The sequence below is a fragment of the Streptomyces tropicalis genome, assembly GCF_029269835.1.
Classification (GTDB): domain Bacteria; phylum Actinomycetota; class Actinomycetes; order Streptomycetales; family Streptomycetaceae; genus Streptomyces; species Streptomyces tropicalis.
In genome coordinates, this window is sequence record NZ_JARJBB010000019.1 from 1 (window position 1) to 56,588 (window position 56,588).

49 protein-coding genes and 2 pseudogenes (1 of these 51 running past the window's edge) are annotated in these 56,588 nt (G+C 73.8%); 28 read left to right on the plus strand and 23 right to left on the minus strand.

The window, feature by feature from the left end:
• Positions 1-428: 428 nt before the first annotated feature.
• The 11 genes from P3H78_RS26620 to P3H78_RS26670 all read left to right on the plus strand — a co-directional run bounded on the left by P3H78_RS26620 (position 429) and on the right by P3H78_RS26670 (position 10,335).
• Positions 429-1,181, plus strand: coding sequence for a helix-turn-helix transcriptional regulator (locus P3H78_RS26620; protein WP_276111711.1), 753 nt, complete (start codon positions 429-431; stop codon positions 1,179-1,181).
• Positions 1,178-2,599: a Fe-S cluster assembly protein SufB gene (sufB, locus tag P3H78_RS26625; RefSeq protein WP_276111712.1), complete on the plus strand. Its 1,422-nt coding sequence runs from the start codon at positions 1,178-1,180 to the stop codon at positions 2,597-2,599. The genes P3H78_RS26620 and sufB overlap by 4 nt, the downstream gene beginning before the upstream one ends.
• Before the next feature lie 56 nt (positions 2,600-2,655).
• On the plus strand, positions 2,656-3,876 hold the full coding sequence (gene sufD, locus P3H78_RS26630) for a Fe-S cluster assembly protein SufD (RefSeq protein ID WP_276111713.1): 1,221 nt from the start codon (positions 2,656-2,658) through the stop codon (positions 3,874-3,876).
• On the plus strand, positions 3,873-4,202 hold the full coding sequence (locus tag P3H78_RS26635; protein WP_276111714.1) for a non-heme iron oxygenase ferredoxin subunit: 330 nt from the start codon (positions 3,873-3,875) through the stop codon (positions 4,200-4,202). Before sufD ends, P3H78_RS26635 begins: the two co-directional genes overlap by 4 nt.
• Before the next feature lie 7 nt (positions 4,203-4,209).
• On the plus strand, positions 4,210-4,974 hold the full coding sequence (sufC, locus tag P3H78_RS26640) for a Fe-S cluster assembly ATPase SufC (protein WP_276111715.1): 765 nt from the start codon (positions 4,210-4,212) through the stop codon (positions 4,972-4,974).
• Positions 4,971-6,227 (plus strand): cysteine desulfurase, encoded by a 1,257-nt coding sequence (locus P3H78_RS26645; protein ID WP_276111716.1) that lies wholly within the window; start codon positions 4,971-4,973, stop codon positions 6,225-6,227. Before sufC ends, P3H78_RS26645 begins: the two co-directional genes overlap by 4 nt.
• A gap of 16 nt (positions 6,228-6,243) precedes the next feature.
• Positions 6,244-6,711: a Fe-S cluster assembly sulfur transfer protein SufU gene (sufU, locus tag P3H78_RS26650; RefSeq protein ID WP_276111717.1), complete on the plus strand. Its 468-nt coding sequence runs from the start codon at positions 6,244-6,246 to the stop codon at positions 6,709-6,711.
• Positions 6,708-7,040, plus strand: coding sequence for a metal-sulfur cluster assembly factor (locus P3H78_RS26655; protein WP_030745090.1), 333 nt, complete (start codon positions 6,708-6,710; stop codon positions 7,038-7,040). The genes sufU and P3H78_RS26655 overlap by 4 nt, the downstream gene beginning before the upstream one ends.
• 165 nt (positions 7,041-7,205) lie before the next feature.
• The gene (locus P3H78_RS26660) at positions 7,206-7,526 is read left to right on the plus strand and encodes a DMT family transporter (protein ID WP_276111718.1); all 321 of its coding nucleotides are present in this window, start codon (positions 7,206-7,208) and stop codon (positions 7,524-7,526) included.
• 80 nt (positions 7,527-7,606) lie between these two features.
• The gene (dapD, locus tag P3H78_RS26665; protein WP_276111719.1) at positions 7,607-8,596 is read left to right on the plus strand and encodes a 2,3,4,5-tetrahydropyridine-2,6-dicarboxylate N-succinyltransferase; all 990 of its coding nucleotides are present in this window, start codon (positions 7,607-7,609) and stop codon (positions 8,594-8,596) included.
• 356 nt (positions 8,597-8,952) lie between these two features.
• Entirely contained in the window at positions 8,953-10,335 is a 1,383-nt protein-coding gene (locus tag P3H78_RS26670) for a S53 family peptidase (RefSeq protein WP_276111720.1), read from the plus strand.
• A gap of 167 nt (positions 10,336-10,502) precedes the next feature.
• On the opposite strand, the gene dapA is transcribed toward P3H78_RS26670, so the two are convergent.
• A complete protein-coding gene (dapA, locus tag P3H78_RS26675; protein WP_276111721.1) occupies positions 10,503-11,408 on the minus strand; it encodes a 4-hydroxy-tetrahydrodipicolinate synthase in 906 nt (301 codons plus the stop codon).
• A 191-nt stretch (positions 11,409-11,599) separates the two neighbouring features.
• On the opposite strand from dapA, the gene P3H78_RS26680 reads away from it, so the two are divergent.
• The gene (locus P3H78_RS26680; protein WP_276111722.1) at positions 11,600-12,148 is read left to right on the plus strand and encodes a circumsporozoite protein; all 549 of its coding nucleotides are present in this window, start codon (positions 11,600-11,602) and stop codon (positions 12,146-12,148) included.
• 127 nt (positions 12,149-12,275) lie between these two features.
• Here the strand turns inward: P3H78_RS26680 and P3H78_RS26685 are convergent, their stop codons facing one another.
• Positions 12,276-14,111 carry a DUF8508 domain-containing protein gene (locus P3H78_RS26685; RefSeq protein WP_276111723.1) on the minus strand — a complete coding sequence of 612 codons (1,836 nt, stop codon included), beginning with the start codon at positions 14,109-14,111 and terminating at the stop codon, positions 12,276-12,278.
• A gap of 322 nt (positions 14,112-14,433) precedes the next feature.
• Here P3H78_RS26685 and P3H78_RS26690 point away from each other — a divergent pair, with 322 nt between their 5' ends.
• Complete coding sequence (locus tag P3H78_RS26690; protein WP_276111724.1) at positions 14,434-15,864, plus strand: hypothetical protein; 1,431 nt, start codon at positions 14,434-14,436, stop codon at positions 15,862-15,864.
• A gap of 994 nt (positions 15,865-16,858) precedes the next feature.
• Here P3H78_RS26690 and P3H78_RS26695 read toward each other — a convergent pair.
• Positions 16,859-18,103: a TerD family protein gene (locus P3H78_RS26695; RefSeq protein ID WP_276111803.1), complete on the minus strand. Its 1,245-nt coding sequence runs from the start codon at positions 18,101-18,103 to the stop codon at positions 16,859-16,861.
• Between the two features lie 268 nt (positions 18,104-18,371).
• Complete coding sequence (locus P3H78_RS26700; protein ID WP_276111725.1) at positions 18,372-19,178, minus strand: NAD-dependent epimerase/dehydratase family protein; 807 nt, start codon at positions 19,176-19,178, stop codon at positions 18,372-18,374.
• Positions 19,179-19,515: 337 nt separating this feature from the next.
• Between P3H78_RS26700 and P3H78_RS26705 the strand changes: the two genes are divergently transcribed.
• From P3H78_RS26705 to P3H78_RS26720, 4 genes are all read left to right on the plus strand, one after another.
• A complete protein-coding gene (locus P3H78_RS26705; protein ID WP_276111726.1) occupies positions 19,516-20,103 on the plus strand; it encodes a TIGR03086 family metal-binding protein in 588 nt (195 codons plus the stop codon).
• 246 nt (positions 20,104-20,349) lie between these two features.
• Positions 20,350-21,099, plus strand: coding sequence for an MBL fold metallo-hydrolase (locus P3H78_RS26710; protein WP_276111727.1), 750 nt, complete (start codon positions 20,350-20,352; stop codon positions 21,097-21,099).
• 184 nt (positions 21,100-21,283) lie between these two features.
• Positions 21,284-22,078, plus strand: coding sequence for an HAD family acid phosphatase (locus P3H78_RS26715; protein WP_276111728.1), 795 nt, complete (start codon positions 21,284-21,286; stop codon positions 22,076-22,078).
• Between the two features lie 180 nt (positions 22,079-22,258).
• The gene (locus tag P3H78_RS26720; protein ID WP_276111729.1) at positions 22,259-23,710 is read left to right on the plus strand and encodes an NCS2 family permease; all 1,452 of its coding nucleotides are present in this window, start codon (positions 22,259-22,261) and stop codon (positions 23,708-23,710) included.
• Positions 23,711-23,917: 207 nt separating this feature from the next.
• Here P3H78_RS26720 and P3H78_RS26725 read toward each other — a convergent pair whose 3' ends face one another.
• Both P3H78_RS26725 and P3H78_RS26730 read right to left on the minus strand, forming a co-directional pair.
• Positions 23,918-24,388 carry a GNAT family N-acetyltransferase gene (locus tag P3H78_RS26725; protein ID WP_276111730.1) on the minus strand — a complete coding sequence of 157 codons (471 nt, stop codon included), beginning with the start codon at positions 24,386-24,388 and terminating at the stop codon, positions 23,918-23,920.
• Between the two features lie 3 nt (positions 24,389-24,391).
• Entirely contained in the window at positions 24,392-25,165 is a 774-nt protein-coding gene (locus tag P3H78_RS26730; protein WP_276111731.1) for an IclR family transcriptional regulator, read from the minus strand.
• A 163-nt stretch (positions 25,166-25,328) separates the two neighbouring features.
• On the opposite strand from P3H78_RS26730, the gene P3H78_RS26735 reads away from it, so the two are divergent.
• From P3H78_RS26735 to P3H78_RS26755, 5 genes and pseudogenes are all read left to right on the plus strand, one after another.
• Positions 25,329-26,858, plus strand: coding sequence for an aldehyde dehydrogenase (NADP(+)) (locus P3H78_RS26735; protein WP_276111732.1), 1,530 nt, complete (start codon positions 25,329-25,331; stop codon positions 26,856-26,858).
• A gap of 62 nt (positions 26,859-26,920) precedes the next feature.
• The gene (locus P3H78_RS26740; protein ID WP_276111733.1) at positions 26,921-27,529 is read left to right on the plus strand and encodes a DUF1349 domain-containing protein; all 609 of its coding nucleotides are present in this window, start codon (positions 26,921-26,923) and stop codon (positions 27,527-27,529) included.
• 130 nt (positions 27,530-27,659) lie between these two features.
• Positions 27,660-28,127: pseudogene (locus tag P3H78_RS26745) on the plus strand (GNAT family N-acetyltransferase); the annotation flags it as partial.
• A gap of 76 nt (positions 28,128-28,203) precedes the next feature.
• A complete protein-coding gene (locus P3H78_RS26750; RefSeq protein ID WP_276111734.1) occupies positions 28,204-28,917 on the plus strand; it encodes a DsbA family oxidoreductase in 714 nt (237 codons plus the stop codon).
• A gap of 176 nt (positions 28,918-29,093) precedes the next feature.
• On the plus strand, positions 29,094-30,143 hold the full coding sequence (locus tag P3H78_RS26755) for an aminotransferase class V-fold PLP-dependent enzyme (protein ID WP_276111735.1): 1,050 nt from the start codon (positions 29,094-29,096) through the stop codon (positions 30,141-30,143).
• A 70-nt stretch (positions 30,144-30,213) separates the two neighbouring features.
• Here P3H78_RS26755 and thpD read toward each other — a convergent pair whose 3' ends face one another.
• The 5 genes from thpD to P3H78_RS26780 all read right to left on the minus strand — a co-directional run bounded on the left by thpD (position 30,214) and on the right by P3H78_RS26780 (position 35,003).
• Entirely contained in the window at positions 30,214-31,122 is a 909-nt protein-coding gene (gene thpD, locus P3H78_RS26760; protein ID WP_276111736.1) for an ectoine hydroxylase, read from the minus strand.
• Between the two features lie 7 nt (positions 31,123-31,129).
• Positions 31,130-31,528: an ectoine synthase gene (locus P3H78_RS26765; protein ID WP_276111737.1), complete on the minus strand. Its 399-nt coding sequence runs from the start codon at positions 31,526-31,528 to the stop codon at positions 31,130-31,132.
• 100 nt (positions 31,529-31,628) lie between these two features.
• Complete coding sequence (ectB, locus tag P3H78_RS26770) at positions 31,629-32,900, minus strand: diaminobutyrate--2-oxoglutarate transaminase (protein ID WP_276111738.1); 1,272 nt, start codon at positions 32,898-32,900, stop codon at positions 31,629-31,631.
• A 58-nt stretch (positions 32,901-32,958) separates the two neighbouring features.
• Positions 32,959-33,498: a diaminobutyrate acetyltransferase gene (gene ectA, locus P3H78_RS26775; protein WP_276111739.1), complete on the minus strand. Its 540-nt coding sequence runs from the start codon at positions 33,496-33,498 to the stop codon at positions 32,959-32,961.
• Positions 33,499-33,884: 386 nt separating this feature from the next.
• Positions 33,885-35,003, minus strand: coding sequence for a pyridoxal-phosphate-dependent aminotransferase family protein (locus tag P3H78_RS26780; RefSeq protein WP_276111740.1), 1,119 nt, complete (start codon positions 35,001-35,003; stop codon positions 33,885-33,887).
• A 219-nt stretch (positions 35,004-35,222) separates the two neighbouring features.
• Between P3H78_RS26780 and P3H78_RS26785 the strand changes: the two genes are divergently transcribed.
• From P3H78_RS26785 to P3H78_RS26805, 5 genes are all read left to right on the plus strand, one after another.
• Positions 35,223-36,068 carry a transporter substrate-binding domain-containing protein gene (locus P3H78_RS26785; RefSeq protein WP_276111741.1) on the plus strand — a complete coding sequence of 282 codons (846 nt, stop codon included), beginning with the start codon at positions 35,223-35,225 and terminating at the stop codon, positions 36,066-36,068.
• Positions 36,065-36,910, plus strand: coding sequence for an amino acid ABC transporter permease (locus tag P3H78_RS26790; RefSeq protein ID WP_276111742.1), 846 nt, complete (start codon positions 36,065-36,067; stop codon positions 36,908-36,910). Before P3H78_RS26785 ends, P3H78_RS26790 begins: the two co-directional genes overlap by 4 nt.
• Positions 36,907-37,692, plus strand: a complete 786-nt coding sequence (locus P3H78_RS26795) for an amino acid ABC transporter ATP-binding protein (RefSeq protein ID WP_276111743.1) — start codon at positions 36,907-36,909, stop codon at positions 37,690-37,692. Before P3H78_RS26790 ends, P3H78_RS26795 begins: the two co-directional genes overlap by 4 nt.
• Before the next feature lie 27 nt (positions 37,693-37,719).
• Positions 37,720-38,820, plus strand: a complete 1,101-nt coding sequence (locus tag P3H78_RS26800; protein ID WP_276111744.1) for an amidohydrolase family protein — start codon at positions 37,720-37,722, stop codon at positions 38,818-38,820.
• A 325-nt stretch (positions 38,821-39,145) separates the two neighbouring features.
• Positions 39,146-40,123, plus strand: a complete 978-nt coding sequence (locus P3H78_RS26805; protein ID WP_276111745.1) for an SCO1860 family LAETG-anchored protein — start codon at positions 39,146-39,148, stop codon at positions 40,121-40,123.
• Between the two features lie 833 nt (positions 40,124-40,956).
• On the opposite strand, the pseudogene cobC reads toward P3H78_RS26805, so the two are convergent.
• The 6 genes and pseudogenes from cobC to cobM form a co-directional block, all read right to left on the minus strand.
• A pseudogene (gene cobC / locus P3H78_RS26810) lies at positions 40,957-42,015 on the minus strand (Rv2231c family histidinol phosphate aminotransferase CobC); the annotation flags it as partial.
• Positions 42,005-42,934 (minus strand): sirohydrochlorin chelatase, encoded by a 930-nt coding sequence (locus P3H78_RS26815; RefSeq protein WP_276111746.1) that lies wholly within the window; start codon positions 42,932-42,934, stop codon positions 42,005-42,007. The gene P3H78_RS26815 and the pseudogene cobC, both read right to left, overlap by 11 nt.
• The gene (locus P3H78_RS26820; protein WP_276111747.1) at positions 42,931-43,515 is read right to left on the minus strand and encodes a precorrin-8X methylmutase; all 585 of its coding nucleotides are present in this window, start codon (positions 43,513-43,515) and stop codon (positions 42,931-42,933) included. The genes P3H78_RS26815 and P3H78_RS26820 overlap by 4 nt, the downstream gene beginning before the upstream one ends.
• Complete coding sequence (gene cobJ, locus P3H78_RS26825; RefSeq protein ID WP_276111748.1) at positions 43,512-45,224, minus strand: precorrin-3B C(17)-methyltransferase; 1,713 nt, start codon at positions 45,222-45,224, stop codon at positions 43,512-43,514. The genes P3H78_RS26820 and cobJ overlap by 4 nt, the downstream gene beginning before the upstream one ends.
• The gene (cbiE, locus tag P3H78_RS26830; RefSeq protein WP_276111749.1) at positions 45,221-46,471 is read right to left on the minus strand and encodes a precorrin-6y C5,15-methyltransferase (decarboxylating) subunit CbiE; all 1,251 of its coding nucleotides are present in this window, start codon (positions 46,469-46,471) and stop codon (positions 45,221-45,223) included. The genes cobJ and cbiE overlap by 4 nt, the downstream gene beginning before the upstream one ends.
• Positions 46,468-47,286 (minus strand): precorrin-4 C(11)-methyltransferase, encoded by an 819-nt coding sequence (cobM, locus tag P3H78_RS26835; protein WP_276111750.1) that lies wholly within the window; start codon positions 47,284-47,286, stop codon positions 46,468-46,470. Before cobM ends, cbiE begins: the two co-directional genes overlap by 4 nt.
• Positions 47,287-47,381: 95 nt before the next feature.
• On the opposite strand from cobM, the gene P3H78_RS26840 reads away from it, so the two are divergent.
• Positions 47,382-48,110 carry a ZIP family metal transporter gene (locus tag P3H78_RS26840; protein WP_276111751.1) on the plus strand — a complete coding sequence of 243 codons (729 nt, stop codon included), beginning with the start codon at positions 47,382-47,384 and terminating at the stop codon, positions 48,108-48,110.
• Positions 48,111-48,127: 17 nt separating this feature from the next.
• Here P3H78_RS26840 and cobI read toward each other — a convergent pair whose 3' ends face one another.
• The 6 genes in view from cobI to P3H78_RS26870 are tightly spaced (each overlapping or abutting the next) and all read right to left on the minus strand, a layout consistent with a single transcriptional unit that may run on beyond the window.
• Positions 48,128-48,859: a precorrin-2 C(20)-methyltransferase gene (cobI, locus tag P3H78_RS26845; RefSeq protein ID WP_276111752.1), complete on the minus strand. Its 732-nt coding sequence runs from the start codon at positions 48,857-48,859 to the stop codon at positions 48,128-48,130.
• Positions 48,856-50,205 (minus strand): cobyrinic acid a,c-diamide synthase CobB, encoded by a 1,350-nt coding sequence (locus tag P3H78_RS26850; protein WP_276111753.1) that lies wholly within the window; start codon positions 50,203-50,205, stop codon positions 48,856-48,858. Before P3H78_RS26850 ends, cobI begins: the two co-directional genes overlap by 4 nt.
• Complete coding sequence (gene cobO, locus P3H78_RS26855) at positions 50,199-50,807, minus strand: cob(I)yrinic acid a,c-diamide adenosyltransferase (protein WP_276111804.1); 609 nt, start codon at positions 50,805-50,807, stop codon at positions 50,199-50,201. Before cobO ends, P3H78_RS26850 begins: the two co-directional genes overlap by 7 nt.
• Positions 50,807-52,891, minus strand: a complete 2,085-nt coding sequence (locus P3H78_RS26860; RefSeq protein ID WP_276111754.1) for a putative cobaltochelatase — start codon at positions 52,889-52,891, stop codon at positions 50,807-50,809. The genes cobO and P3H78_RS26860 overlap by 1 nt, the downstream gene beginning before the upstream one ends.
• Positions 52,888-56,541 (minus strand): cobaltochelatase subunit CobN, encoded by a 3,654-nt coding sequence (gene cobN, locus P3H78_RS26865; RefSeq protein WP_276111755.1) that lies wholly within the window; start codon positions 56,539-56,541, stop codon positions 52,888-52,890. The genes P3H78_RS26860 and cobN overlap by 4 nt, the downstream gene beginning before the upstream one ends.
• Positions 56,538-56,588, minus strand: the end of a protein-coding gene (locus tag P3H78_RS26870) for a cobyric acid synthase (protein WP_276111756.1). Its footprint extends 1,458 nt past the window's final position; the window shows 51 of its 1,509 coding nt (coding positions 1,459-1,509); its start codon lies off the right edge, out of view — the gene reads right to left on this strand; its stop codon occupies positions 56,538-56,540. Before P3H78_RS26870 ends, cobN begins: the two co-directional genes overlap by 4 nt.

Here is a 56,588-nt window from a genome sequence, read left to right on the forward strand (position 1 = left end):
GGACCCTGCATCCGCTCAGCCGTCCATCAGGAGCCAGGATGGGACCTTCCAGGGCTCCGGCGAGGACACTATTTTGACGAGTTTTCCAGCGGCGCTACAGGGCGAACGTTGTCTGATGCGGCACTAGGTACGTGCCGCGGGCGTCCGGCGGGCGGGTGCGGGAACTCCCCGGCGGGCGGGTTCCGCGGGGGCGCGCCGGGAGGGTCCTGGCGCCCCGCGGGTCCGCCGGGGCGCGCCCGGCCCACTCGCACGGGTGAACCGGGACCGGGGCGTCCGCCCTGGCGGGAGGGGTGCGGTGCGCCCCCGGCGATGATCGATCAGAGATCGTTTCCGCAGGTCGGATTAGGCAGACCTAAGTGACGCAGGGCACCGCCCGCCCGCCGGGACCGCGCTTGTCAGGCTCTGAGGAATTACGCAACAATGGCGTTGTGAAAAACGTCGGCGAGGCTCGGGAGGCCCCTCGAGGGGCCCCGCAGGAGGAGCTCGCGGCCGGGATGCGCTCGGATCGATCGACGCGCAACCGGGTCGCGCGGTCCATCCTGGACCACGGCCCGTCGACCGTCGCCGAACTGGCCGTGCGCCTGGAGCTCACCCAGGCCGCCGTCCGGCGCCACCTCGACGCCCTGGCCGCCGACGACGTGGTCGAGCCGCGCGAGCAGCGCGTCTACGGCGCCCGGACCCGCGGCCGCCCCGCCAAGGTGTTCGCCCTCACCGACTGCGGCCGCGACGCCTTCGACCAGTCCTACGACGCGCTGGCTGCGGACGCCCTGCGGTGGATCGCCGAGCGGGAGGGCGGCCAGGAGGCCGTCGCCGCCTTCGCGCGGGCCCGTATCGCCGCCCAGTCGGGCGCCTACCGCCGGGCCGTGGCCGACGCCGAGCCCGACAAGCGCGCCGAGGCCCTCGCCAGGGCCCTCACGGCGGACGGCTACGCTGCTACGGCGCGCAGCGCGCCGCACCCCCAGCGGGGTGAGCAGCTCTGCCAGCACCACTGCCCGGTGGCCCACGTCGCGGAGCAGTTCCCCCAGCTGTGCGAGGCGGAGACGGAGATCTTCGCCGAGCTGCTCGGAACCCACGTCCAGCGACTGGCGACCATCGCCCACGGCGACGGCGTCTGCACGACGTTCATCCCCAAGATTTCCAACGACGCATCTGCCAGCACCACCGGGAGGAACCCCGCATGACTCTCCCCACGGAGACTGCTCACCCCGAACTCGAGGGCCTGGGCAAGTACGAGTACGGCTGGGCCGACTCCGACACGGCCGGTGCCTCCGCGCGGCGCGGCCTGAACGAGGAGGTCGTCCGCGACATCTCGGACAAGAAGTCCGAGCCGGAGTGGATGACCAAGCTGCGCCTGAAGGGCCTGCGGCTCTTCGGGAAGAAGCCCATGCCGAACTGGGGCTCGGACCTGTCGGGGATCGACTTCGACAACATCAAGTACTTCGTGCGCTCCACGGAGAAGCAGGCGGAGTCCTGGGAGGACCTGCCCGAGGACATCAAGAACACGTACGACAAGCTCGGCATCCCCGAGGCGGAGAAGCAGCGCCTCGTCGCCGGTGTCGCGGCGCAGTACGAGTCGGAGGTCGTCTACCACCAGATCCGCGAGGACCTGGAGGAGCAGGGCGTCATCTTCCTGGACACCGACACCGCGCTCAAGGAGCACCCGGAGCTCTTCAAGGAGTACTTCGGCACCGTCATCCCGGCGGGCGACAACAAGTTCGCCTCGCTGAACACGGCCGTGTGGTCCGGCGGCTCCTTCATCTACGTGCCGAAGGGCGTGCACGTGGAGATCCCGCTCCAGGCCTACTTCCGGATCAACACCGAGAACATGGGCCAGTTCGAGCGGACCCTGATCATCGTCGACGAGGGCGCCTACGTGCACTACGTCGAGGGCTGCACCGCGCCGATCTACAAGTCGGACTCGCTGCACTCCGCGGTCGTCGAGATCATCGTCAAGAAGAACGCCCGCTGCCGCTACACGACCATCCAGAACTGGTCCAACAACGTCTACAACCTGGTCACCAAGCGCGCCGTGGCCTACGAGGGCGCGACCATGGAGTGGATCGACGGCAACATCGGCTCCAAGGTGACGATGAAGTACCCGGCCGTCTACCTGATGGGCGAGCACGCCAAGGGCGAGACCCTCTCCATCGCCTTCGCCGGCGAGGGCCAGCACCAGGACGCCGGCTCCAAGATGGTCCACATGGCGCCGAACACCTCGTCCAACATCGTGTCGAAGTCCGTGGCGCGCGGCGGCGGCCGCACGTCCTACCGCGGTCTGGTCGAGATCGGTGAGGGTGCCCACGGCTCCAAGTCGAACGTGCTCTGCGACGCGCTGCTCGTCGACACCATCTCCCGCTCCGACACGTACCCGTACGTCGACGTCCGTGAGGACGACGTGTCCATGGGCCACGAGGCGACCGTCTCCAAGGTCTCCGAGGACCAGCTCTTCTACCTGATGAGCCGCGGCCTCTCGGAGTTCGAGGCGATGGCGATGATCGTGCGCGGCTTCGTCGAGCCGATCGCCAAGGAACTGCCCATGGAGTACGCGCTCGAACTCAACCGGCTGATCGAGCTCCAGATGGAAGGCGCGGTCGGCTAAGCACCGCCCTCCTCCCATCACGTCCCTCACGCAAGAAAGCGAGCAGACCGACAGCCATGGCTGAGGCTCAGAACTCCCCCGCCCTCAACTCCGTCCGGGCGGGGGGACCCCCACCGGTCGGGTCCACGACCACCGGCCAGATCGCGGTGGCCGCCGAGTCGACCGTCGCCACGCGCATGAGCGCGCCCCCGTCCTTCGACGTGGCGGACTTCCCGGTCCCCCACGGTCGCGAGGAGGAGTGGCGGTTCACCCCGCTGGAGCGGCTGCGCGGGCTGCACGACGGCACCGCGGTCGCCACCGGCGACGGCCTGAAGGTGGACGTCCAGGCCCCCGAGGGCGTGATCGTCGAGACCGTCGGCCGCGACGACGCCCGCATCGGCCGCGCCGGTACCCCGGTGGACCGCGTCGCCGCCCAGGCGTACTCGGCGTTCGAGAAGGCCGGCGTGGTCACCGTCCCCAAGGAGACGGTGCTCACCGAGCCGATCCGCATCGTCGTGCACGGCGAGGGCGGGGTCGCCTACGGCCACCAGGTGATCGAGCTGGGCGCCTTCGCCGAAGCCGTCGTGGTCATCGACCACACCGGCGACGCGGTGCTCGCCGCCAACGTCGACTACCTCCTCGGCGACGGCGCGAAGCTCACCGTCGTCTCCGTCCAGGACTGGGACGACAAGGCCGTCCACGTCGGCCAGCACAACGCCCTGATCGGCCGGGACGCCACCTTCAAGTCCTTCGTGGTCACCTTCGGCGGCGACCTCGTGCGCCTGCACCCGCGCGTCGCCTACGCCGGCACCGGTGGCGAGGCCGAGCTGTTCGGCCTGTACTTCACCGATTCCGGCCAGCACCAGGAGCACCGCCTGCTGGTCGACCACAACACCCCGCACTGCAAGTCCAACGTCGCCTACAAGGGCGCGCTGCAGGGCGAGAGCGCGCACGCCGTGTGGATCGGCGACGTCCTCATCGAGGCCAGGGCCGAGGGCACCGACACCTACGAGATGAACCGCAACCTCGTCCTCACGGACGGCGCGCGCGTCGACTCGGTGCCGAACCTGGAGATCGAGACCGGCGAGATCGTCGGCGCCGGCCACGCCTCCGCCACCGGCCGCTTCGACGACGAGCAGCTCTTCTACCTGATGGCCCGCGGCATCCCGGAGCACGAGGCGCGCCGCCTGGTGGTCCGCGGGTTCTTCGCCGAGCTGGTCCAGCAGATCGGCGTCGAGGACATCGAGGAGCGCCTGATCGCCAAGATCGAAGAGGAGCTGGAGGCATCGGTCGCATGACAGCCCCCTCGGCGTTCGTCCGTGTCTGCGGCCTGAGCGAGCTGGAGGAGGACACCCCGAAGCGGGTGGAACTCGACGGCACACCGGTCTCGGTCGTCAGGACCGAGGGCGACGTGTTCGCCATCTACGACATCTGCTCGCACGCGAACGTCTCGCTCGCCGAGGGCGAGGTCGACGACTGCCACATCGAGTGCTGGCTGCACGGCTCGCGCTTCGACCTCCGCTCCGGCAAGCCCGACAGTCTTCCCGCGACGCGCCCCGTCCCCGTATACCCCGTAAAGATCGAAGGGGACGACGTGTTCGTCTCCCTCACCCAGGAGTCCTGAGGCACCCATGGCAACGCTTGAAATCCGAGACCTGCACGTCACCGTCGAGGCCGACAACGCCACGAAGGAGATCCTCAAGGGTGTCGACCTGACCGTGAAGCAGGGCGAGACGCACGCCATCATGGGCCCCAACGGCTCGGGCAAGTCGACCCTCGCCTACTCGCTCGCGGGTCACCCCAAGTACACGATCACCGGCGGCACCGTCACCCTCGACGGTGAGGACGTCCTGGAGATGTCCGTCGACGAGCGCGCCCGCGCCGGCCTGTTCCTGGCGATGCAGTACCCGGTCGAGGTCCCCGGCGTCTCCGTCTCCAACTTCCTGCGCACCTCCGCCACCGCCGTCCGCGGCGAGGCCCCCAAGCTGCGCACCTGGGTGAAGGAGGTCAAGGAGACCATGGAGCGCCTCTCCATGGACCCCTCCTTCGCCGAGCGCAACGTCAACGAGGGCTTCTCCGGCGGTGAGAAGAAGCGCCACGAGATCCTCCAGCTGGAGCTGCTCAAGCCCAAGGTCGCGATCCTCGACGAGACCGACTCCGGCCTGGACGTCGACGCGCTCCGCATCGTCTCCGAGGGCGTCAACCGCGTTCGCGAATCCGGCGAGGTCGGCACCCTGCTGATCACGCACTACACGCGCATCCTGCGCTACATCAAGCCCGACTTCGTCCACGTCTTCTCCGGCGGCCGGATCGTCGAGTCCGGCGGTGCCGAGCTCGCCGACAAGCTGGAGAACGAGGGCTACGAGGCATACGTGAAGGGTGGCGCATCCGCGTGACACAGCTGCCGGGCCTCCTCGACACCGAGGCGATCCGCAAGGACTTCCCCATCCTGGACCGCCAGGTCCACGACGGCCGGAAGCTCGTGTACCTGGACAACGCGGCGACCTCGCAGAAGCCGCGCCAGGTGCTGGACGCCCTGAGTGAGTACTACGAGCGGTACAACGCCAACGTCCACCGCGGTGTGCATGTGCTCGCCGAGGAGGCCACGGCGCTGTACGAGGGCGCGCGCGACAAGGTCGCCGCGTTCGTCAACGCGCCCAGCCGCGACGAGGTGATCTTCACCAAGAACGCCTCCGAGTCGCTGAACCTGGTCGCGAACATGCTCGGCTGGGCCGACGAGCCCTACCGGGTGGACCACGAGACCGAGATCGTCATCACGGAGATGGAGCACCACTCCAACATCGTGCCGTGGCAGCTGCTGGCGCAGCGCACGGGCGCGAAGCTGAAGTGGTTCGGCCTCACCGACGACGGCCGCCTCGACCTGTCGAACATCGACGAGGTCATCACCGAGAAGACCAAGATCGTCTCCTTCGTGCTGGTGTCCAACATCCTGGGCACCGTCAACCCGGTCGAGGCGATAGTCCGCCGGGCGCAGGAGGTCGGTGCGCTGGTCTGCATCGACGCCTCGCAGGCCGCGCCGCACATGCCGCTGGACGTGCAGGCCCTCCAGGCCGACTTCGTGGCCTTCACCGGCCACAAGATGTGCGGCCCGACCGGCATCGGCGTGCTCTGGGGCCGCCAGGAGCTCCTGGAGGACCTGCCTCCGTTCCTCGGCGGCGGCGAGATGATCGAGACGGTGTCGATGCACTCCTCGACGTACGCGCCGGCGCCGCACAAGTTCGAGGCGGGCACCCCGCCGATCGCCCAGGCGGTCGGTCTCGGCGCCGCGATCGACTACCTGAACGCGATCGGCATGGAGAAGATCCTCGCCCACGAGCACGCGCTCACCGAGTACGCGGTGCGGCGCCTGGCGGAGGTCCCCGACCTGCGGATCATCGGCCCGTCCACGGCCGAGGACCGGGGCGCGGCGATCTCCTTCACCCTGGGTGACATCCACCCGCACGACGTGGGCCAGGTCCTCGACGAGCAGGGCATCGCGGTCCGCGTCGGCCACCACTGCGCGCGCCCCGTCTGCCTGCGCTACGGAATTCCTGCGACCACGCGAGCGTCGTTCTACCTGTACTCCACGCCGGCCGAGATCGACGCTCTGGTCGACGGCCTGGAGCACGTACGGAACTTCTTCGGCTGAAGGGCGTGCTGAAAACGTGAAGCTGGATTCGATGTACCAGGAAGTCATCCTGGACCACTACAAGAACCCTCACGGGCGTGGTCTCCGGGACGGCGACGCCGAGGTGCACCACGTCAACCCGACGTGCGGTGACGAGATCACGCTCCGCGTGAAGTACGACGGCACGACCGTCCAGGACGTCTCGTACGAGGGCCAGGGCTGCTCCATCAGCCAGGCCTCGGCGTCCGTGCTGAACGAACTCCTCGTCGGCAAGGAGCTGGCCGACGCGCAGCGGATCCAGGAGACCTTCCTGGAGCTGATGCAGTCCAAGGGCCGAATCGAGCCCGACGACGCGATGTTGGACGTCCTGGAGGACGCGGTCGCGTTCGCCGGGGTGTCCAAGTACCCGGCCCGGGTCAAGTGCGCCCTCCTCAGCTGGATGGCGTGGAAGGACGCGACGGCCCAGGCACTGGACGGGGCCGACGCCGAAAGGAAGACGGCATGAGCGACACCGTGGAGATGAAGCCGGCCTCGGAGGAGGAACTCCGTGAGGCCCTGATGGACGTCGTCGACCCCGAACTGGGCATCGACGTCGTCAACCTCGGCCTGATCTACGGCATCCACGTCGACGACGCGAACATCGCCACCGTCGACATGACCCTGACGTCGGCGGCCTGCCCGCTGACGGACGTCATCGAGGACCAGGCCAAGTCCGCCACGGACGGCCTCGTCAACGAGCTGCGCATCAACTGGGTCTGGATGCCGCCGTGGGGCCCGGACAAGATCACGGACGACGGGCGCGAGCAGCTGCGGGCGCTCGGCTTCAACGTCTGAGGTCGACGGCGGCCGAGCTTCCTCGGCCTCCGGGGGTCCACCGGCTTCTCCCGGCGTGACGGACGGCGGCGGCGCCCGGCAAGGGTGCCGCCGCCTTCGCGTGCCCGGCGCCCGCAGACGTCGCGGGGCTGCCGGGAGCCCGGCGGCAGCGCCTACGCTCCCCGCATGGGATACCTGACGCTCGCCGGGGCGATCGCCGCCGAGGTCGCCGCCACGACGGCCATGAAGTACAGCGACGGCTTCAGCCGGCTCGTGCCCTCCCTGGTGACCGTCCTCGGGTACGTGGTGTCCTTCGCCCTGCTCGCCCGGACCCTGCGGACCGTCTCCATCGGTACCGCCTACGCGATCTGGTCGGGGGTCGGCACGGCGACCGTCGCGGCGATCGGGCTGGTGCTGTTCGGGGAGGGGCTGACCGTGGCCAGGGTCGCCGGGATCGTCCTGATCGTCGGCGGTGTGGTCGTGCTCAGCCTCGGCGGGGCCCACTGAGCCCGAGGGGCGCGGACCACGAGGTGGGACGGGCCGGGGCGGGTTCGCCTCGGTGGGCCCCGGACGGTTAGGTTGCCCCCATGACCGACACGACTGCTCCCCGCGCCACCGGCGCCGTGGCCGCCGGCCTGGCCACCATCGCCTCCGACGGCACCGTCCTCGACACCTGGTTCCCCGCTCCCGAGCTGGCCGGGGAGCCGGGCCCGACCGGCACCGAGCGGCTGTCCGCCGAGCGTGCCGTGGAGCTGCTCGGGGAGGGCGCCGCCCGCGCGATCGGCCCGGACGCCCGCCGGGGCGTCGAGGTGGTCGCGGTCCGCACGGTCATCGCCTCCCTCGACGAGAAGCCGGTCGACGCCCACGACGTCTACCTGCGCCTGCACCTGCTCTCCCACCGCCTGGTCAAGCCGCACGGGCAGAGCCTGGACGGCATGTTCGGCTTCCTCGCCAACGTGGCCTGGACCTCGCTCGGCCCGGTCGCCGTCGACGAGATCGAGAAGGTCCGCCTGAACGCCCGCGCCGAGGGCCTGCACCTCCAGGTGACCTCCGTCGACAAGTTCCCCCGCATGACGGACTACGTCGCCCCGAAGGGCGTGCGGATCGCCGACGCCGACCGGGTCCGCCTCGGCGCCCATCTCTCCGCGGGCACGACCGTGATGCACGAGGGCTTCGTCAACTTCAACGCGGGCACCCTCGGCACCTCCATGGTCGAGGGCCGCATCTCGGCCGGCGTCGTCGTCGGCGACGGCTCCGACATCGGCGGCGGCGCCTCCACCATGGGCACCCTGTCCGGCGGCGGCAACGTGATCATCTCCATCGGCGAGCGCTGCCTGGTCGGCGCCGAGGCGGGCGTGGGCATCGCGCTGGGCGACGAGTGCGTCGTGGAGGCCGGCCTCTACGTCACCGCCGGCACCCGGATCACCATGCCCGACGGCCAGATCGTCAAGGCCCGCGAGCTGTCCGGCGCCTCGAACATCCTCTTCCGCCGCAACTCGGTCACCGGCACGGTCGAGGCCCGCCCGAACAACGCCGTCTGGGGCGGCCTGAACGAGATCCTGCACAGCCACAACTGACCGTCGGCGGCCTTGATCTGCGGCCGCCCTGCCGATCAACGTCCTGACCCGCCGCCGAGTTGCCGGCAGTCGTCGACGGTGGTCATCGTGAGCGCCCTTCCCCGGCCGAGGACGGCCGGGGAAGGGCGCTCGTCCGTGTGGCGCCGGGCTCGGCGGAGGTGGCGTGCGGGCCTCGCACGCCACCCGGGCCGCACGGTGCATGCTCGATATGGTCATACGGTCTTGAATCGGGCATTTGTCACAAGCGATACATAAGTGAGAAGTGGCACAGGGGTGAGCCCTTGTTCTGCGCAGGGCTTCGGGGTGGGATGGCAGTAGCCCGTCGAGGGGGGTCTCACCTCGCAAGGGAAGTGATCATGCGCGGAGTTCGTGCGTGGCGTCGTATCACGGCCGCAGCGGCCGGGGTCGCCACCCTCGCCTATGGCGCGCTCATATCCTCCGTCGCGTCCGGGCCTGTGGCCGCCGCACCCGGGCCTTCGGCGCACGGGGCCACCGCCGTGCCGGCAGTGGCCGGGCAGCAGTCGGAGACCACGGTCCGCAGCCTGCTGACCACCGGGCAGTGCCGGGCGAAGTGGCAGATCTCCTGTTACACCCCGACCCAGTACCGGCAGGCGTACGGCCTGAACCCGCTGCACCGGGCGGGAGTCACCGGCAAGGGGCGCACGATCGTGATCGTGGATTCCATCGGCTCGCCGACCATCCAGCACGACCTGGACGTCTACAGCGCGCGGTTCGGTATGAGGAGCACCCACGTCGACGTGGTCAGGTGGGGCACCGTCCCGCGCTTCGACCCCGCCAGGCCCGACCACCTCAGCTGGGCCGGGGAGAGCACCCTCGACGTGGAGATGGCGCACGCCGTCGCCCCGGACGCGCACATCGTCCTGGTGGAGACCGGGGACGGCGGGAGCGGGGACGGCATCACCGGCCTGCGCGAGATGATGGACGCCGAGAAGTCGCTCGTCGACCGCGGTGTGGGCGATGTGATCAGCCAGAGTTTCGGTGCGACGGAGAACAACTTCCCCGGCTTCCGCCGCGGTGACTTCTCCAGCATCCAGAACCTGCGGTACGCCTTCAAGGCCGCGGCCCGGCGCGGTGTGACCGTCCTCGCCTCCTCCGGAGACGGCGGAGCCACCAACGCCACCACGAACGTCAAGGCCGACTACCCGTACAGGGTCAACGCCTGGCCGTCCTCCGACCCGCTGGCCGTCTCGGTCGGCGGCACCCAGATGCACCTGGACGCCAAGGGCGACCGCGTCGCGCCGGACAGTGTCTACAACGACGACGGCGCCAGCGGCGGCGGCGTCTCCCACGTCTTCGCCCGTCCCCCGTACCAGAACGGGGTCGAGCAGGTGGTCGGCGACCGCCGCGGCACCTCCGACGTCTCGATGTCCGCGGCGAAGAACGGCGGCGCGTGGGTGTACTCCAGCTACGACCCGAAGCGGGTCGGCTGGGACGTCTGCGTCGGCACCAGCGCGGCCACCCCGCTCTTCGCGGGCATCGTGGCCCTGGCCGACCAGGTCGCCGGACACCGGCTGGGCGACATCCACCAGGCGCTGTACACGCTGTTCGCGCAGTCCTCCCGGAACCCGTCCACCGGCATCGTGGATGTGAAGGACGGCACGAACAACAGCTTCGCGGGAGTCCCCGGCTACACCGCGGTGAAGGGCTACGACATGGCGACCGGCATCGGCACGGTCGACGCGGCCCGCTTCGTCCCGGCCCTGGCCAGGCAGGGCTGAGGGCACACCGTCCCCGAAGCGGACCACCGCGCGGTTCGTGGGAAGAGGACGACTCGGGATCCGTTCGCGGGTCCCCGCTCTTCCACGGCTCGGTGATCGGCCCGGCGCGCCCTTCCGTCTCGGGAGGGCGCTCCGGTGTTTCTCCGGACCGGGTCCGGGCGGTGTGTCTACGCCGCCTGCTCCAGCGACCGGTACGTGGACAGCAGGTCGCGGACCGTGTCCTCGTCGGCCCCGCGCAGCGGCGGCCGGACCGGGCCCGCCGGCCGGCCGAGGGCGGCGAGGAGGGCCTTGGCGGTGACCGTGCCGGGCAGGCCGGCGGCCGTCATCGCCGTGATCAGGCCGGCGGCCTCGCGCTGCAGCCGGGCGGCGCGGGCCGTGTCCCCGGCGTCGAAGGCGTCCAGGACGGCGCGGACCCGGCCCGGGACGGCGTTCGCGACGGTGCTGACGCAGCCGGCGCCGCCCATCGCGTACAGCGCCAGGGTGTGCTCGTCGCAGCCCGCGTAGAGGGCGAGGTCGGTGGCGGCCATCACGCGCAGGGCGCCGAGGGTGTCGTAGGAGCAGTCCTTGACCGCCACGATGCGGGGGTGCCCGGCCAGGCGGACGAGGGTGTCGGGCTCGATGCGCGTGCCGGTGCGGCCCGGGATGTCGTAGAGCATGACGGGCAGCCCGGAGGCGTCGGCGACCTCGCGGAAGTGCGCCTCCAGCGCGTCCTGCGGCGGTCTGCTGTAGTACGGCGTGACCACGAGCACGCCGTCCGCGCCGGCCTTCTCGGCCTGGAGCGCCAGCTCGACCGTGTGCCGGGTGTCGGCGGTCCCGACACCGGTGACGATCGCCGCCCGGTCGCCGACCGCCCGCCGCACGGCCCGCACCAGCGCCGACTTCTCGGCGTCCGACGTGGTGGGGGACTCGCCCGTGGTGCCGTTGAGGACCAGGCCGTCGCAGCCCTCGGAGACCAGGTGCCCGGCGAGGCGTCCGGCGCCGTCGAGGTCGAGGTCGCCCGAGGCGGTGAACGGCGTGATCATCGCGCAGAGGGCCCGGCCGAAGGGAGGGGGCACGGTCGCTGTGGTCGTCATGCCAGCAGTCTCGACAGCACGACGGTGAAGCTCCACTTAATTCTTCTACGGATTAAGGGTAAGCGTCACTTCGAGGTCGGGTCGCGGGGCCGAGGGGTAGCGGGGAAGACCCGGGGTACCCGGTGGGTGCGGTCCCCCGGGAGGCCGGACGCCCACGGGGCCGGACCAGACCACGGAAGGGCACACCACCGATGACGGACAGCACACAGGGAGCGGACGGCCGGTCCACCCCGGCCTCCGGCGCGAAGGGGCCCGACGAGATGCGGCGGCAGCTCGACGAGGGCCGCGGCCGACCGGGCGACGCCGCCGCGGAATTGGCAGGGAAGGCGGACGTGCGGGGCCGGGCGAAGGCCCGTGCCGCCGATCTGAAGGACAAGGCCGGTGCCATGACGGTCCAGCTGCGCGGCAGTGCCTCGCACGCCGGGCACCGGATGCAGGAGACGGCCGCCAGGGCGGGGCACCGGGCGCAGGAACGCGCCTCGCACGCCGGGCACCAGGCCCAGGAGCGGGCGGTCCACGCCGGGCACCGCGCCCACGAGCGGGCGGTCCACGCCGGGCACACGGTCCACGACCGGGCCGCGGACGCGGGCCACACGGTCGAGGAGTCGCTCCCCGGCCCGGTGCGTTCCGCCGTGCGGTCCTGCCGCAACGATCCGCGGCCGCTGCTGATCGCGGCCGGGGCCGTGGCGGCGCTGGCCGCCGCCGGGGTGCTGGCTCGCCGACGGGCCGGACGCCACTGACCCGCACCGTACGCACGAGGGCCGTCCCCCGCCCGGAAGGCGGAGGACGGCCCTCGTCCGCGTGCGCCCGCGGGCGCCGCGTCCGCCGTGGGCACGGGCACGGCCCCGGCGGGCGGCGGCCGGTCCGCTACGGGCGGAAGCGCAGGACCTGCGGGTCGTGGTCGCTGATCTGGTCGTGGAACTCCGAGTTGATGTGCACGCTGTCGTAGGCGAAGGTGTGCGCACGGCGGATCGACGGGCTGATCAGGATCTGGTCCAGGACCTGCTCGTTGCCCTGGTAGTCGTAGGTGTACCGCTCACTGCGGGGCAGCGACTTGATCGCCGACCACAGCGCGCCGTCGCCCTCGAGGATCGTGGCGGTGCCGGAGAACTCGAAGTCGTTCATGTCGCCGAGGGCGATGACGTCCGCGTTCTTCTGGACCTTCAGGATGTCCTTGACGAAGGAGTTCACCTCCGTCGCCTGCAGGTGGCGCTGGGTCTCCGAGCTGCGCACCGGCGGCTGGTACTGCGAGGTCAGCCCCTGGTCGCCGCCCTTGGAGGCGAAGTGGTTGGCGATCACGAAGACCGTGCGGCCCCGGAAGACGAACTCGCCGGCCAGCGGCTTGCGGCTGCTCTTCCAGGCGTCGCTCGCCGGGTCGATCCGGCCGGGGGAGGCGGTCAGGGCCGCCTTGCCGTGCACCTTGGTGACGCCGACCGCGGTGGTCGAGTCGCCGCCGGCGCGGTCGGTGAAGGAGACCCGCTGCGGGTTGAAGAGGAACACCTGGCGGATGTTGCCGCCGGGCTCGCCGCCGTCCTGGTCGTTGACCGGGTCGATCGAGCGCCAGTCGTACTTCGGGCCGCCCGCCGCGACGATCGCGTCGATCAGCTTCGTCACCGTCTGCGTCGCGTCGACCGTGCCGTCGTCGGTGGCCCCGTTGTCGTCCTGGATCTCCTCCAGGGACACGATGTCGGGCGACTGGAGGTTGTTCACGATCGCGGCGGCGTGCGCGGCGAAGGTGGTGTCCGAGGGGTCCAGGTTCTCCACGTTGTACGTGGCCACGGCCAGCTGGCCCCGGGACTGCTTGCGGGTGGTCTCCCGCTGCAGGCCGCCCTGCTTCAGCGTGCCCATCTGCCCGGCGACCAGCGTGTAGCCGCCGTACTGGTTGTAGTCCAGCGGGCCGGTGGTGGTGCCGGCGAGGGTGTCGCCGACGTTCGCGACGGGGAAGGCGGCGGTCGCGCCCAGCGACTGGATCTGCAGCCGGCCGGTGTTCTGGGAGTCGTAGGAGCCGTACACCGTGCCGCCGCGGCGGTTGCGGTGCTCGTGCGGCTTCACCGTGACCCACAGTTCGCTGTACGGGTCGGTGCCGGTCACCACGCGGGCGTCGGCGACCTGGACGTTCATGCCCTCCAGGGACTCGTAGTAGTCCAGGGCGTACGTCGACGGCTGCAGCGGCAGGGCGTTGACGGAGCCGCTCGCGGCGGTGTCGCCCGCCGGGGCGTACTGCGCGGGCACGGAGTTCGCGTCGACGACGACCGGGGCCGGGACCGCGTTGCCGCTGGACACCACGGTCACCGCGGGCTTGCCGATCTCGGTCACCGACTGGTTGCCCGAGGAGGCGCCGCCCGGGACGTACTCCGAGACCGTGCCGGTGACCGTCACGGAGTCGCCGACGGCGACCTTCGGGGCGGAGCTGGTGAAGACGAAGACGCCCTCGCTGGTGGCCGGGTTGTCGTCGGCGTTCGGGTCCTGCATCCAGAAGCCCTTGGACGAGCCGTAGGTGCGGACGCCCGTGACGATGCCCGGCACGTCGGTGACCTTCTGGCCGGCGTACGGGGATATGCGGGTGGTGCCCTGGATGTCGTGGATGCGCACGGAGTCCGCGTGGGCGGGTGCGGGAGCGACGATCAGCTGGAAGGTCGCCGCCGCGGAACAGACGGCGGCGACGGTCAGCGCGGCGAGACGCGCGGAAGACTTGCTCGGCAACGGAATCCCTCCGGGGGGCGTACGTGAGCGCCGGGTCAGGGTGGAGCGTGGAACCGTGGCCGCGACCGGTGGGGCGGAGGCGACGCGCGCAGAGTCGGTGAACATCTGTCCCCCGAATTTCTACGCGCGTCAATCTCCTGTGTAGGTGGGGTAGTTGTCAAGGTTTCGGCCATGTACGCCCGTTGGCCGTGAGATGAACCGGGTGGCATGGGGCCAAATCCGTCTAGGCTGAGGGGTTGAGCCGTGCACCGCTCCTCAGGGGCGGCCGTGCGGCGTCCGGACGGTCGTGAGGCCTCAAAAGGCGCCCTAGGAGAACCACCCGATGTCAGACAGGTCCCCGTTGCCGCCGGTGCGGCTGACTTCCGAACCGGAGCTGGCCCGGGAGGCGCTCGCCGCCCCGCTGCTGTCGCGCGCCGCGCGCCTGGCCCGCTGGGCCGGCCCCGGCACCCGCGTCGACGCCGGCGGCGGGCTGGTGGACGAGCAGCTGCCCGCCGCCGCCGAGGAGCTCGGGCTGAGCGGCGACGACGCGGCCGCCTCGGCGAGCGAGGCCTGGCGGGTCGCCGTCGACACCGGCCTCGTCGAGATCACCGACGAGGAGGAGGGCACCGTCACGGCCGGCGCCGACCTCGGCCTGCTCACCGGCGGCACCCCCCACGACGTGCTCACCGTGTGGCGGGGCGCCCTGGAGACCGCGCTGGCCGACGCGAGCGTGCCCGACCTGGAGGGCCTGGTCGACGCGCTGGACGAGACCGGCACGGTCGACCTGTCGTCCCTCGACTGGGACCCGGAGGGCGAGGCCGAGTTCCTCGACGGCGTGCTGGCCAACCTCTACCTGCTCACGGTCGGCGAGGAGGGCCCCGGCGACGGCCCCGTGCCGCTCCCCGCGCTGGCCGCCTCCATGATCGTGCCCAGCGACATGGGCGAGCCGACGAACGACGTGCTGGAGCAGGTCTCCGACGCCATGATGCGGCTGGACGACCAGTTCCGGCTGCTGGAGCCGGTCGGGCTGGTGGAGTACCGGCCGGTCGACGAGGCGCTCATGGCCGACGCCGACGACGAGCCCGGGGCGCCGGTGGAGGACGACGTGGACGTCGCCCGCTACGGCATGGTGCGGCTGACCCCGCTCGGGCGGTACGGGCTGCGCGCCCGGCTGCTGGAGGCGGGATTCGAGGCGCCGGCGGTCGGCGACCTCGTGGGCAAGGGCGCGGACGCGCTCCTCGACGGCACCGCCCACTTCCCGCCCGAGGCCGCGCAGGCGGAGATCGAGCAGTGGCTGGCGCGCCGCGAACCGCTCCTCGCGGCACGGGAGTTGCTCGCGGCGGCCCGCGGCGCCGACAGCGGGGCGCCGCTGCGGCGGCTGCGCTGCCAGCAGGCGCTGTCCCTGGTCGGCGGGCAGGCGGAGCCGGCGCTGCGGGAGGTGCTCGGCGATGCGGAGCTGGGCGGCCTGGCCCGGGTGTGGCTGACCGAGCGCGGCGCGTCGGACGTGCCGGCGCCGTCCGAGGCGATGGTGTTCTGGCTGACCGTCGACACCCTGGCCGCGCAACTGGCGGCCGAGGGCAACTCCGCCGAACTGCAGGGTCTCGTGGAGGGCCTGGCGCAGCAGCACAGCGGCTTCTTCGCGGCCGCCTGGCGGGTGGACCACCCGGCGACGGCCGACGTGCTGGAGGCCATGGGGCGCCTGCACCCGGACAAGAAGGTGGCGAAGGAGGCCCGCAAGGCGGCGTTCAAGGCGCGGTCCGCCCAGGGCTGCTGACGGACCCCGGGTTCCGGCCGGACGGTCGTCCACCGCGCCGGACGCCCTGCCCCGCCGGGCCCCGTGTGCTCGGCGGTCCGCCTGCGGTGACGGCGCATCTTCCCGCTGCCCGCCCCCGTCCAGGTGGTTCGGTCGCCTGCCCGCTGCCCGTCCGGGCGGCCGTCGGGGTCCGCCCTGTCGTGGTCGGGACGTGCGGATGCGGCCGGCCGGTGCGGGGCGGGGGCTCGAACGGGGCGCGGAGCAGCGGCCGTTGACGGGTGCGGGGCCCGGTCGGCAGGTCGGGCGCGGGGCCGTCCGGGCGCTTCGCCGGTGCCGTCGGCGGGCCGGATTTTTGCCGGCCGTGGGGTCGCGTACACGGATTCATGGAACGGAGCCCGGTGCAGTCGCCCGGCGTTCAGGCCCCGTTCAGGCGCGGGCGGGACGGTTGCGCCGCACCGCGGTCCGCCGTCCTCCACGGCCCCGACCCCGTCACCGGCCCCTGGAAGCGCCGGAAGCGCGGCTGAGGGCGCACCGGCTCCCGCACCGGGGACTGCCTGGAGTGGACGGCGTCCCCGGTGTGCGAGGAGCGGGTGGCTGAGGCAGGTCAGGGCCATGCGCGCGGATGCCCGGCGCAACCGTGAGCGGTTGCCGGGGGCGGCGGCCGCCGCCTTCGCCCTGCGGCTCGCGCGCGGCCGCCGCCACGGCCTCGGAGCCGGCTGACCCGCAGGGGACGCACCTGACGCGCCACCTGTCCCTCCCGACGGAGGGACCGCGGCCGGCCGTGGACCGCCGAGCGGCCCCCGGACCGGCCCGCCGCACCGCGCGGGCCCGCCCTAGTGCTGTGGCCGGAAGGGTGTGCCGGGATGCTCGCGGCGTCGGGTGCCGGGGGCACCTCCCACGCCGTTCAGGCTGTGGGGGAGCGTCGCCCGCGTACGGGAGGTACCCGGGTGGGGCGACACCGCGGCGAGGTGCCGTGCCGGGCGCCGCGAGCCGGTGAACCTTTCCGGTCACAGCACTAGAGGGCCTGCGCCGCGGGCTGCACCATGGTGCGCACGGTGCGGGCCTTGACGAAGTCGCCCAGCGCCGTCATGTCCCACTCCCCGGAGAACTGCCGGACCAGCTTCGCCATCATCACCCCGGTCTGCGGCTCGGCGTGGGTGAGGTCGAAGCGGACGAGCTCCTCGCCGGTGGCCGCGTCGACCAGCCGGCAGTAGGCCTTGGCGACCTCGGTGAACTTCTGCCCGGTGAAGGAGTTGACCGTGAAGACGAGGCCGGTCACCTCCTGCGGCACGCGCCCGAGGTCGACGACGATCACCTCGTCGTCCCCGGCGCCCTCGCCCGTGAGGTTGTCGCCGGAGTGCTTGACGGCGCCCTGCAGGATGCTGAGCTTGCCGAAGTAGCAGCTGTCGAGGTGGTTGCGCTGCGGGCCGTAGGCGATGACCGACGCGTCCAGGTCGATGTCCGCGCCGCGGAAGGCGGGCTCCCAGCCGAGGCCCATCCTGACCTGCGACAGCAGCGGGCGGCCGCCCTTGACCAGGGACACCGTCTCGTTCTTCCGGAGGCTGACGCGGCCCTTGTCCAGGTTGACCTTCCCGGCGCCGGGTGCGGCGGCCGGGGGTGCGGCGGGCACCGGGGGAACGGCGGGTGCGGCGGCCGCCTGCGGTGCCGTGGGCGCCGGGGCGGGTGCCGCCGGCGGCTGCGCGGGAGGTGCAGGCGGCGCCGCCGGAGGCTGGGCGGCGGGGGCGGCCGGGGCCGCCTGCGCGGGCGGCTCCTCGACCGTCACGCCGAAGTCCGTCGCGATGCCGGCGAGTCCGTCGGCGTACCCCTGGCCGACGGCGCGGGCCTTCCACCGGCCGTCCCGCAGGTAGATCTCCATGACCACCAGCGCCGTCTCCGCGCCGAGCTGCGGCGGCGTGAAGGTGGCCAGGACCGACCCGTCGTCCGCGTCGCGCACGGTGGCCGTGGGCTCGATGCCCTGGAAGGTCCGGCCCGCGGCGTCCGGGCTGGCGGTGACGACGATCTTCTCGATGCCCGGCGGCACGGCGCTGGTGTCGACGGTGATCGCGTCGGGCGCCGTGCCGCCGCCGGAGCGGTGGGTCACGCCCGGCCCGGAGGGCTGGTTGTAGAAGACGAAGTCCTCGTCGGAGCGCACCTTGCCGTCGGCGGTGAGCAGCAGGCCCGACACGTCGAGCCGCACCGGGGCGGCGACGTCCACCGTCACGCGGGCGGCGGAGAGCGGGATGTTCGAGCCGGGGGTCATAGCGGTCATGCCGGGTGAACGAACGACATCACTTTGCCGTTCCCTTACCCGCGGCCCGCCTCCCGGGGCCCGTCCCGGCGCCCGCCGCGGCCCGCCGCCCCCCGTCCGGCGGCCTGCGGCACGACCACGGTCCTCCGCCCCTTTCCGGCCGTCAACTGCTCCCGCACCTGCGGGTGGTGCTCCAGCGGGATCCGGTCGCTGATGAAGCCGACGGTGGGCCTACGGGCCAGGTGTCCCCGGGGAGGACGACCCCCGTGGGCCGGTGCGTTCAGTGGGGCCAGATCGGCGGGTCGGTGACGAAGGGGCCGCCCAGGAGGGCCTGCGCGGGATCGTCCGGGTCCGGCTCGCCCTGCGCGGCGACGATCGGCGCCGCGTACGCCTCGGCGTCGTCCTGCGGCTCGTAGCCCAGCGCCCGGGCGCTCGTCAGGTCCCACCGCAGACGGGTGTTGGCGGAGGAGCCGTACACGACGGTGTGGCCGACGTGCCCGGCGGTCAGGGCCGCGTGGACGAGGCGGGCGCAGTCGGCCGGGCTCAGCCACAGCGAGAGCCCCCGCACACTCTCCGGCCGGGGGAAGCAGGAGCCGATGCGCACCGAGACGGTCTCCAGGCCGTGCCGGTCCCAGTAGAGCTGGGCGAGGTCCTCCCCGAAGGACTTCGACAGGCCGTAGAAGGTGTCCGGCCGGTGCGGGGTGCCGACGGGGATCAGCGGGTCCCCGTCCCGGGGGAGCGGGGTGTGGCCGACCGCGTGGTTGGAGGAGGCGAAGACGATCCGCCGGACGCCCTCCTCGCGGGCGGCCTCGTACAGGTGGTAGGTGCCCTCGATGTTGGCGCGGAGGATCTTCTCGAACGGCGCCTCCAGCGAGATCCCCGCCAGGTGGACGATCGCGTCCACGCCCCGGACCGCCTCGCGCAGCGCGTCCCGGTCGGCGAGGTCCGCGGTGATCGCGTCCGGTGCGCCCTCGACGGGCCGGACGTCCAGGAGGCGGAGCGTGTGGCCGTACCCGGGGAGCAGGTCCCGCAGCAGGGTGCCGATCCGCCCGGCGGCGCCGGTGAGCAGGACGGTGGGAGCGGGCATCCTCGGTCTCCTCGCGGTCGCACGGCCGATGGCACGTCCATATACGTGTCCGTGGATGACATTCACATCCGTGGACACGCTAAGAGGGGGGTCGCGGCCCGTCAAGGGCGTTGCCGTGCCGCCGTGTTGAGCGCGCCGGGGCCCGGTGGTCCGCGCGCCGACGGGAGGCGCGGGCCCAGGACGCCGTGCCGCGCCGGACCCACGGGCCCGCCCCGGTGCCGCGTATGGCGTAAGCGGACGGGTGCCGCCGGTCCCACCGATGAGTTGCGCCGCTCCCGGCGGTCCACCCTGGGAGGGAGATCCGCAGTGGACGAGGAGTGGACGGATGGAGCAGTCGATGAGCGATCCGATCGTCGACCTGGGCCCGCAGGCCCGGATCGTGGCCCGGCTGGCGGAGGAGGTGCGTGACCACCAGCTCGGCGCGCGGACGCCGTGCCCGGACTGCGCGGTGCGCAACCTGCTCGGGCACCTGCTGGGACTGTCCGTGGCCTTCCGGGACGCCGGCCGCAAGCACCTGGGCGCGACCACGGACACCCGCCCGAACGTCGAGCTGCCGGACATCGGACCCGGCTGGCGGGAGGAGCTGCCCGAGGCGCTCGACGCGCTCGCCGAGGCCTGGCGCGACCCGGCCGCCTGGACCGGCGCGACCCGGGCGGGCGGGGTGGACCTGCCGGGCGCGGTGGCCGGCGCGGTGGCCGCCGACGAGCTGGTGATCCACGGCTGGGACCTGGCCCGCGCCGTCGGCCGGCCGTACGAGCCGGACCCGGCCGCCCTGCGGGCGGCGTACGGCTTCCTGGTGACGGCCGTCGACGCCCCGAACCGGGGGAGCGGCCTCTTCGGGCCGGTCGTGCCGGTGCCGGAGGACGCCCCGCTGCTGGACCGTGCGATCGGCCTCAGCGGGCGCGACCCGCAGTGGAAGGCGTGAGCGGGGACGGGCGGACGCCGCGGTGGCCGCGCCGCGCCCCGCGGTGATCGTGCGCCCCGCAGCGGTCGTGCGCGCCCGGGCGGGCGGGCGCGTCACGGTGAACGTGCGCGTGACGGCGGGCGCGCGACCCGCGGCATGTGCGCCGCGCCCTGGGGCGGGTGAGCGGGAAGGGGCCGAAGAGGCAGAACCGGCCGAACGGGCCGAAACGGTGAGCGGCCGGGGGCGTGCGGCCGTACGCTCCCCGGCATGCCCCTGAGCCTCACCGTCCTCGGCGCCGCCTCCCCGCATCCGGGCCCCGGCCGCCCGTGCTCGGGGTACCTGGTGCGCGGCGGCGGCGCCGAGGTCTGGGTGGACGCCGGGCCGGGCACCTTCGCCGAGCTCCAGCGGCACACCGACCCGGCCCGGCTCACCGCGATATGGATCTCCCACCTCCACGCGGACCACAGTGCCGACCTGCTCGCGGCGGTGTACGCCTACGCGTTCGGCGGGCTCACCCCGCCGGTCCCGGTCCCGGTGTACGCGCCCGCCGACCTGCCCCGGAGGCTGGCCGGCTTCCTCGGCCGGCCCGATGCGGCCTTCCTCGGCGGCGTCCTCGACTTCCGGCCGCTGTACGACGGCCACGAGGTCCGGCACTGGAACCTGCGCCTGACCGCCCGCGCCGTCGCCCACGGCACGGAGGCCTACGGACTGCGCGCCGAGTCCCAGGGCAGCGTCCTCGCCTACTCGGGCGACAGCGGTCCCTGCGACGCGCTCACCGAACTCGCCCACCACGCCGACGTCTTCCTGTGCGAGGCCGATCTCGACCGGCACCGCGACGGCGCCCGCCCGGTGCATCTGACGCCCGAGGACGCGGGCGCCCACGCCAAGGGCGCCCGCACCCTCGTCGTCACCCACGTGGGCCCCGGGCTCACCCGCGAGTCGGCCGTGGACCGCGCCGCCGCGGTGTTCGGCGGCCGCACCACCGCGGCCAGGGAAGGCGGGACCACGACGTTCTGACGCGCCGTTCCCCTGCTGCCCGCCGTCGGTGGCCGGCCGGGGAAGTGGCGGGTCCCGCGGGCGGCCGCGCCCCCGTGAAGGAATTGCGTATCGATCGGGTAACGCCCCTCGCATCCGTGTGCGTGATGCGCGTAGACAGTGCACGACCTGGTGCATCAACCACCAAACCAGATCCGGAGATTCCATGCGGAAGTCCCTCAGAGCGGCTGCGGTCGTCGCCAGTTGTGCCCTCGCCGGCGGCGCCCTCTACGGCGCGGGAGCGGCCACGGCCGGGCAGTCGACGGCCAACTCCACCCACGAGCCCTACAACATCGGGCTCCTGGTCAAGGACATCGACACCTACTACGGCACCACGGCCGACAGCAACGGCGTGTACCAGGCGTCCCCGGACAGCCCGTACGCCAGGGACCTGGCGCGCGTCGACGCCGACGCCCGGCGCTGGGTGGACAAGGCCGCGCGCAAGGCCCACCACCGGGGCGAGAAGGCGGCCGTCGTCTTCGACATCGACGACACGCTCCTCCTCAGCCTCGACTACGAGAAGCGCTACAACTACACGTACAACTCGGCCACCTGGGCCGCGTACGTGAACCAGGCCGACCGCCCGGCCGTCTTCGGCAGCCCCGAGCTGGTGCAGTACGCCGCCAAGAAGGGCGTCGAGGTCTTCTACAACTCCGGTCTGAGCGAGGCCCAGCGCTCCGCCGCGGTCGCGAACCTGAAGAAGATCGGCGCCGACGTGAACCTCGACGCCGGCCACATGTTCCTCAAGGACGCGGCCAACCCGCCGTCGTACCTGAGCGACTGCGCCACGCCGGGTTCCTGGAAGTGCACCACCGTCCAGTACAAGTCCGGCACCCGCAAGCACATCGAGGACCTCGGGTACGACATCGTCGCCAACTTCGGCGACCAGTACTCGGACCTCGACGGCGGCCACGCCGACCGCACGTACAAGCTGCCGAACCCGACGTACTTCGTCGGCTAGGGACGTCCTTCCGGACACCCCGGTGTCCCGGGGCGGGCGCGCACCCCGGTGCGCGCCCGCCCCGGACCGGCGGGAGCGCGCTGATTCCGTAACACGGAGAAAACCTGAAACCGGTCCGGCATGGGAACAATCCAGCCAGCATCCGCACCGCGATCGTTCAGGCAGCGAGGAGCGCCGTCCATGTCCGAAACGCAGAAGGTGACCGACCGGCCGAGCGGCCCGCCCCGCCCCGCGGGCGGCCTCGACCGCTACTTCCGGATCTCCGAACGGGGTTCCACCCTGGGCCGGGAGATACGCGGCGGCTTCGCCACGTTCTTCACCATGGCCTACATCCTGGTCCTGAACCCGATCATCCTGGGCAGCGCCAAGGACAAGTTCGGCCACCAGCTGGACACCGGCCAACTGGTCACCGCCACCGCCCTGGTGGCCTGCGTGATGACCGTCGTGATGGGCGTCGGCGGCAACCTGCCGCTCGCCGTCGCCGCGGGGCTCGGCCTGAACGCGGTGGTCGCCTTCCAGCTCGCCCCGTTGATGAGCTGGGCCGACGCGATGGGTCTCGTCGTCATCGAGGGCGTCCTGATCTGCGTCCTGGTGCTCACCGGCCTGCGCGAGGCGATCATGAACGCCATCCCGCAGCAGCTCAAGCAGGCCATCGGTGTGGGCATCGGCCTGTTCATCGCCTTCATCGGCTTCGTCGACGCCGGTTTCGTCAGCCGCATCCCGGACGCGGCGCACAGCACCGTGCCGGTGCAGCTCGGCGCGGTGGGCCGGCTCACCGGCTGGCCCGTGCTGGTCTTCTGCCTCGGCGTGCTGCTCACCATCGCCCTCCTCGCCCGCCGGGTGAAGGGCGCCATCCTGATCAGCATCGTCACCATGACGGCCGTGGCCGTCGTCATCGACGCGGTCGCCGACGTGAAGAGCTGGGGCCTGACCACCCCGAAGCTGCCCGACACCCTCGTGGCCGCCCCCGACTTCGGGCTCGTCGGGCACTTCAGCGTCTTCGGTGCGTTCGGCGAGACCGGCGCGATCACCGTCGTCCTGCTCGTCTTCACGCTGGTCCTGTCGGACTTCTTCGACGCCATGGGCACCATCGTCGGCATCAGCGCGGAGGCCGGCCTCCTCGACGAGCAGGGCCAGGTCCCGGGCATCGGCCGCGTGCTGTTCATCGACGGCGCCGCCGCGATCGCCGGCGGAGTGGGCTCCGCATCCTCCAACACCGCCTACATCGAGTCCGCGGCCGGGGTCGGCGAGGGCGCGCGCACCGGCTTCGCCAACCTGGTGACCGGCGGCCTGTTCGGTCTCGCGCTCTTCCTGACGCCGCTGCTGACGATCGTCCCGCTCCAGGCCGCCGCGCCCGCCCTGATCGCGGTGGGCTTCCTGATGATGACGCACGTCAAGCACATCGACTGGGACCGCTACGAGATCGCGATCCCCGCGTTCCTCACCATCGCCGCGATGCCCTTCACGTACTCCATCACCGACGGCATCGGCGCCGGCTTCCTGTCGTACGTGGTCGTGAAGACGGTCCTCGGCAAGGCGCGGGAGGTCAACGGGCTGCTGTGGGCCGTCTCGGCGCTGTTCCTGGTCTACTTCGCGATCGACCCCGTCGAGCAGCTCCTCGGCGTGAAGTGAGGCGACGGGGCGGCCCGCGCGGGGCCGCCCCGTCCTTCCGCCCGTGGTCCCAGTCCTTCAGCGCGGCCTTCATCATCGCCCGCGCCACCGGTGCCGCGAGGCCGTTGCCGCTGACCTCGGAGCGGGCCGCGTCCGACTGGGGACGTGTCCGGCGTGCGGCCGTCCCGTCACGCACGGTGCGGGCCGCCCCGCCGGCGGCGCCCGCCGTCAGCCGCGCAGGACCAGCACCACCTCGTCGATCTCCTCGCCGCGCGCCTCGGCCCAGCCCCGGGCCAGGGCCGACTCCCGGAAGCCGCACTTCGCCAGCACCCGGAGCGAGCCGGCGTTGTCGGCGGCCGCCCGCGCGTACAGCGGGCGCTCGGGGACCTCGGCCAGGAGCGCGCGCAGCGCGGCCGTGGCGATGCCCCGTCCCCAGAAGGCGCGGTCCACCCAGTAGGTGACCTCCCGCTCTCCCGGATCCCCGTACACCGCGGCGCTGCCGACCACGTCCCCGTCGGCCAGGACCGTGCGCAGCACGTCCCCGGAGGCGCGCACCCGGGCCCAGCGCGCGTCGAAGGCGTCCCGGTCGGCCGGGTCCTTCGGGGCGAAGGCGGCCATCCGCAGCGCCTCCGGGTCGTTCATCTGCCGGAAGAAGACGGGCAGGTCGCTGTCGTGGACCTCGCGCAGCGCGATCTCCATCGTTCAGAGCCTCCGGGTGGCGAGAATCAGTCGGTCGCGGGCGTCGAGCAGGGCGTCCTTCACGGTCTGCTCGTGGGCCGGGGTCAGGCGGGCCACCGGGACCGAGCAGCTGACCGCGTCGCGGGCCGGCGTGCGGTACGGGACGGCCGTGCCGAAGCAGCGCAGCCCCAGCGTGTTCTCCTCGCGGTCCACGGCGAAGCCCTGGTCCCGGATCCGGTGCAGTTCCTCGATGAGCTGCTCGCGGTCCGTGATCGTGTGCTCGGTGAGCGCCGGCAGCGTCCCGGGCAGCAGGGAGCGGACCTGCTCGTCGTCGTGGGTGCTCAGCAGCGCCTTGCCCAGGGCGGTGGAGTGGGCGGGCAGTCGGCGCCCCACCCGGGTGAAGGGGCGCAGGTGGTGCTGCGACGGGCGGGTGGCCAGGTGGACGACGTCGGTGCCGTCCAGACGGGCCAGGTGCACGGTCTCGGCGGTGTCGTCCGACAGCCGGTCCAGAGCCGGCCGGGCCGCCGCGACCACCTCGTCGCCGTCGACGTAGGACGTGCCGACCAGCAGGGCGCGCACCCCGATGCCGTACCGCGTGCCGGTGGCGTCGGTCTCCACCCAGCCGAGCTCGACCAGGGTGCGCAGCAGCATGTACAGGCTCGACTTGGGGTAACCCACGGCCTCCTGGACCGCCGCCAGGGAGTGCATGCCGGGCCGGCCGGCGAAGAACTCCAGCAGCTCCACCGTGCGCACCGCGGACTTGACCTGCGCGCCGCCGCCCGCCCCGTCCGCCGACATCGCCCACGACCCCTTCGTCCGACGAGAAGCTGGAGATATAGTCACCGGCAATCCATTCACCATCAAGGACGGCGTTCAATATATCGAACAGCCGTGGTGGGCAACCCGAATTCGGCCGGACACCGGGGCCGGTGACGCGGCAGGACGTGTGGAGGGAACCGCGGTGGCAGCAGCACCAGTCTGGAGTGTCGACCCCCGCAGCGGGAAGCGGCGGGAACAGGTCGCGGTGGAGGCCACGGACCAGGAGGTGGACGCCGTCGTCCGCGCCGCGCACGCGGCCCGCGGCGCCCTCGCCGACCGTGCGGTGCGCGCCGCGTTCCTGCGCGCCGCGGCGGACCGGCTGGAGGCCGCCCGGGACCAGCTCGTCGAGGCCGCGGACGCCGAGACCGCGCTCGGCCCGGTCCGCCTCACCGGCGAACTGGCCCGCACCTGCTACCAGTTGCGCTCACTGGCGGGCGTCGTCGAGGAGGGCGCGTTCCTCGACGTCGTCATCGACCATCCCGACGCCGCCGCGACCCCGCCGGTGCCCGACCTGCGCCGCATCAAGGTGCCCCTGGGCGTCGTCGCCGTCTACGCGGCCTCCAACTTCCCCTTCGCCTTCTCCGTCGCCGGCGGCGACACCGCGAGCGCGCTGGCCGCCGGCTGCCCGGTGGTCGTCAAGGCGCATCCCGGACACCCGGCCCTGTCCGAGCTGGTCGCCCATGTGGTGCGGGCCGCGGGCACGCGGCACGGCGTCCCGGGCAGCGCCCTCGGCCTGGTGCACGGCTTCGACGCCGGACTGGAGCTGGTCCGGCACCCGCGCGTCGCCGCCGCGGGCTTCACCGGATCGCTGGGCGGCGGCCGGGCCCTCTTCGACGCGGCCGCCGCCCGCCCGGTGCCCGTCCCCTTCCACGGCGAGCTGGGATCGCTGAACCCGGTCCTCGTCACCGAGGACGCGGCCGCGGAACGGGCCGAGGACATCGGCACGGGCCTGGGCGCGTCGATGACGCTGGGCGTCGGGCAGTTCTGCGTGAAGCCGGGCCTGGTGCTGGTCCCCGCGGGCGGGTCCGGCGACCGGCTGGTGAAGGCGCTGACGGACGCCGTCAGCGCCACCGAGCCGGGGGTCCTGCTCGACCGCCGGATGCGCGACGCCTTCCTCGCGGGGATCGCCGGGCGGGCCGCGCTGCCGGACGTGGAGTCGCCGGTCACGCCCGGGGCGGGCGGGGAGCACACGGTCGGCGCGGGCTTCCTGACGGTGCCCGCCCGCCGGCTCGCCGAGGAGGGCGTCCACGACCTGCTGCTGGAGGAGTGCTTCGGGCCGGTGACGGTCCTCGCCCGCTACGCCGACGAGGACGAGGCGTCCGCCGTCCTCGCCCGGCTGCCCGGCAACCTCACCGCGACCGTCCACCTGTCCGCACGGGAGGCGGCCGGCGAGGGGCGCGGCGCCGACGTCCTCGCCCGGCTGACGCCGCTCGCGGGACGGGTGCTGGTCGACGGCTGGCCGACGGGCGTGGCCGTGGCATCGGCCCAGCACCACGGCGGTCCCTACCCGGCGACCACCTCCACGTCGACGTCCGTGGGCGGCACCGCCGTCGAGCGGTGGCTGCGGCCCGTGGTCTACCAGGGGGTGCCCGAGGCACTGCTCCCGCCGGAGCTGCACGACGCCAACCCCCTCGGGCTGCCCCGCCGTTGCGACGGCACCCTGGAGCGGTGACCCGGTCCGCCGCGGCGTTCCCCGCCCGCCGGTCCCGCCGCGCCGCCTGAGAGGATCACCGGATGGACGTAGAGCTCCCGGTACTCCCCTTCGCGCTGCGCACGTACGGGCCCGACGGCCACTGGTCCTTCGAGGACGGCATCCTCACGGGGTGGGCCGGTTCCCGGCAGGACCGGTTCGTGCCGCCGACCGGGGAGGCGCTGGACCCGGCCTCCGACGCGCCGCGGCTGCTCGGCTCCCCGGTCGGGGACTTCCAGCTGATCGCCCGGGTCACCGTCGGCTTCAACTCGTCCTTCGACGCGGGCGCCCTCTACGTCCACGTGGGGGAGCGGGCCTGGGCCAAGCTCTGCCTGGAGTACTCCCCGGACGTGGCCACCGTCTGCACGGTGGTCACCCGGGGCCACTCCGACGACGCCAACTCCTTCACGGTGGACGGCAGTTCGGTCTGGCTGCGGGTGAGCCGCACCGGTCGCGCCTTCGCCTTCCACGCCTCCCGCGACGGCGAGCGCTGGACCTTCGTCCGGCTCTTCACCCTGGGCGGCGAGAAGGAGACGGAGGCCGCGCTGATCGGCTTCATGACGCAGGCGCCGCTGGGGGAGGGCTGCGTGGTGACGTACGACCACGTCGAGTTCCGCCCGCACTGGCCCGCGGACCTGCGCGACGGCCGCTGACCGGCTCCCCGCCGCGGGCGCCCGCGCAGGACGCCGCCTGGCCGGTGCGGGGGCGCCCGGGCCGGCGCGGGAACCGCGGAGCCGTCCCGGCGAGTCCTCCGCGGCATGATCCCTTCGCCCCGGCTCCCTCGTCGTCCGCACCGCCCGGCCCGCAGAGGCGGAGACCGTCGCCGGGCTGATGGTGCGCGCCCGCTCCACCTACTACCCGGACGGCCTCCCGGACCCCGGGACCGACTGGACGGCCCGCTGGCGGGAGGCCATCGGGCGTCCCGGCGGGCAGGTGCTGTGCGCGGTGGGCGACGGCGCGCTGCTGGGCGTCGCCTCCTTCCGCGTGCCCGAGGGCGCCCCGGCCGGCACGGTCACGCTGTTCCAGCTCCACGTCGAGCCGGGCCACTGGCGGGCCGGCATCGGCACCGCGCTGATGGCCGCGTGCCGGGAGCGGTGGCAGGCCGACGGGCTGCGGACGGCCGTGCTGGAGGTGCACGTCGGCAACCGGCGCGCCCAGGCCTTCTACGCCCGCCACGGCTGGGTCCCGGACGGGCACCCCGGCCCCGGCGACCACCACCTCGACCTGCGGCTGACCCCGACCGCGGAATGAAGCAGCCTGCTTGAACGTTCATGCACTGCGCGGAGGCGGTCTCCGCATCCGTACGAGCAGAAGAGAGCCGAGGACCATGCGCGTCGAGATCTGGAGCGACATCGCCTGCCCCTGGTGCTACGTGGGCAAGGCCCGCTTCGAGAAGGCGCTGGCGGCCTTCGCGCACCGCGACGAGATCGAGGTGGTGCACCGCTCCTTCGAGCTGGACCCGGACCGGACCAAGGGCGACGTGCAGCCCGTGCTCGGCCTGCTCGCCGCGAAGTACGGCATGAGCGAGGCGCAGGCGCAGGCGGGCGAGGACGACCTGGGGCGCCAGGCCGCCGCCGAGGGGCTGGAGTACCGCACGCGGGACCGCGACCACGGCAGCACCTTCGACATGCACCGCCTGCTGCACCTCGCCGCGGAGCGGGGCCGCCGGAGCGAGCTGCTCGACGCCCTCTACCGGGCCAACTTCGCCGAGGAGCGATCGGTGTTCGCCGACGACGAGCGGCTGGTGGAGCTGGCGGTCGCCGCCGGCCTCGACGCGGACGACGCCCGCCGGGTGCTCGCCGACCCGGCCGCGTACGCCGACGCGGTGCGTGCCGACGAGCAGGAGGCCGCGCAGCTCGGCGTCACCGGAGTGCCCTTCTTCGTGCTCGACCGCGCCTACGGCGTCTCCGGCGCCCAGCCCGCCGAGGTCTTCACCCGGGCACTGGAACAGGCATGGGGCGGACGCTCCCCGCTGACCCGGGTCACGGGCACCGACGCGGAGGCCTGCGGCCCCGACGGCTGCGCGGTGCCGCGGTCCTAGGTCGTGTCCGCACAGTCCCGTCTGCGACGCGACGTCGCGGACACGCCCTAGGCGTACTCGGGTCCGCCGTCGGGCGTCCGTGACCGCGGCGCGGGCGGGAATGCCGCGCCGCGGCCCGGCCGAACACGTGCGGAACGCCGATGGACGGGGCCCGCGTCACCCCCCACAGTGGTCCCATGGAGACCTTCGCGACCCTCGTCCGTGCCGAGTTCGCCCCGAGGACCATCTATCTGAACACCGCGAGCACCGGGCTGCTGCCGCGTCGTACCGTCGACGCCCTGAGCACCGCCGTGGAGTCGGCCGCCGCCGGGCAGCCGACCGACATGTTCGCGGACGTCGAGGCGGCCCGCGCCGCCTTCGCCCGGCTGGCCGGCGTTCCGGCCCGCCGGGTCGCGGCCGGCGCCTCGGTCGCGGTGTACAGCGGGCTGATCGCCGCCGCGCTGCCTGCGGGCGCCGAAGTCCTCACCGCCGAGGGCGACTTCAGCTCGGTGGTGAACCCCTTCCACGTCCGCGGCGACCTGAAGGTGCGCGCGGTGCCGCTGGAGCGGATCGCCGAGTCGGTGCGCCCCGGCACCGCGCTGGTCGCGGTGAGCGCCGCGCAGTCGGCCGACGGCCGGATCGCCGACCTGCCGGCCGTCGCGGCCGCCGCACGGACGCACGGCGCCCGCACCTACGTCGACGCCTCCCAGGCCGCGGGCTGGCTGGACCTCGACGCGGGCGCCCACGACTTCCTCGCGGCCGTCGGCTACAAGTGGCTGCTGTGCCCGCGCGGCGTGGCCTTCCTGACCGTCCCCGACGACCTCGGCGGCCTCGGTCCGCTGTTCGCCGGATGGGTCGCGGGCGAACGGCCCTGGGACAGCTGCTACGGGCCGGTGGAGGAACTCGCCCACTCCGCGCGGCGGTTCGACGAGAGCCCCGCGCTGTTCTCCTACGCCGGCGCCCGCCGCTCCCTGGAACTCGTCGAGGAGCTGGGCGTGGCCGCCGTACGGGCGCACGACCTCCGCCTCGCCGAGCGGTTCCGCGCCGGCCTGACGGACCTCGGCCACGAGCCCGTCCCCGCCCCCGGCGCGCCGATCGTCTCCGTCCCCGGGCTCGGGCACCGGCGCGAGGAGCTGAGCCGGGCGGGCATCGAGGTGTCCGACCGGGCGGGCCGGCTGCGCGCGGCCTTCCACCTGTACACCACGGAGGCCGACGTCGACCGCCTCCTGGCGGCCCTGGCCGGCTGACCGGACGCCGCCGGGCCGGTGCCCCCCGTCCCACACGAGGAGGCACCGGCCCGGCAGATCAGGGGGGCGGCTACTTCACCGGCGTGAAGTCACGCGCGCCGATGTAGTCCGGCCGGCGCACCGGCGCCGCGAACGGCTCCACCGCCGTGTTCTCCACACTGTTGAACACGATGAAGACGTTGCTGCGCGGGTACGGCGTGATGTTGTCGCCGGAGCCGTGCATGCAGTTGCAGTCGAACCACGTCGCCGAGCCGGCCCGCCCGGTGAAGAGCCTGATGCCGTGCTCGTCCGCGAACGTCGTCAGCGCCTTGTCCGAAGGCGTGCCCGCGTCCTGCATCTGCAGCGACTTCTTGTAGTTGTCCTTCGGCGTGGAGCCGGCGCAGCCGAGGAACGTCCGGTGCGACCCCGGCATGATCATCAGGCCGCCGTTGGTGTCGAGGTTCTCGGTCAGCGCGATCGACACGGACACGGTCCGCATGTTCGGCAGGCCGTCCTCGGCGTGCCAGGTCTCGAAGTCGGAGTGCCAGTAGAAGCCGCTCGCCCCGAAACCCGGCTTGACGTTGATCCGGGACTGGTGGACGTAGACGTCCGAACCGAGGATCTGCCGGGCCCGGCCGACCACCCGCTCGTCGCGCACGAGCCGGGCGAAGACCTCGCTGATCCGGTGCACCTCGAAGACCGAGCGGATCTCCTGCGAGGACGGCTCGACGATCGACCGGTCGTCCGCGCGGATCGCCGGGTCGGAGACCAGCCGGTCCAGCTCGCGCCGGTAGACGGCCACCTCGTCGTCGGTGATCAGCTGGTCGACGGCGAGGAAGCCGTCCCGCTCGTAGGCATGGAGGTCCGCGGCCGCGACCGGGCCCGGCGTGTCGGGGGCGCCCCACAGGACCGGGTCCTGCCGGGGGACGGCCACCTCCGTGGCGCCGCGGGTGGGGTACAGATCGGTGGGGGTGGGCTGGGTGGTCGTCGCGGCGGTCACGGTGGTCTCAGACCTCCTCGGTCAGCAGCGGGTAGACGCCGTTCTCGTCGTGGTCCTCCCGTCCGGTGACCGGCGGGTTGAACACGCAGATGCAGTGGAAGTCCTCCTTGACCTTGAGCGTGTGCCGCTCGTGGCCGTTCAGGAGGTACATGGTGCCGGGGGTGATCGTGTAGGTCTTCCCGGTCTCGCGGTCGGTCAGCTCGGCCTCGCCCTTGGTGCAGACGACGGCCTCGATGTGGTTGGCGTACCACATCGACGTCTCCGTACCCGCGTACAGGATCGTCTCGTGGACGGAGAAGCCGACCTTCTCCTTGGCCAGGACGATGCGCTTGCTCTCCCAGGTGCCGGACGCGGCCTTCACGTGCCGGTCGGTGCCCTCGATGTCCTTGAACGAACGGACGATCACGGTGTTGCCTGCCTCCTCGGTCCGGGCGGTCGTGCCCCGGTGTGCGGTGTACTCGTACTGCGGTGCTGCCGGTACTGCGGTGTTTCCCGTGCGGGGCCCGTCACACCGTCTCGCGGACGGCGCGGGCCAGGGTCTTCATGCCCTCGTCGAGTTCCTCGGGGGTGATGGTGAGCGCGGGCAGCAGCTTGACGACCTCGCTCTCGGGGCCCGAGGTCTCGATCAGCAGACCCAGCTCGAAGGCGCGCTTGGCGACCCGCCCCGCGCGGGCCTTGTCGTGGAACTCCAGACCCCAGACCAGGCCCCGGCCCCGGTACTCCTTGATGTCGGCGAGGTTCTCCTCGGTGATCGAGATGAGCCACTGCTCGACCTGCTCGCCCCGGGTGCGGGTCTGCTTCTCCATCGCGGCGCCGTCGGCCCAGTAGGTCTCCAGCGCGGCGGTGGCGGTGACGAAGGCGGGGTTGTTGCCGCGGAAGGTGCCGTTGTGCTCGCCCGGCTCCCAGACGTCCAGCTCGGGCTTGAACAGGCACAGCGACATCGGCAGCCCGTAGCCGCTGATCGACTTCGACACCGTGACGATGTCCGGCACGATCCCGGCCTCCTCGAAGGAGAAGAAGGCCCCGGTGCGCCCGCATCCCATCTGGATGTCGTCGACGATGAGCAGCATGTCCTGCCGCTCGCACAGCTCCTTGAGGGCGCGCAGCCACTCGGGCCGCGCTGCGTTGATGCCGCCCTCGCCCTGCACGGTCTCCACGATCACGGCGGCCGGCTTGTTGAGGCCGGAGCCCTGGTCCTCCAGGAGCCGCTCGAACCACAGGAAGTCGGGGACCTGGCCCTCGAAGTAGTTGTCGAACGGCATGGGGGTGCCGTGCACCAGGGGGATGCCCGCACCGGCGCGCTTGAAGGCGTTGCCGGTGACGGCGAGGGAGCCCAGCGACATGCCGTGGAAGGCGTTGGTGAACGACACGATGGCCTCGCGGCCCTTCACCTTCCGCGCGAGCTTCAGCGCGGACTCCACGGCGTTGGTGCCGGTCGGGCCCGGGAACATCACCTTGTACGGCAGGTCCCGCTGCCGCAGCACCAGATCCTGGAAGGTCTGCAGGAAGGAACGTTTCGCCACGGTGGACATGTCCAGTCCGTGGGTGACGCCGTCGCGCTCCAGGTAGTCGATCAGCGCGCGTTTCAGGACCGGGTTGTTGTGGCCGTAGTTGAGTGAGCCGGCGCCCGCGAAGAAGTCCAGGTACTCGTGGCCGTCCTCGTCGTACATGCGGCTGCCCTGCGCGCGGTCGAAGACGGTGGGCCAGCCGCGGCAGTAGCTGCGCACCTCGGACTCCACGGTCTCGAAGACGCTGAGGTCGGGCTGGGTGATGGTCACGTCGAATCGCTCCTCTGTGCGTGAGGGGTGGTGTGGGGAGATGCTGGTGCGGGCCAGGTCAGAAGGAGAGCGGTCCGATCCGGTAGAGGACCTCGGGGTCGTGCGGCCCGTCCGGGAACTGCTCGGTCGCGAACAGGACCTCGCGCTCGACGTCCGCGCCGTGGCGGGCGGCGTACGAGGTGAAGAGGCGCTCGGAGGCGGTGTTCCCGGGGGTGATCGTGGTCTCGACCTCGGTGAGCCCGCGCTCGGCGGCGACGCGGGCGGTGAGGGTGTCCAGCAACCGGGCGGCCAGGCCGCGGCCGCGCTGGGACGCGTCGACGGCCACCTGCCAGACGAGGAGGGTGTGCGGGCGGTCGGGCCGCACGTACCCCGTGACGAAGCCGACGGGCCGGCCGTCGGTCCCGCGTGCCACCGCGGACGTGGCGGCGAAGTCGCGGCACCACAGCAGATAGCTGTACGAGGAGTTCAGGTCGAGCGTCCCGGAGTCCTTCGCGATCCGCCACAGCCCGGCGCCGTCGGCGACGTCCGGGCGCTCGATACGCACGGTCTCCGGCAATTCGGTGTGGGGGGATTGCAGGTCTGCTTGTGCGGCGGTCATACGAATTGAACTTACCGAGCAGAATTCAAAAATGCATCGCCGCTCGGGGTTACGTGGCGGGCGCGTCTGTGTTATCGCGCGAGCGCACGGCCGCGTGAATCGAGGATCTATTGTCCAAATTTGCCCGGTTAATAAGGGACAAAAGGAGTGCGCTTGTGCAGTGTGTCACAGCCGCGCAATCTGCACGAGATCCCCCCGAATTCTGTGACCAGGACGACGTGTGGGATCTCCGTGTTTAGGGGAGGGATTACGGGGCAGAAGATTAAGGGAATCTACGTTAATTGCAATTCTAATTCATTGCCGTGTTTCTGTGTTTCCGTGTTCCGGTGCTCCCGCGCCCCTGCCGCACCGCCGGCCCGGGCGCCTTCGGTGCCTGCGCGGCGGAGCTAGGCGGACGGCGTCCGCCCGTGCCAGGCCGTGCGGGCCGTCTCCAGGGCCGCGTCGGGGGCGGTCGGGGTGCCGGTCTCCGCGAGGGCGGCGCCCAGGGCCTTCAGGGCGGCCTCGACCGTGCCGAGGGCCGCGTCGGGGCCGTAGTGGTTGACGCGGATCATCTCCCCGGCCAGCGCACCGCCGCCCGCGGCCAGCGGGACGGCCGGGTCGGCGCGCAGGGCCCGCGCCACCAGGTCGGAGGCGTCGGTCCCGGCGGGGGTGCGCAGGGTCGTCGCGACCGGGGCCGCCTCGTGGTCCTGGTGGACGTAGGGCGTGAGGCCCCCGCCCAGCGCCGGAGCGCCCGCCCGGGTCGCCGCGGCGGCCGCCCGGTGGACCGCCGTCACGGCGTCCAGCCCGGCCGTCTCGATGCGCTCGACGCACGCCTCCAGGGCCAGCATCTCCAGCTGTGCCGGGGCGTGCAGCAGGGCCGTGCGGCCGCCGTCGATCCAGCGCTCCTTCCAGTCCAGCAGGGACAGGTAGGAGCGGCGCGGTGCCCGCGGGTTGGCCGCCATCCGCGCCCACGCCCGCTCGCTCACCGACACCGCGGACACCCCGGCCGGGCCGCCCATCGCCTTCTGCGCCCCGATCACGCACAGGTCGACGCCCCAGGCGTCCGGCAGCACCGGCTCCGCGCCGACGGAGGCCACGGCGTCCAGGTAGAAGAGCGCCCCCTGCTCGCGCACCGCCTCGCCGATCGCGGGGACCGGGTTGGTGTTGCCGGTGGCCGCCTCCGCGTGCACCAGCGAGACGAAGTCGATCTCCGGGTGCTCCGCGAAGGCCTGCCGCACCTGGTCGGCCGTGACCGCGGTGTGGAAGGGCACCGGCAGGTCGACGACGGTGGCGCCGCAGTCCCGCAGCCAGTCGCCGAAGGTCTGCCCGTAGGGGCCGGTGACGATGTTCAGTGCGGTCGTGCCGGGGCCGGCCGCCGCGCGGATCGCGCCCTCCAGCGGCAGCAGCGCCTCGCCCTGCATGATCACGACGTCCTGCTCGGTGGCGAGCAGCCGTGCCACCCGGTCCTCGATCGAGGCGAAGCGGGCGGCGCTCAGCGGGGCGAGGTCCAGGTAGGGGTGGGTCACGGCGGTGCTCTCTTCTCGGTCGCGGGGCCGACCGGCTCGGCGGTGTCGGCGGTGTCGAGCGTAACCGGCCGTCCCGGCCCGGTTCCCACCGGTGACTTCGCAGGGCGGACGGTGTCGTTACCATGGGTTTGATTTGAGAGACCCAAACTTTTCCTTATAATCGGAACCCATACGTCCTCTGCAGTACGCATCCCTGATCCCCCACAGAGAGGTCGCCCCGTGATCACGCTCTCCGGGCGCCGGGCCCGCATCCTGGCCGCCACCACCGCTACGGCCGGGCTCGTGCTCGTGGCCGGCTGCACCTCGACGGGCAGCGGCGGCGGCGGCAAGACGGCCGGCGGCGTCGAGGTGGTCAAGGCCGGCCGGCTCACCACCTGCACCCACCTGCCGTACCCGCCCTTCCAGTCCGAGATCGGCGGCAAGGTCCAGGGCTTCGACGTCTCGCTGATCGACCTGGTCGCCAAGGACCTCGGCGTGAAGCAGCAGATCCTCGACACGCCCTTCGAGAACTTCAAGACCGGCGCGTTCCTCAACTCCGGCCAGTGCGACCTCGCCGCGGCCGGCATGACCATCACCGCCGAGCGCAAGAAGAACGTCGACTTCTCCGACCCGTACTTCAACGCCACCCAGGCGGTCCTGGTGGACAGGAAGAGCGGGGTCAACTCCTTCGCCGACATCAAGGCCAAGGGCAAGAAGCTCGGCACCCAGGCCCAGACCACCGGTGAGGACTACGCCAAGAAGAAGGGCTTCGACTCGATCTCCTTCGAGTCCTCCGACGCCCTCCTCAACGGCCTGCGCACCGGCCAGGTCCAGGCCGTCGTCATCGACTACCCGGTCGTCCAGGGCTGGCTGAAGGACAAGGCCAACGCCTCCGCCTTCAAGGTCGTCGACAACCTCGACACCGGCGAGCAGTACGGCTTCACGGTGAAGAAGGGCAACACCAGGCTCCTCGCCGCGATCAACAAGGCCATCGCCCACGCCAAGGCCGACGGCACGTACAAGAAGCTGTACGAGAAGTGGATCGGCCCCTACGACGCGGCCGCGGCCTCCCCCTCCGCGTCATGACCGGAGCCACCGGCACTCCCGTCGTGTCCGGCGGTCCGCGCGCCCGGCGCCTGACCAGGCGCCGGCGGCGCCAGCTGTCGCGGGCCGTCCAGTACGCCGTCTTCGTGGCCGCCGTGATCGCCTTCGCGGTCACGGCGGACTGGGGGCGGCTGCAGAACCAGTTCGCGCAGCCGGACATCGCCCGGCAGATGTTCCCCGACGTCATCACCCTGGCGCTGAAGAACACCGTGCTGTACACGGTGTCCGGCTTCGCCGTCGGCCTGGTGCTCGGCATGGTCATCGCGCTGATGCGGCTGTCGTCGGTGGGCCCCTACCGCTGGCTCGCCGGCGTCTACATCGAGATCTTCCGCGGACTGCCCGCCCTGCTGATCTTCATCTTCGTCGGGGTGGCCGTCCCGCTGGCGTTCCCCGGCACGGAGATCATCGGCGGGACCTACGGCAAGGTCGCCCTCGCGCTCGGACTGGTCTCCGCCGCCTACATGGCCGAGACGATCCGCGCGGGCATCCAGGCCGTGCCCAAGGGGCAGACGGAGGCGGCCCGCTCGCTCGGCTTCACGCCCGCCCGGGCCATGGTCTCGATCGTCGTCCCGCAGGCCTTCCGGATCATCCTGCCGCCGCTGACCAACGAGCTGGTCCAGCTCTTCAAGGACTCCTCGCTGGTGCTCTTCCTCGGTGTCACCCTGGAGGAGCGCGAGCTGTCGAAGTTCGGCCGGGACCTGGCCAGCACGACCGCCAACTCCACCCCGATCCTCGTCGCCGGCCTGTGCTACCTGCTGGTCACGATCCCGCTCGGCTTCGTGGCGCGCCGTATGGAGGCCAAGGCCCAGGAGGCCGTCAAGTGAGCACCCCCGAGATCCTCGTCCGGGACCTGCACAAGTCCTTCGGCGCCAACGAGGTGCTGCGCGGCATCGACCTGGAGGTCCGCCGGGGCGAGGTCGTCTGCGTCATCGGCCCCTCCGGCTCCGGCAAGTCCACGCTGCTGCGCTGCGTCAACCTGCTGGAGGAGCCCAGCCGGGGCCAGGTCCTCGTCGGGGGCACCGAACTGACCGACCCCGACGTCGACATCGACGCCGCCCGGCGCCGTATCGGCATGGTCTTCCAGCAGTTCAACCTGTTCCCGCACCTCACCGTGACCGAGAACCTCACCCTGCCGCAGCGGCGGGTGCTGAAGCGGGACAGGGCGAGCGCGGCGCGGATCGCCGCGGAGAACCTCCAGCGGGTGGGCCTGGCCGAGAAGGCGGACGCCTATCCGGCCGCCCTGTCCGGCGGCCAGCAGCAGCGGGTCGCCATCGCCCGCGCGCTCGCCATGGGACCCGAGGTGATGCTCTTCGACGAGCCGACCTCCGCGCTCGACCCCGAACTGGTCGGCGACGTCCTGGCCGTGATGCGCATGCTCGCCGACGAGGGCATGACGATGATGGTCGTCACCCACGAGATGACCTTCGCACGCGAGGTCGCCGACCGCGTCGTGTTCATGGACGGCGGCGTGGTCGTCGAGGACGGCACCCCGGAACAGGTCATCGGCGACCCGGGCCACGAGCGCACGCGCCACTTCCTCTCCCGCCTCCTGGACCCGGCGATGGCCGAGATGGAGCAGGAGAGCCCCGACCGGGCCGACCGCTGACGCGCGGACGTCACTAAGGTGCCGTGCATGAGCGATGACGCGGTGCTGCATGTGAAGGGGCGGGTGCTCGCCGGGCCGGACCCGGACACCGGGGTGCGCGACGAGCTGTGGGTCGTCGGAGGGCGGGTCTCCTACGACCGGCCCGCCGGTGCCCGGGACGTCGTCACCGTCGAGGGGTGGGCGCTGCCCGGCCTCGTGGACGCCCACTGCCACGTCGGCCTCGACGCGCACGGCCCCGTCGCCGACGACGTCTCCGAGAAGCAGGCGCTGACCGACCGCGATGCCGGCACCCTGCTGATCCGGGACGCCGGCTCGCCGTCGGACACCCGCTGGGTCGACGACCGCGCGGACCTGCCGAAGATCATCCGCGCGGGTCGGCACATCGCCCGCACCCGTCGCTACATCCGCAACTACGCGCACGAGGTCGAGCCCGGGGACCTGGTCGCGTACGTCGCGCGGGAGGCCCGGCGCGGCGACGGCTGGGTCAAGCTGGTCGGCGACTGGATCGACCGCGACCTCGGCGACCTGTCGGCCTGCTGGCCGCGCGAGGCCGCCGCCGCGGCCATCGCCGAGGCGCACCGCCTCGGGGCCCGCGTGACCGCGCACTGCTTCGCCGAGGACTCCCTGCGGGACCTGGTGGAGTCCGGCATCGACTGCATCGAGCACGCCACGGGCCTCACGGAGGACCTGATCCCGCTCTTCGTCGAGCGGGGCGTCGCGATCGTCCCGACCCTGGTCAACATCGCCACCTTCCCCCGGCTCGCCGACGGCGGCGCGGCCCGGTACCCGCGCTGGGCGGACCACATGCGCCGACTCCACGCACGCCGCTACGACACCGTCCGCGCCGCGTACGACGCCGGCGTGCCGGTCTACGTCGGCACCGACGCCGGCGGCTCCCTGCCGCACGGCCTGGTGGCCGGGGAGGTCGCCGAGCTCGTGAAGGCCGGCATCCCGCCGCTGCAGGCGCTGTCGGCGACGACGTGGGGCGCCCGCGCATGGCTCGGCCGGCCCGGGCTGGAGGAGGGGGCGCCCGCCGACCTGGTGGTATACGGCGAGGACCCCCGCGCGGACGTCCGCGTCCTCGCGGCGCCGCGCCGGGTGGTGCTCGACGGCAGGGTCGTCGGCTAGGCCCGGTCGCCGGTCGGGCCCGGCCGCCGGTCCCGTCTCCCGGCCTCCCGACGGACCGGCCTCGCGCGTACCGGCGTTGACGGGGCGTGACCGGTGGCGGGGCCAGGGCGTTGTGCACTCCCGCGTACGCGCCCGGGGGAGTGCCCCGCGCACCCCGCCCGGGGCGATGCGGGGGTGACACCGGCGAACACCGGTGCCCAGAGAAATCGAAAGGACTCCCGAAACTGCCACGATGGAGTGAAGTCACCCAGGATCGCTGACTGTTCACTCTCCGTGCGTAATTCTTTCCGGGTCCCAAGATTGTCCTCCCTGGGGGTCCCACACCTTGAACGGCACCAACTTCCGCATGCCCGCACGCCGTTGCATCACCGCAGCGGTGGCCACGGCCCTGGCCGCGGGCCCGGTGGCGCTGACCGGCGCCGGCACCGCGCACGCGGGCACGGCGCACGCCGCCACCGGCCACGGCCGCGCCACGGCCGTGGTCCTGCGGACCGGCCTCGACGTCTCCCTGCTCAACCGGACGGTGAACGTCCCGCTCTCCGTCTCCCTGAACGACGTCAGGGCCCCGCGCAGTGCGGAGGAGACCGCGCTGACCGCACGGCTGGACGGCGTCGACGGGGGGCGGCCCTTCAGCGTGCTGCGCGCCGACGTGGCCTCGGCGAAGGCGACGGCGGACGCGGGCGGAGCGGAGGGCTCCGTCCGCCTCGCCCATGCCCGTCTGCACGTCCCGGGCCTGCCACTGCTGTCCCTCGTCGAGGTCGAGGACGTCACGGCGAAGGCGACCTGCGCCGCCGGGAAGGCGCCGTCCGCCGAGTCCGACGTGCTCGGATCGGTCACCGTGCTCGGACGGCGGGTGACCCTCACGGCCGGCGGGACGTCGGACGTGCGGGTGCCGGGCGTGGGCGAGGTGCGTCTGGACCTGTCGAAGCGGCGGACCACGTCCCGCACGGCCGCGGCCACCGCGCTCGAACTCCGCGTCTCGGTCAACCCGTTGAAGCTGAACGTGGCCGAGGTGGAGGGCCGGGTCACGCTGGCCGAGGCCACCTGCCACGCCCCGGCGGGCCCCTCGGACCCGGCGCCCGCCACGTCGGCGGCCGTGCCCCCGGCGGCCGCGCAGGACACGCCCTCCGCCGCGACGTCCGGCGCCCCGGCCCCCGACGTCAAGGCGCAGGGCGCGCCCGCCGAGTCCGACCTGGCGGAGACCGGCGGCAGCGCCCTCACGCCCTACCTGGCGGGCGGCTCGGCCGCGCTGCTGGCAGCGGGCGGCGGAGCGGTGGCCCTGGCCCGCCGCCGGCGCCGCTGACCCGCCCGACGGCCGGTCACCCGGCCGGATTGGCGTCTCGGGGGACTGCCGTCCCGGCCGGATTGGCGTCTCGGGGGACTGCCGTCCCGGCCGGATTGGCGTCTCGGGGGACTGCCGTCCCGGGCGGACGGCCCCGCGGTCAGGGACGCCCGCCCCTGCCTCGGCCCGAGCCACCGGTCCGGGGTCGGAAACCCCGTCCCCCGCGGCGACCGCCGTCCCGGGCGGGCGCACGGAGCCGGGTCCCGGTGCGGCGTCGGCCCGTCCGGTGCGCCGCCCCCGGTGCCGCGCGGGCGGCCGGGCCGGGTGCGCCGGTTCCGGCCCGGGCCGCCGGCCGGATCGCGGGCGCCGGTCCCGGCCTGGTCTGCCGGGCGGGTGCGAGGCCGTGCGGTCCCGAACCGTGCCGGACCCGTCCTCCCCCGTCGCCGGCCCTCGGCCCGAGCCTCCGTTCCCGACCTGGGGTGCCGACGCCGCGCCGGGCCGCCGGTCCGGTCCCGGAGCCGATGGCCGTTCCGGGTCCCGGTGCGGGTCCGTCCGGGGCGCGGTCCCCGGTGCACCGGCGGGTCTGTTCGTGAGGTCCCGTCCGCGGGCGGCCCCGGCCCGCGGACGGCCGGAGCGTGGTGGTCCGGCTCGGGGCCGTATCCGGTCCTGGACCGTGGCTGGTACCAGCCGCGACGGTCCGGACCGCGACGGTCCGCCCCGTGACGGTCCCGCCACAAGGGCCCGCCGTGACGGTCCGGCCACCAGGGCCCGGGGCGTGACGGCCCGGGCCGGGGCTCGGCGGCCCCGCCGGGGAGCCGAGCCCCGCAGAGGGTGCCGGGGCCGGCCGGCGTGGGCAGGGCGCGGGTGAGGGCCGTGAGGAACGCGGTCGTCGTCGCGTGGTCCCGTACCGCCAGGCGGAGCCAGTCGCCGTCCAGGCCGGGGAAGGTGTCCCCGCGGCGGACCGCGAAGCCGAGGGCGCGCAGGCGCTGCCGTACCGCCGCCGCCCCCGGCACCCGGACCAGGACGAACGGGCCCTCTGCCGGCCCCGCGACGCGGACCCCGTGTGCGGCGAACGCGGCCAGGCCCGCGACCAGGCGGGCCCGGTGCGCGGCGACGTCCCGGGCCGCCTCCTCCGCCTCCGCGAGCGCCCGCGGCTCCACGCACGTCCGCGCCGCCGTGAGCGCCGGCGCGGACACCGGCCACAGCGGCTGCGCGCGCTCCAGCTCCTCGACCGTCCCCGGGGCCGCGAGCACGTAGCCGATCCGCAGGCCCGCCAGCCCCCACGTCTTCGTCAGGCTGCGCAGCACCACCAGGCCGGGCACGTCGGTCCGGCCCGCCAGCGCCTCCCGCTCGCCGGGCACCGCGTCCATGAACGCCTCGTCCACCACCAGCGTCCGCCCGGGGCGCGCCAGCGCGGCGATCGCGGACGCCGGGTGCAGCACCGACGTGGGATTGGTCGGGTTGCCGACCACCACCAGGTCCGCGTCCTCGGGCACCGCGGCCGGGTCGAGCCGGAAGCCGTCCTCCTCCCGCAGCAGCACCCGCCCGACCGTGTGGCCGGCGTCCCGCAGCGCCGCCTCCGGCTCCGTGAACTGCGGGTGCACCACGACCGGCCGGCCCACCTTCAGCGCCCGGGCGAGCAGCACGAAGGCCTCCGCCGCCCCCGCCGTCAGCAGCACCCGCTCCGGCGGCAGCCCGTGCCGCGCCGCGACGGCCGCCCGCGCGGCCCGCCCGTCCGGATAGGCCGCCAGCGAGTCCAGCGACCCCGCGATCCGCTCCCGCAGCCAGGCCGGCGGGGTGCCGGCCCGGACGTTCACCGCGAGGTCGACCAGCGCGGCACCCCCGTCCCGCACCTCGGCGTCCCCGTGGTGCCGCAGGTCGTGCCCGTCCGCGCCGGGGTCCTCAGTGCGCATGCGAGTGGCTGTGCCCGCCGTGGTGGTGGCCGTGTCCGTGGTGGCCGTCGTCGTCGGGGTGGAAGTGGGGCTGCTGCGGCAGGCCCACCTTCTCCTCGAAGCCCGGCAGCGCGATCCGGTACACGCACGCGTCGCAGTTCATCCGCACGTCGCCGCGGACGGCCTCCCGGTACCGCTCCGTCACCAGGTCCAGCAGCTCCGGCTCGGGGCCGATGACGTCGGCCGACCGCACGTCGAGCTCCGGGTGCGACGCCGCCCACTCCTGCGTCTGCCGCCGCACCCGGTCCGGCAGGATGCCGGTGAACAGGAAGTACGGCAGGACGACGATCCGCCGGGCGCCGAGCCGCGCGCACCGGTCCAGGCCGCCCGGCACGTCCGGCGCGGCCAGCGACACGAACGCCGTCTCCACGCCCGCGTACCCGCGGCCCTCCCACAGCAGCCGGGCCGCCTTGAAGACCTCCGCGTTGGCATCGGGGTCGGTCGAGCCGCGCCCGACCAGCAGCACCGTCACCTCCGCCGGGTCCACGGTCTCCCCGCCGGGCCCGGTGAGCGCCTCGGCGAGGCGGCGCTCCAGCACGCTCGTCAGTCCCGGGTGCGGGCCCAGCGGACGGCCGTAGGTGTACGAGATGCCGGGATGCCGCTCCTTCTCGCGGGCCAGCGCGGCGGGGATGTCGCCCTTGGCGTGGCCCGCGGCCACCAGCATCAGCGGCACCGCGGCGAAGCGGCGCACACCGCGCTCCACCAGCTCGGTCACCGCCTCGCCCAGCGGCGGCGGGGACAGCTCGATGAAGCCGCCCGCGACGGGCAGGTCCGGGTGGCGGCGCCCCAGCTCGCGGACGAACGCGCGGAACGCCTCGGCTCCGGCGTCGTCCCGGGTGCCGTGGCCGGCGATGAGCAGGGCGGGCGGCGGGGTGGTCACGGGGTCTCCTTCACGACGGGGTGGTACAGCAGGGCGTTGAGTGCGGCGGCGGCGACCGCCGAGCCGCCCTTCTCGGACACGTTGCTCACGGCGGGCAGCCCGCTCTCGCGCAACGCGGCCTTGGACTCGGCCGCTCCGACGAAGCCGACGGGCAGACCGATGACGAGCGCCGGGCCGGCGTCCAGGGTGAGCAGCTCCTCCAGGGCGGTCGGCGCGCAGCCGATCACCCACAGGGCACCCGGGCCGACCTCCTCCAGGGCGAGCCGGACGGCGTGCGCCGACCGGGTCAGCCCGGGCGCGGACCGGGCGTCCTTCAGTCGGCAGACGGCGGCGCGGCGGGTGATTCCGGCGGCGACCATCTCGACGTCGGCGACGACCGGCGCCCCGGCGTGCAGCGCGGCGTGCGCGCGCACCAGCTGCTCCTCGTCCAGGACGAGGTCGTCCGCGTAGGCGAGGTCGGCGGAGGAGTGGACGACCCGCTCCACCACCGCCCGGGACAGCGGAGCGAAGTGCGAGGTGTCCAGGCGGCTGCGCAGCCGCCGGAAGGACTCCTGCTCGATGGGGTGGACCACGCGGTTCACCGCGCCTCCTCCTGCCGGCCGTCCTGCCAGCGGTAGCCGCGCGGGGTGACCATGCGCCCGGCGATCTCACGGGTCGCGGTGTTGCCCACGGTCACCACCGTCATCATGTCGACCGTCGCCGGGTCCAGCGCGGCCAGGGTGGTCAGCCGGGTCGTCCCGTCCGGCCGGGACGCGTTGCGCACCACGCCGACGGGCGTCGTCGGCGCGCGGTGGCCGGAGAGGACGGCGAGCGCCTTCGGCAGCTGCCAGTCCCGGCCGCGGGAGCGGGGGTTGTAGAAGGTGACGACGAGGTCGGCCTCGGCGGCGGCCCGCACCCGGCGCTCGATGACCTCCCACGGGGTGTGCAGGTCGGACAGGCTGATCGAGACGTGGTCGTGGCCGAGCGGGGCGCCGAGCAGGGCACCGGCCGCCAGCGCCGCGGTCACGCCCGGCACGCCCACCACGTCGATGTCACCGGCCGCCTCCGCGAGCGCGGGGGAGGCCATGGCGTACACCCCGGCGTCGCCGCTGCCGATCAGTGCGACCGCGTGTCCGCGGCGGGCCTCGGCGACCGCCGTGCGCGCCCGCTCCTCCTCCGCCCCGAGACCGGACTCCAGGATCCGGGTGCCCGGCCGCAGCAGGTCGCGGATCTGGTCGACGTACTGGTCGAGGCCGACGAGGACGGAGGCGCGCTCCAGTTCGGCCCGGGCGCGCGGTGTGAGCAGGTCCCGGGCGCCGGGCCCCAGCCCGACCACGGCGAGCCGGCCGCGGCCCGGCCGCCGCACCACCGCGCAGGTGGCCATCGCGGGCTGCCCGTCGGCGCGCCGCGACTTCCGCTTGGGCACGAGGAGTTCACCGCCGCCGGCCAGCGCCGCGGCCTCCGCGACCGACGGGGTGCCGACCGCGGCGAGCGGTGCGTCCGACGGATTCGGCACCGCCACGCCCGCCAGCTCCTCGGCGGGGTGTGTCACCAGCGGCACCCCGAGCCGCGCGGCCGCCTCGACCAGGCCCGGCTCCCCGGCCTTCGCCTCCACGGTGGCCAGCGCGGCCAGCGACCGCGCCGACAGCCCGGCCTCCCGCAGCGTGTCCTCGACGAGGCCGAGCACCTCCTCGGCGGGGGCGCCCCGGGAGGCGCCGACCCCGGCGACCAGGGTCGGCGGGCGCAGCACCACCTCGCCGTCGGCGGACTCCACCAGACGGTCCGTCAGCCGGACCGTGTACGCCGCGCCGGAATCCCGCGGCACCAGTGGCAGCGGCGGCAGCGGCCACGCCGCCTCGGCGTCCAGGGCGACCGGCTCGCCGTCGAGCAGGGCCCGCGACACCGCCGCCACGTCGCCCTCCGCGGGCAGTCCGAGGGTGTCCAGGCCGGCCAGGCCGACGGAGTCCGTCGCCGTCGTCACCACCGGTGCGGCGCCCAGCAGTTCACCGACCTCGCGGGCGAGCGCGTTGGCCCCGCCGGCGTGCCCGCCGACCAGCGACACGGCGAACCGGCCGCCCTCGTCCACGCACACCACGCCGGGGTCGGACGCCTTGTCGCCGAGCAGCGGGGCGACGAGCCGGACGACCGCGCCCGTCGCGAGGAAGCAGACCAGCTGCTCGCACTCCGCGAACGCGGCCCGTACGGCCTCCCCGGCGGGCCCTGCGTACACCCGCGTCCGGCCGGGCCAGGCGGCCGCCAGCCGGTCCCGGGCGGCGGCGCCCGCCGCGGTGGCGGAAATGAGGCCGATCACTGCGCAACTCCTTCGATGTCGGTGGGTGCAGGGGGCCGTCGGCCCCACAGCAGGAAGACGGGATTGGCCCCGGCCAGCCGGGTCACGTCGCCCGGCAGCGGGGCGAGCCGCGACGACTGCAGCAGCACCCCGTCGCAGGCGAACCCGGCGGCGGTGAGCGCCGCGCGGGCCGCCGGCACCCGGTCGAGCGCGGCCAGCGCGACCACGACGGCCCGCCGGGCCCGCGCCGCGCACGCGGACACGACCGCCGGCAGCTCCCGGCCGCCGCCGCCGACGAAGACGGCGTCCGGGTCGTCGTCCAGCGTGTCCAGCGCCTCGGGAGCCGACCCGTGCACCACGTGCAGGTCCACGCCGTGCGCGGCCGCGTTGGCGCGGATCCGCCCGACCCCGTCCGCGGCCCGTTCCACGGCGACGGCGGCGGCGCCGAGGCGGGCGCACTCCACCGCCACGGAACCCGACCCGGCGCCGACGTCCCAGACCAGCTCGCCCAGCCGCGGCCCGAGCCGGGCCAGGGCCAGCGCCCGCACCTCGAACTTCGTGATCATCGAGTCGCGGTGCTCGAAGGCGTCCTCCGGCAGCGCCCACCCGGCCGGTGCCGGGTCCGGCCCGGCCACCGTCCGCAGCGCGCCGAGCGCGCGCGGCTCGTCCAGGCACAGCACCACGCTCACCGCGGAACCCCAGTCCCGGGCCGCGGCCCCGGCCGGCGTGACCCGCTCCACGCGCTCCGCTCCCGGGTCGCCGAGCGCGGCCGCCACGACCAGCACCCGCCCCCCGCCGCCCGCGCCCGCGAGCGCGGCGCCCAGCTCGGCCGGACCGGCACCGGGCCCGGTCAGCACGGCGACCTTCGGGTGCGCCCGGCAGGCGTTGACGGCGGTGCGCAGGTCGCGCCCGTGGGCGCTCACCACGACCGCGTCGTCCCAGGGCAGCCCGGCGCGGGCGAACGCGGCGGCGACGGAGGAGACCCCGGGCCGCACGTCGAGCGCCGCGGGCCCGAACCGCTCGGCCAGCGCCCGCACGATCCCGAAGAACCCGGGGTCGCCGGAGGCCAGCACCGCCACCGGCCGGTGCGCGGCGGTGTACGTCCCGATCGCGTCGAGGGCGGGCGCCAGCGGGCCGAGCACGATCCGCTCGGCCCGCTCCGGCAGCGCGGCGGCCCTCAGGTGCCGTGCTCCGCCGACCACCAGCTCCGCGTCGGGCGGCACCGCGGACGGGGGCGTCCCGGTGCCGGTGCCGATCACGGTGATCATGTGCTCGCACCCCGGCTGCGCAGCGCCCGGCGGGCCTCGGGGTCGGCCTTGCGGTAGCCGTGGAAGTGCCCCGGGTGGTAGAGGTGCGAGCGGGTGCCGCCGGCGGCGAGCGCCGGGCCGACCAGGAACAGCGTGTGCTTCCACAGCCGGTGCTGCTTGACCGTCTCCTCCAGCGTGCCGACCGTGCACCGCACCATCAGCTCCTCCGGCCAGGTGGCCTGGTAGGCGACGACGACCGGGGTGTCGGTCGGATAGCCGCCCTCCAGCAGCTCCCGCACCAGCTGGCCGCTGCGGGCCGCCGACAGGAAGATCGCCATGGTGGTGCCGTGCCGGGCGAACTCGCGCACCTCCTCGCCGGGCGGCATGGGCGTCTTGCCGCCCCCGAGCCGGGTGAGGATCACCGACTGCGCGACCTCGGGCACGGTCAGCTCCCGCCCGGCCAGCGCGGCCACGGCGGAGAAGGCGGAGACCCCGGGCACGACCTCGGTCGGGATGCCGAGGGCGGCGCACCGGTCGAGCTGCTCCTGGGTGCCGCCCCACAGGGCCGGGTCGCCGGAGTGCACGCGGGCCACCCGCAGTCCTTCGGCGTGCGCGCGCTCGTAGACGGCGACGACGTCCTCCAGCGACATGGCCGCGGAGTCCAGGACCTCCGCCTGCGGGCGCGCGTGGTCGAGGACCTCGGCCTGCACCAGGCTGGCCGCCCAGATCACGACGTCGGCCTCGGCGATCGCTCGGGCCGCGCGGAACGTCAGCAGGTCGGCGGCGCCGGGACCGGCGCCGACGAAGGTCACCTTGCCGCGGGGGGCATCGGCCATGGAGTCGGGTCCTCTCGTACGGAATGTCATGGTCTGGGCAGGTCGGACCGGGGCCGGATGTGCGCAACCGGGGTCCGATCGGATAGCAAGGGCCCATGGCGGTCTTCGTCGCGCTCGGCGCGTTCCTGATGACGCTGGCCGGCGGCTGGACGGCACAGCGGGTGACCGATCGCCGTCACCTGGTCCTCGGACTGGCGGGCGGCCTGATGCTGGGCGTGGTCGGCCTGGACCTGCTGCCGGAGGCGCTGCGCGCCGCCGGCACCGAGGTGTTCGGTGTGCCCGCGGCCCTGCTGCTGTTCGTGGGCGGCTTCCTGCTGGCGCACATGGTGGAGCGGCTGCTGGCGGCACGGCAGGCCGCGCACGGCGCCGGGGAGCACAACCACCGGGCGCCCGAGGTGGGCCTGACCGCGGCCGCCGCGATGGTCGGGCACAGCGCCATGGACGGCGTGGCGATCGGCGCCGCCTTCCAGGTGGGCGGCGGCATGGGCCTCGCGGTCGCGCTCGCCGTGATCGCCCACGACTTCGCGGACGGCTTCAACACCTTCACGCTCACGAGCCTGTACGGCAACGAGCGCCGCCGGGCGGTCGGGATGCTGTTCGCGGACGCGCTGGCACCGGTGGCCGGCGCGGCCTCCACCGCGTTCCTCACCATCCCGGAGTGGTTCCTCGGCGGCTATCTCGGGCTCTTCGGCGGAGTGCTGCTCTACCTGGCCGCCGCGGAGATCCTGCCCGAGGCCCACCACGAGCACCCGGCCCGCTCGACCCTGCTGTGCACGGTCGCCGGCGCGGCCTTCGTCTGGCTGGTGGTGGGCCTCGCGGCATGAGCCGCGGCCGCCGCCGCTCACAGCTTGCCGCCCCGGCCGCCGTCGCGGCGCGCGGGCGCGATGAGCGTGGACAGGTACGGCAGGGCCGTGCCGCCGAGGTCGGCGGCCGGCCGGATCGACTCCTCCGGCAGCCCCAGCGCCGACCCCCACACCGCGTCCCCGAGCCGCCCGGTCTCCCGCAGCGCCTCGGCGACCTCGGCCGCCTGCCGGCCGAACTTGTAGGCGACCACCGTGCCCGGACCGGCCAGTGCGTCCCTCAGCACGGCGGACCCCGCGGTCACCGGTACCAGGGTCAGCGGCTCGGTGCCCTCGGTGAGGACCGCCCCGGACCGGGCCGCCAGGTCCTGCATCGCGGTGATCCCGGGCACGGTCTCCACCGCGCACCCGGGCACGGTTGCGGTGACGGTGTGCGCGAGGTACGTGAAGGTGGAGTACACGTTGGGGTCCCCGATGGTGGCGAAGGCGACCGTGCGGTCCTGCCCGAGCAGGCCCGCGACCCGCTGCCCGGCGGCGTCCCAGGCGGCCTCCCGGCGCGCCCGGTCGGTCCGCTCGTTCAGCGCGAACACCACCCGCAGCACCTTCTCCGCAGGCACGTAGTGCAGCACCGTCGCCTCGGCCCGCCCGCGCTCCAGGGTGTCCATGACGGGCACCACGACGACGTCCGCCGCGCGCAGCGCGTTGACACCCTTGACGGTGACCAGTTCCGGATCACCCGGACCGACCCCGACTCCGACCAGCCTGCTGCTCATGACGTCCGGCACCTCTCCACGAACCGACGGGCGACACCGGGCGCCGACGCCCAGTGCGTGTGCAGATAGCTCGCGTGCACCCCCTGCTGCACGAATCCCTCGACCCGCGGCCGGGGGGCCCGCACCCCCCAGGCGGGGGCCGTCCCCGCGCCCGGCTCGACGACGGTGCGGTGGAATTCGTGCCCCCGCATCCGCTCCCCGGCGGCGGTGAGCACGCTGTCGCCGACGGCCACCGCGTCCCGGTAGCCGAGGGTGAGCCGCTCGCTCATGCGGGCGGAGGCGTCCAGCACCCCGCACATGGGCTGCCCGTCCAGCTCCTGGCACAGGTAGAGCAGCCCCGCGCACTCGGCGGCCACCGGAGCGCCTGAGCGGGCCAGCGCGGCGACCTGGGCGCGCAGCGCCTCGTTGGCCGACAGCTCGGCCGCGTACATCTCCGGGAAGCCGCCGCCGACGACCACCCCGCGGGCGCCGTCGGGCAGCCGCTCGTCCCGCAGCGGGTCGAAGGGGACGACCTCGGCACCGGCGGCGGCGAGCAGTTCGGTGTGCTCGGCGTAGGAGAAGGTGAAGGCGGGGCCGCCCGCGACGGCGACCACCGGGCGCGGGCCCGCCCCGGCCGTGGGGGGCTCCCACGGCGCGTCGGCCAGGGCCGTGGCGCTGCGCGCCAGCGCGGTCAGCGCCGTCAGGTCGCAGCCCGCCTCCACCTGTGCGGCCATCGCCGCGACGGCGTCCACCGCGGCCGCCCGCCGCTCCGCCACCGGCACCAGGCCCAGGTGGCGTGAGGGGGTGTCGACCTGCGGTGCGCGGCGCAGCACGCCCAGCACCGGCACCCCGGACGCGTCCAGGGCCTCGCGCAGCAGCTCCTCGTGCCGCCCGGAGGCGACCTTGTTCAGGATCACGCCCCCGATCCGCACCTGCGGGTCCCAGGACGCGAAGCCGTGCACCAGCGCGGCCACCGACCGGGACTGCGAGGAGGCGTCCACGACGAGCACCACCGGCGCCCGCAGCAGCTTGGCCACCTGCGCGGTGGACGCCAGCTCGCCCTCGCCGGCGGCCCCGTCGTACAGGCCCATGACCCCCTCGACGACGGCGATGTCGCAGCCCCGCGCCCCGTGCAGGAACAGCGGCGCGACCAGGTCCGGCCCGCACAGGTAGGCGTCCAGGTTGCGCCCGGTGCGCCCGGTGGCGAGCGCGTGGTACCCGGGGTCGATGTAGTCCGGGCCGACCTTGTGCCCGGACACGGCGAGCCCCCGCCGGGCGAGGGCGGCCATCAGCCCGGTGGCCACGGTGGTCTTGCCGCTGCCGGAGGACGGCGCGGCGACCACCAGCCGGGGCACGGACGTCACCACTCGATGCCCCTCTGGCCCTTCTGCCCGGCGTCCATCGGGTGCTTGACCTTGGACATGTCGGTGACCAGGTCCGCGAAGCTGACCAGCCGCTCCGGCGCGTTGCGCCCGGTGATCACCACGTGCTGGGTGCCCGGCCGCTGCCGCAGCACCTCCACGACCTCGTCGGTGTCGATCCAGCCCCAGTGCATCGGGTACGCGAACTCGTCGAGCACGTACAGCGTGTACGTCTCGGCGGCCAGGTCCCGCTTGACCTGCTCCCAGCCCTCGCGGGCCTTCTCCTCGTTGGTCGCGTTGTCGCCCTGGAGGCCGCGCTGCACCCACGACCAGCCCTCGCCCATCTTGTGCCAGTCGACGGTGCCGCCCTGCCCGGAGGCGCCCAGCACGCGCAGCGCGTTCTCCTCGCCGACCTTCCACTTGGCCGACTTCACGAACTGGAACACCCCGATCGGCCAGCCCTGGTTCCAGGCGCGCAGCGCCAGTCCGAAGGCGGCCGTCGACTTGCCCTTGCCGATGCCGGTGTGCACCACGACGAGCGGGCGGTTGCGCCGCTGGCGCGTCGTCAGACCGTCGTCCGGCACCACACTCGGCTGTCCCTGCGGCATCACGCGGCCCTCCTGCCGTTGCCGAAGCCCTGCACGTCCCTCACCAGACCGGCGATGCTGTCGGCCCGCAGTTCGTCCAGCGTCACCGCGGTGCCGCCGAGCCCGTCCGCCAGCCGCCGCGCGAGCCCCAGCCGCACCGGCCCCGACTCGCAGTCCACGACCACCGACGCGATCTGCTCGGCCGCGAACAGCGCGGCCGCACGCGCCGCCGCCCCGGAACCGGAGGCCGCCCGGCCCCCGTCCCGGCCGGCGGAGCCCCGCGGCTCCGGCGCGTCCGTGGCCCGCCCGTCCGTCACCACCACGACCAGCGGCCGGCGCGCCGGGTCCCGCATCCGTTCCACCCGCAGCACGTCGTGCGCCCGCAGCAGGCCCGCCGCGAGCGGGGTGCGCCCGCCGGTCGGCAGCGACCCGAGGCGGGCCGCGGCCGCGTCGACCGACGACGTCGGCGGCAGCGCGACCTCGGCGGTCCGCCCCCGGAACGTCACCAGCCCCACCTTGTCGCGCCGCTGGTAGGCGTCCAGCAGCAGCGACAGCACGGCACCCTTCACGGCGCCCATCCGCTGCCGGGCCGCCATCGAGCCGGAGGCGTCGACCACGAACAGCACGAGATTGCCCTCGCGGCCCTCCCGGGTCGCCTGCCTCAGGTCGTCCCGGCGCACCACGAGCCCCGGCCCCGACCGGCCCCGGACCCGCTGGTGCGGCGCGGCCGCCCGCACGGTGGCCGCCAGGTGCAGCCTGGTCAGCGTCCCGCGGGGCCGCCGGGCGCCGGTGGTGCGCCCGTGCTCGGTGCGGGCGCGGGAGCGCCGGCCCGTGGCACCCTCGCCGATGCCGGGCACGCTCAGCACCCGGGTGCGGAAGGGCTCGGCGGCCCGCGCGGGCGCCTGCTCGGCCGCGCCGCCGGAGGGCTGCGGCTCCCCGCCCTCCGCGGCCTCGGGGCGGGCGGCACCGTCGCCGTCCGCGGGCCCCGTGCCGGGCTCGGGCCGGCCGCCGCCCCCGCCCGGACCGGGGCCGTCGTCGTCCCCGTCGTCCCCGGTCTCCTCGCTGCCCCCGTCGGTGCCGTCGTTCCCGTCGGGACCGGAGAACTGCTCCAGCGTCTCGTCCAGCTTGTCCTCGTCCAGCCCCGGCGCGTCGAACGGGTTGCGCCGGCGCCGGTGCGGCAGCGCGAGCAGCGCGGCCTGCCGGACGTCCTCGGCGAGCACGTCCGTCCGGCCCGCCCACGCCGCGAGCGCCGTCGCGGTCCGCGCCATCACGATGTCGGCGCGCATCCCGTCCACCTCGAAGGCCGCGCAGGTCGCGGCGATCTGCCGCAGCGCCCCGTCGCCGAGCCGCACCCGCGGCAGCAGTGCGCGCGCCGCCACGACCCGAGCCCGGACCGCGGCCTCCTCCTCGGCCCAGCGGGCGGCGAAGCCCGCCGGGTCGTCGTCGTACGCCAGCCGCCGCCGCACGACCTCGACCCGCTGGTCCGGCTCCCGCGAGGCCGCGACCTCCACGGTCAGCCCGAAACGGTCGAGCAGCTGCGGACGCAGCTCGCCCTCCTCCGGGTTCATCGTGCCCACGAGCAGGAAGCGTGCCGCGTGGCGCACCGAGACGCCCTCGCGCTCCACGTACGAGGCGCCCATCGCCGCCGCGTCGAGGAGCAGGTCGACCAGGTGGTCGTGCAGCAGGTTGACCTCGTCGACGTACAGGATCCCGCGGTGCGCGTCGGCCAGCAGGCCCGGCTCGAAGGCCTTCACGCCCTCGGCGAGCGCCCGCTCGATGTCGAGGGCGCCGACCAGCCGGTCCTCGGACGCGCCGACCGGCAGCTCCACCATCCGCGCCGGACGGGAGACGTACGCCCCCGGCGCGTGCGGGCCGTCCGGGCAGCCCGGGTCGGGTGCCCCGGGGTCGCAGGAGAACCGGCACCCGGAGACCACGTCCACCTCCGGCAGCAGCGCCGACAGCGCCCGCACGGCGGTGGACTTGGCGGTGCCCTTCTCGCCGCGCACCAGCACCCCGCCGACCGCGGGGGACACCGCGTTCAGCAGCAGCGCGAGCCGCAGGTCGTCCTGGCCGACCACGGCCGTGAAGGGAAAGGGGATGCTCACTTCTCGTCGTCCTCCAGGTCGCCCTCGAGCTCCAGATACGTGGCGCGCAGCCGCTCCAGGGTGTCGGCGTCCGGCTCGGCCCACAGGCCGCGGTCCGCGGCCTCCAGCAGCCGCTCGGTGATCCCGCGCAGCGCCCAGGGGTTGGACGCGCGCATGAAGTCCTGGTTCTCGGCGTCGAAGACGTACTCGGCGCTGAGCTTCTCGTACATCCAGTCGTCGACCACGCCGGCCGTGGCGTCGTAGCCGAAGAGGTAGTCGACGGTCGCCGCCATCTCGAAGGCGCCCTTGTAGCCGTGCCGGCGCATCGCCGCCATCCAGCGCGGGTTCACCACCCGGGCGCGGAAGACCCGGTGGGTCTCCTCGCCGAGGGTGCGGGTGCGCACCTGGTCCGGCACGGCGGAGTCGCCGACGTACGCCTCGGGGCTCGCGCCCGTCAGGTGCCGCACCATGGCGACCATGCCGCCGTGGTACTGGAAGTAGTCGTCGGCGTCGACGAGGTCGTGCTCCCGGGTGTCGACGTTCTTGGCGGCGACCGCGATGCGCCGGAACGCCGTCTCCATGTCGCCGCGCGCCGCGCGCCCGTCGAGCCCGCGCCCGTAGGCGTAGCCGCCCCACACCGCGTACACCTCGGCGAGGTCGGCGTCCGAGCGCCAGTTGCGGGCGTCGATCAGCGGCAGCAGGCCGGCGCCGTAGGCCCCCGGCTTGGAGCCGAAGACCCGGGCGGTCGCCCGCCGCCGGTCTCCGTGCGCGGCGGTGTCCTCGTCGGCGTGCGCCTTCACGAAGTTCCGCCCGGCCGGCTCGTCCAGCTCGGCCACCGCCCGCACCGCGTCGTCGATCAGGCCGACGACGTGCGGGAAGGCGTCCCGGAAGAAGCCGGAGATGCGGACCGTGACGTCGATGCGCGGGCGCCTCAGCTCGGCGAGCGGGACCACCTCGAAGCCCGTCACCCGGCGCGAGGCGTCGTCCCAGACCGGGCGGCAGCCCAGCAGGGCCAGGATCTCCGCGATGTCGTCGCCCTGGGTGCGCATCGCGGACGTGCCCCAGACGGTCAGGCCCACCGACCTCGGGTACTCCCCGGTGTCCTCCAGGTACCGCGCGACCAGCGAGTCGGCGAGCGACTGGCCGACCTCCCAGCTCAGCCGGGACGGAATGGCCTTGGGGTCGACGGAGTAGAAGTTCCGGCCCGTCGGCAGCACGTTGACCAGGCCGCGGGTCGGCGAACCGGACGGGCCGGCCGGCACGTAACCGCCGTCCAGCGCCCGGAGGATGTGGCCGATCTCGTCCGTGGTGCGGGCGAGTCGCGGGACGACCTCGGTGCACGCGAAGTCCAGCACGGCCACCGCGTCCGGGAGTTCGGCACCCACGACCTCGCGCAGCAGCGGCCCGCAGGCGGCGGCCGGCCAGCCGCGGTCCTCCAAGCCCTGGGCGATCCGCCGGCACAGCTGCTCCAGCAGGTCGATCGTGTCGGCGGCGGTCCGCGCCGGTCCGTCCACCAGGTCCGTCAGTTCCACCGGCACCTTCACCGGGGCACCCGGCTCGGCCAGCAGTTCCTTCTCGGTCAGCCCGAAGTGCGCGGCCAGCGAGGCACGCAGGCCGGGCAGCGCGTTCGCCTTCCCGCCCCACACCTGCGAGGCCCGCAGGACGGCCAGCACCAGGTTCACGCGCGGCTCGCCCACCGGGCCGCCGCCCAGGACGTGCAGACCGTCCCGGATCTGCACGTCCTTGATCTCGCACAGGTAGCCGTCGATGTGCATGACGAACTCGTCGAAGTCGTCGTCGCCCGGCTGCTCGTCGACGTGCAGGTCGTGGTGGAGCTCCGCGGCCTTCACCAGCGTCCAGATCTGCGCGCGCACCGCCGGCGCCTTGGCCGGGTCCAGGTCGGAGACGAGCGCGTACTCGTCCAGCAGCTGCTCCAGCTTGGCCAGGTCGCCGTAGGTGTCGGCACGCGCCATCGGCGGCACCAGGTGGTCGACCACGGTGGCGTGGCCGCGCCGCTTGGCCTGGGTGCCCTCGCCGGGGTCGTTGACGATGAAGGGGTAGACCAGCGGCAGGTCGCCGAGGACCGCGTCCGGGGCGCAGCCGCCGCTCAGGCCGAGGCCCTTGCCGGGCAGCCACTCCATCGTGCCGTGCTTGCCCATGTGCACGACCGCGTCGGCGCCGAAGCTGTTCTCCAGCCAGCGGTACGCCGCCAGGTAGTGGTGCGAGGGCGGCATGTCGGGGTCGTGGTAGATCGCGATCGGGTTCTCGCCGAAGCCGCGCGGCGGCTGGATCATCACCACCACGTTCCCGAACTGCAGGGAGGCCAGCACGATGTCGTCGCCGTCGACGTACAGGCTGCCCGGCGGCTCGCCCCACGCCTCCAGCATCGCCTCCCGCAGCTCCGGGTCGAGGGTGGCGAACCACGCCCGGTAGTCGGCGAGCGGCACCCGCGCGGGTGCCGCGGCGAGCTGCTCCTCCGTCAGCCACTCCACGTCGTGCCCGCCCGCCGCGATCAGCCGGTGGATCAGCTCGTCCCCGGAGTCCGGGTAGTCGGTGAGCGCGTAGCCCGCGTCCCGCAGCGCGTCCAGCACCCGCACCGCCGAGGCGGGGGTGTCCAGACCGACCGCGTTGCCGACCCGGGAGTGCTTGGTCGGGTACGCGGTGAAGACCAGCGCCAGCCGCTTGTCGGCGTTGGGCGTGTGGGCCAGCCGGGCGTGCCGTACGGCGATCCCGGCGACCCGCGCGGCCCGCTCGGGGTCGGCGACGTACACGGGCACGTCGTCGGGGCCCTGCTCCTTGAAGGAGAACGGGACGGTGATCAGCCGGCCGTCGAACTCGGGGATGGCGACCTGCATCGCCGCGTCCATCGGGGACAGCGCCGCGTCGGAGGCGTCCCAGGCGGCGCGCGAGGACGTCAGGCACAGGCCCTGGAGCACCGGGACGTCCAGCTCCGCGAGTGCGCCGACGTCCCAGGACTCCTCGTCGCCGCCCGCCGACGCCTGCGAGGCGTGCGTGCCGCCCGCGGCGAGCACGGTGGCGACCAGGGCGTCGGCCCGGCCGAGGATCTCGTACAGGCCCGGGTCGGCGCCGCGCAGCGAACCGCAGTACACCGGCAGGGCGTTGGCGCCCTGCGCCTCGATCGCCTCGCACAGGGTGTCCACGAAGGCGGTGTTGCGGCTCAGTTCGTGGGCCCGGTAGAAGAGCACGCCCACGGTGGGGCGGCCGGCCCGGACCTCGTACCCGCCGTGCACGCCGAACTCCGGCATGGTGCGCGGCTCCTCGAAGCCCTCACCGGTCAGCAGCACCGTGTCCGACAGGAACCGGGCCAGCTCGGCGAGGTTGTCCGGGCCGCCCTCGACGAGGTAGCGCAGCGCCTCCGCGACGACCCCGGCCGGCACCGACGACTCGGCCATCAGCTCGGCGTCCGGCACCGCCTCGCCGCCGAGCAGCACCGTCGGAACGCCGGCGGCGCGCAGCGCGGCCAGCCCGTCCTCCCAGGCCCGCTTCCCGCCCAGCAGCCGCACGACGGCGACGTCGGCCCCCTCGACCAGGGCGGGCAGCTCCCCGGCCACGTCGACCCGGGTCGGGTTGCCGATCCGGTAGGAGGCGCCGGAGGCGCGGGCCGCCAGCAGATCGGTGTCGGCGGTCGACAACAACAACACTGTGCTCATGCGGGCGCTCCCGGGGGGATGAAGGGCAGTCCTTGCGGCGCGCCGGA

What these genes read in the sequence shown, in the direction of transcription:
- sufB (WP_276111712.1), top strand. Translation starts at nt 1,178, where the DNA reads ATGACTCTCCCCACGGAGACTGCTCACCCCGAACTCGAGGGCCTGGGC.
- sufD (WP_276111713.1), top strand. Translation starts at nt 2,656, where the DNA reads ATGGCTGAGGCTCAGAACTCCCCCGCCCTCAACTCCGTCCGGGCGGGG.
- P3H78_RS26635 (WP_276111714.1), top strand. Translation starts at nt 3,873, where the DNA reads ATGACAGCCCCCTCGGCGTTCGTCCGTGTCTGCGGCCTGAGCGAGCTG.
- sufC (WP_276111715.1), top strand. Translation starts at nt 4,210, where the DNA reads ATGGCAACGCTTGAAATCCGAGACCTGCACGTCACCGTCGAGGCCGAC.
- P3H78_RS26655 (WP_030745090.1), top strand. Translation starts at nt 6,708, where the DNA reads ATGAGCGACACCGTGGAGATGAAGCCGGCCTCGGAGGAGGAACTCCGT.
- P3H78_RS26660 (WP_276111718.1), top strand. Translation starts at nt 7,206, where the DNA reads ATGGGATACCTGACGCTCGCCGGGGCGATCGCCGCCGAGGTCGCCGCC.
- dapD (WP_276111719.1), top strand. Translation starts at nt 7,607, where the DNA reads ATGACCGACACGACTGCTCCCCGCGCCACCGGCGCCGTGGCCGCCGGC.
- P3H78_RS26670 (WP_276111720.1), top strand. Translation starts at nt 8,953, where the DNA reads ATGCGCGGAGTTCGTGCGTGGCGTCGTATCACGGCCGCAGCGGCCGGG.
- dapA (WP_276111721.1), bottom strand. Translation starts at nt 11,408, where the DNA reads ATGACGACCACAGCGACCGTGCCCCCTCCCTTCGGCCGGGCCCTCTGC.
- P3H78_RS26680 (WP_276111722.1), top strand. Translation starts at nt 11,600, where the DNA reads ATGACGGACAGCACACAGGGAGCGGACGGCCGGTCCACCCCGGCCTCC.
- P3H78_RS26690 (WP_276111724.1), top strand. Translation starts at nt 14,434, where the DNA reads ATGTCAGACAGGTCCCCGTTGCCGCCGGTGCGGCTGACTTCCGAACCG.
- P3H78_RS26695 (WP_276111803.1), bottom strand. Translation starts at nt 18,103, where the DNA reads ATGACCCCCGGCTCGAACATCCCGCTCTCCGCCGCCCGCGTGACGGTG.
- P3H78_RS26700 (WP_276111725.1), bottom strand. Translation starts at nt 19,178, where the DNA reads ATGCCCGCTCCCACCGTCCTGCTCACCGGCGCCGCCGGGCGGATCGGC.
- P3H78_RS26705 (WP_276111726.1), top strand. Translation starts at nt 19,516, where the DNA reads ATGAGCGATCCGATCGTCGACCTGGGCCCGCAGGCCCGGATCGTGGCC.
- P3H78_RS26710 (WP_276111727.1), top strand. Translation starts at nt 20,350, where the DNA reads ATGCCCCTGAGCCTCACCGTCCTCGGCGCCGCCTCCCCGCATCCGGGC.
- P3H78_RS26715 (WP_276111728.1), top strand. Translation starts at nt 21,284, where the DNA reads ATGCGGAAGTCCCTCAGAGCGGCTGCGGTCGTCGCCAGTTGTGCCCTC.
- P3H78_RS26720 (WP_276111729.1), top strand. Translation starts at nt 22,259, where the DNA reads ATGTCCGAAACGCAGAAGGTGACCGACCGGCCGAGCGGCCCGCCCCGC.
- P3H78_RS26725 (WP_276111730.1), bottom strand. Translation starts at nt 24,388, where the DNA reads ATGGAGATCGCGCTGCGCGAGGTCCACGACAGCGACCTGCCCGTCTTC.
- P3H78_RS26730 (WP_276111731.1), bottom strand. Translation starts at nt 25,165, where the DNA reads ATGTCGGCGGACGGGGCGGGCGGCGGCGCGCAGGTCAAGTCCGCGGTG.
- P3H78_RS26740 (WP_276111733.1), top strand. Translation starts at nt 26,921, where the DNA reads ATGGACGTAGAGCTCCCGGTACTCCCCTTCGCGCTGCGCACGTACGGG.
- P3H78_RS26750 (WP_276111734.1), top strand. Translation starts at nt 28,204, where the DNA reads ATGCGCGTCGAGATCTGGAGCGACATCGCCTGCCCCTGGTGCTACGTG.
- P3H78_RS26755 (WP_276111735.1), top strand. Translation starts at nt 29,094, where the DNA reads ATGGAGACCTTCGCGACCCTCGTCCGTGCCGAGTTCGCCCCGAGGACC.
- ectA (WP_276111739.1), bottom strand. Translation starts at nt 33,498, where the DNA reads ATGACCGCCGCACAAGCAGACCTGCAATCCCCCCACACCGAATTGCCG.
- P3H78_RS26790 (WP_276111742.1), top strand. Translation starts at nt 36,065, where the DNA reads ATGACCGGAGCCACCGGCACTCCCGTCGTGTCCGGCGGTCCGCGCGCC.
- P3H78_RS26800 (WP_276111744.1), top strand. Translation starts at nt 37,720, where the DNA reads ATGAGCGATGACGCGGTGCTGCATGTGAAGGGGCGGGTGCTCGCCGGG.
- cbiE (WP_276111749.1), bottom strand. Translation starts at nt 46,471, where the DNA reads ATGATCACCGTGATCGGCACCGGCACCGGGACGCCCCCGTCCGCGGTG.
- cobM (WP_276111750.1), bottom strand. Translation starts at nt 47,286, where the DNA reads ATGGCCGATGCCCCCCGCGGCAAGGTGACCTTCGTCGGCGCCGGTCCC.
- P3H78_RS26840 (WP_276111751.1), top strand. Translation starts at nt 47,382, where the DNA reads ATGGCGGTCTTCGTCGCGCTCGGCGCGTTCCTGATGACGCTGGCCGGC.
- cobI (WP_276111752.1), bottom strand. Translation starts at nt 48,859, where the DNA reads ATGAGCAGCAGGCTGGTCGGAGTCGGGGTCGGTCCGGGTGATCCGGAA.
- cobO (WP_276111804.1), bottom strand. Translation starts at nt 50,807, where the DNA reads ATGCCGCAGGGACAGCCGAGTGTGGTGCCGGACGACGGTCTGACGACG.
- cobN (WP_276111755.1), bottom strand. Translation starts at nt 56,541, where the DNA reads ATGAGCACAGTGTTGTTGTTGTCGACCGCCGACACCGATCTGCTGGCG.